Origin of the sequence: Gemella sp. 27098_8_149 (assembly GCF_041433745.1) — a bacterium.
Lineage (GTDB): Bacteria > Bacillota > Bacilli > Staphylococcales > Gemellaceae > Gemella.
Map to the genome: position 1 here is coordinate 57,672 of NZ_JAPWCB010000004.1, position 57,671 is coordinate 115,342.

The following is a 57,671-nucleotide window of genomic DNA, read 5'->3' on the forward strand; positions in this document are numbered from 1 at the left end:
CCATTATAGATCACCTAGTTTCTCTAAGATGTATTTTTTCATGTCTTCTTTATTAATTACATCTTTATGTCTAATTTCTTTTTTGTCAAGATCTCTTAAGTTCTCAGGTATAACAACTTTTGTTTTTTCATTAAGTTTATTCATAAGAGTAAACTCATCTTCACCATGAGTTTCGAATAGAGAAGAGTAGACACTTTCTGTGAATTTATATGGAGATGCTGTTGATAATACGATGCTAGTGTGCTCATTATCTAAGTTTTCAAGAAGAACTTTATAAGCTACTGCAGTGTGTGTATCTAATAGGTAGTTATCTTTCTCATAGATAGCTTTGATAGTTTCTTTAGTTTGTTCATCATCAGCAAAACCAGCTTGGAATTTATCTTTAATCTTAGCAAGAACATCACCAGTAACTTCGAAGCGACCAGTCTCTTTTAAATCTTTCATTAGCTTAGCAATATATTCATTATCACAACCACTTACGTAGTAAAGTAGACGTTCTAAGTTACTAGAAATTAAGATATCCATACTCGGTGATACTGTTTTTAAGAAATCTCTATTTTTATCATATACACCAGTTGTTAGGAAATCATAAAGCACGTTATTGTTGTTACTTGCACAGATTAATTTGTTAACAGGTAAACCGATTTGTTCAGCATAGTAACCAGCAAGAATGTTACCGAAGTTACCAGTAGGTACAACAAAGTTTACTTTATCGTTTAATTTAATTTTATTTGAATTTACTAAGTCTAGATATGAAACAACGTAGTAAACTACTTGAGGAATAAGACGTCCGATGTTGATTGAGTTTGCACTTGATAATTTAATGTTTTTAGAAAGTAATTCTTTTTTGAATTCTTCATCAACAAATAGTTCTTTAATACCGCTTTGAGCATCGTCAAAGTTTCCGTGAATTGCACAAACTTTCGTATTTTTTCCTTCTTGAGTTTGCATTTGTGTTTTTTGTACTGTACTTACACCATCGTTAGGGTAGAAGACCATGATTTTTGTTCTATCTACATCCTTGAAACCTTCTAAAGCTGCTTTACCAGTGTCACCACTAGTTGCAGTTAGAATAAGAATGTCATTTTTATCTTCTACTTTAGTAAGTGCAGTTTTTGTTAGTTGTGGAAGAAGTGATAGACCAACATCTTTAAATGCACTAGTAGGTCCGTTGAATAATTCAAGTATATATCCATCTTTTAACTCTACTAGAGGAGTTATGTTTTCATGAGAGAATTTACCTCTATATGCTTCTTCAACACAGTTTTTAATTTCTTCATCGCTAAAGTCTACGAAAAGACGTAGAACGGCTTCAGCTACTTCATAGTAGCTTTTTTCTATCAATTTCTCTAAATCTAATTTATTCTTTCCTAAATCTCTTAAAACGAAAAGTCCACCTTCTTCACTTAAACCTTGAAGAATAGCTTCACTTGGATTTAATTTTCTATTAATATCTCTTGTACTTTCGTAAATCATTTAAAATCTCCTTGCTTTATCGTTGTATATATGATACAATGTTCTTTGTAAAAATACAAGTGTTTTTTATAAAAAGAACCTTAAAATTTTTTATAACTATAATTTTACACCAAAATAGGTTATAAAAACAGTCAAAATAATCAAAAAATGAAATTTTTTGAAAATTCTTGATATTAAATAATTGACATGGAAAAAATACTTGTTAAACTTTTGAATATGATTGAAAATAAAAATTGAATTTAGGAGAAAATAATTATGAAGATAGCGATTTTAGGATATGGAACTGTAGGTAGTGGAGTTTACGAGATAATAACAAATGGAAATACTGAAGAATTAAAGAAATTAGAAGTAAAAAGTGTCTTCGCTAGAAGTCGCGATAAAATGCATCTTGCTACTGATGATATTAATGAAATTATTAATGATGAGGAAATTTCGGTAGTAGTTGAATGTCTTGGAGGAATTAATCCTGCGTATGATTTTATCAAAAGATCTTTAGAGAATGGAAAACATGTAGTTACAGCAAATAAAGCTGTTGCTGCAAAATACTTAGACGAGTTTGTTGAATTAGCTGAGAAAAATAATGTGAAGTTTATTTTTGAAGCTAGTGTTGGTGGTGGAATTCCTTGGCTTGTAAACTTAGAAAGAACTAGACGTGTTGATGAAGTAAAACGTGTATATGGTATTTTCAATGGAACAAGCAACTTTATTCTTGATAATATGTATAGAAATAATCAAGAATTCGATTCTACACTAAAAACAGCACAAGAGTTGGGGTATGCAGAAGCTGATCCAAGTGCTGATGTTGATGGTGGAGACGTCGTGAATAAGATTATCTTAAGTAATGCACTTGCTTTCGATATTCATGTTCAACCTGATTTTCCTACATATTCTATGAGAAACATTACTAAAAATGATATTGATTACTTAAAACAATATGATTTAGCTGTTAAATATATTGGAGAAACAAATGTAGAAGACGGGAAATATGAAACTTCTGTAATGCTTTCTATTTTTGGGAAAGAATCTCAAGAAGCGGCAGTACCATTAAATAACAATATTATTTCTCTAGATGGATCGTTTATCGGTGAACTTAAGTTTTATGGACAAGGTGCTGGGAAATTTCCAACAGGGAATGCGATTGTTCAAGATATAGTTGATATTAATGAAGGATCAACAAGAGTTGATGTTGTAATTAAGAATAATCTATCTTATTCAGAAGAATTGACTAGAAGAAATTATCTAGTTCGTTCATCTGTAGAATTATCAGGGGAATTGATAGAAAGTGTAGAAGAATATAAAGGTAACTTCTATGTTAAAACAAAAGAAATTTCATTAAAACAACTTACTAATTTAGTTGCTGAAGTGAAAGAAAAAGATAGCAAATTTGTTGTTGCTAAGTTTCATAAATAATCTTAATATAAAATAAAATGATTATTAGAATTAAAATTTAGATTTTTCAGAAAATTAATTGATTTTTTTGTAAATAGTTATATAATATATATTAGTGATAAATTATACAAATAACATTAATAGAAAAAGGAGAAAAGATGGTTAGAGTATCAAAATTTGGTGGGAGTTCGGTAGCGAGTGCTGAACAGTTTAAAAAAGTAAAAAATATTGTGGAATTAGACGATGCACGTCGTTTTGTTGTTGTAAGTGCTGTTGGGAAAGCAAATAAGGAAGATAATAAAGTAACAGACTTATTATACCTATGTTATGCACATACTAAGTACAATATAAATTTTGATAATATCTTTAAAATGATTGAAGATAAATTTGTAGCAATCAAAAATGAATTAAATTTAAAATTCGATATTGAAGGAGAACTTGCTAAGTTAAAAGCGGAAATTAGTAAAGGAATTGATGAAGAGTACCTAGTAAGCCGTGGTGAGTATTTAACAGCATTATTAATGGCTGAATATTTAGGATATCACTTTGTTGATGCTAAAGACTTAATTTTCTATAATTATCAAGGAGAGATTGACTTTGAAAAAACTCAAGCAGCGTTTGATGCGATTGTAAAAGAGTATGATCGTCTTCTTATTCCTGGATTTTATGGAAGTAGACCAAATGGAGAAATTAAGATTATGACTCGTGGTGGAGGAGATGTTAGTGGAGCGATTGTTGCTAATATCGCAAATGCCAGTGTTTATGAGAACTGGACTGACGTATCAGGAATTTTAATGGCGGATCCTCGTATTATTGAAAATCCACATGAGATTAAAGTTATTAGTTATACAGAGCTTCGTGAACTTTCATACATGGGTGCAAGTGTTCTTCATGAAGAAGCAATCTTCCCAGTTCGTGATAAAGATATTCCAATCCAAATTCGTAACACAAATGATCCTACTGCTGAAGGAACTATTATCTCAGATAATAAACATCTTGATGAAAAACAAATTGTTACTGGGATTGCAGGGAAAAAAGATTTCTCAATTATTACGATTAAAAAACGTCACATGGCAAATGAAGTTGGATTAATTGGGAAAGCACTTAAGATTTTTGAAGACTTTAATGTTAGCATTGAGCATATTCCTAGTGGAATTGACTCATTCTCAGTAGTTGTTGAAACTGGTAATGTGAGACCATTTATTCACGAGTTAGTAGCTAAAATTAAATCTGTTTTAGAAGCGGACGAGATAAATGTAACTCACGAAATTTCACTTATCGCTACAGTTGGTGAGAGAATGAAAAATACAAAAGGATTATCTGGAAGATTATTCAAAGCTTTAGGGGAAGCTGGGGTAAATATTGCATTGATTTCACAAACTAATGATGAAATTAATATTATCGTTGGTGTTCATAACGATGATTATGAAAAAACTATAAATACTATTTATTCAGAATTCAAATAATATTAATGGCTTCTTATCTTACTTTAGATGAGAAGCCATTTCTTATAATGAATTATTTTTTGAGGTGAAAGTATGAAAATTTTACAGATTATGTGTCATCCTGATTATAATGGGGAACATAGAGTTTCTAATATCCTTGCGAAAATCGGTGAAGAGAAATTAGTTGTAGAAGGCTTTAGTAGTGTGGAAAAGATTAATTTATATGATCCGAGTGTTCATATTCCGGTTATGGATAAGTTTATGTTCAATTATGAAGGAGAAAAACTAACTGAAAAAGAACAATATGATAAAATTAGGCAAAAAGAGTTGTTGGCACAATGGAAAAATGCTGAAGCAGTTTTTATTTATATGCCGCTTCACAATTTTAACGTAGTATCAAAATTTAAAGATTATATTGATAATATAATGATAGTAAATGAAACTTTTAAATGTGAGGTAGAGTCTTTAATAGGATTAGATGATTCTAATAAACAAATAACCTTCATCATAACTAGTGGGGGAGAATTTGATAAGAATATTCAATATACTAATCTGGACTTTGCCGTTCAATATGTCAGGGGAATATTTAGCGTAATAGGAATTGATAAAGTTAAAGTTATAAGAGTAGAGGGCTTGGATTTAGCTTTCAATAATAAAGAAATAATAGTAGAGAAGGGTGTCTCTGATTTAAAAGAGTGGATAGAAGAATTTTCGAAAAAGAATAAAAAATAAGCTAAGAAGGAATAAGAGACTGTTTAATATGGTTTCTGATTCCTTCTTAGCTTTATTTAATATCAAATTCTAGTTGTTTTTCTTTTGAAGATAGAATTTTGAATTGACCGTTAGTTAGGTTAGCGATCCAATTTTCAAAGTTATCGTAGTCTTCTTGCATTACATAAATTGTATAAACGATTTTGTCAGTATATTCTAAGTTGTTCACGATGAAATTAGTTTTTCCAATTTCATATTCTATTTTTCCGTTTAGACTGTAATCTAATTCTAATCTAACTTCAAAAGCGTCTTTTCTTTCTACCAATGTTGCATTTTTTAGTGCGTTAATTACTCCACCACCATATGCACGAACTAAACCACCAGTTCCTAGCTTAGTTCCACCGTAGTACCTGATAACTGTGGCACAGACATTTTTAATTTCATTCTTTACTAGTACGTCTAACATTGGAGCGCCAGCAGTTCCACTAGGTTCTCCGTCATCATTGGCACGAGTTATTTCGTTATTATCACCATATACATAGCAAGAACATACGTGTGTAGCATCGTAGTGTTTTTTTTTCATTTTTTGAATAAATTCTCTAGCTTCTTCTTCGCTGTTGATTCTAATTAGATGAGTAATAAATGTAGATTTTTTTTCAACGAATTCATCGTATGAGTCTTCTTTAATTGTAATAAACTTCTTTGCCATAGTACCTCCTTTGTAATTTATAATTTGCTAAATTTACTATATTAATTATGATGTATTATAAATAAAATGTCAATAATTAGAATGTATTTCTCATTATACTACTTGACAAATTATACTATGCAATGTATAGTATTATGTGAAAGGAGATATTAGTATGGAAGCTCAATTAAAAAGAGGTTTATTGGAAATATGTGTTCTTGCTACTTTACGTAATTCTGAATCATATGGGTATAAAATTATAAAAGATGTTTCAAATGTAATTCCTATATCGGAATCAACGTTATATCCAATCTTAAAACGCTTGGAAGCAAACGATTGTGTTACCTCATATTCGGTGGAACATAATAGTAGACTAAGAAAATATTATAAAATTACAGATGTTGGTCTTAATAAAATTCAGGAATTTCTTATAGACTGGAAAGTAATAAGTAATGCACATAAATATATATTAGGAGATGAAAAACATGAATAAGACACAGTTTTGCGCTCTTTTGGGAAATAAATTAAAACCATATTTATCGCCAAAAGAGATGTATAAAACACTCAATTTTTTCGAAGAAATGATTGATGATCGTATTGATGAGGGCTTAAGTGAAGAAGAAGCTGTATCGCAATTAGGGGATATTAATATCATCGTTGATCAAATTTTAGATGAACATAATATTGAAAAAAAACAAACAAAATTAATATGGAGGTTTATACCACAAAAAATTTCTTCAGAGTTAGGATTTATTATTGGCGTATTATTATTTCCTGTTTGGATAACTATATTTGCTCTAGGTGCTAGTCTTTTTATAGTTATTCTATCTATAATATTTAGTATTGTGCTTACAATTATAGCTATTTTCATTGGTGGAATCTTATTAATATTAAAATCCCCATTTTATCTTATTTACGAAAGAAATATTTCGTATTTCTTAGACACTTTAGGATTTGGATTTGTTAATACAGGGATCGGTTTAATTGGTATTTATTGGTTGATAAAAATATATAAAAAATCACGTCGAGATGGTGTAAGTATTAGAACAATTTTCGTGAAGATTTTCAAAAAAGAGGTGTATATAAATGAATAAATTCATAAAAATTGCTGTTAGCTCTATAATTTTTGGAATAGTATTGATTGGATTAGCAACTTACTTAAATAATGGTCATATACCTAGATTTTCTTCTAATTCCGAGAAAAAGAATTATACTGTCTCAGTTAATGATGTTAAAAACTTAGATATAGATATCATTGATTCTGATGTAACTTTAGAAGAAAATACTTCTTCTAAAAACATAGAAATAGAATATTATACTGCTTTAGAACGTAAAGTTCGTATAGAACACACAGAAAATAAGTTGTCTATAAGAGAAAATAAAAATATTGTTGGTATTAATTTCAATATTTTTTCAGAAAAAAGAAAACTCATTATAAAAATACCTAAGTCTTCTAATATCGATATTAATTCGGAAAATAAAATAGGTGATTTTATTATAAAAGATCTAGATATTAAATCTCTTATGATAAATAGTAAAATTGGTGATGTATATCTAACTAATACTTCAACTTCTGATACGGAAATTAAGTTGGCAACTGGAAATTTAAAAATAGATAATTTAAAAAGTAAGAATAGTTCTCTAAAAATAAATGTTGCTACAGGAAATATAAAATTAAATAATATTAATGATTTAAAAGATATTAGTATTGATAATAAAACAGGAGATACAGATTTGTCATCATCAACAATAAAAGATATTAATATAACTAATAAACTAGGAAATATTAAGGTAAGTAATCTTCCTAGTGAAAGTTCAGATAATATTAACTTAAAAACAAATACTGGTAATATTACTTTAAGTAATATTACTGCAAATAATTCTATTACTCTTAAATCTATTGCAGGTGACATCATAGCTGAAATAAATGACGATGAGTCAAATTTCACAAATAGTTCAAATAAAAAGAAACAGTTATTCACTTCTTCGGAAACTGGAACTGTAAGTGTAAAATTTTCAAATAAATAATTAATATCCCATCAAAATTAGTTTTGATGGGATATTAATTATTTATTCTTAGTTATTATTTACATCGGTATTTTGATGAGTATTTGTTGAACTGACACCAGTTGTAGTATTTTGCTGTTAATTGCTATTGTTAGCAGTATTTTCAGTATTACTATTTTCATCAGGTCTGTTTTCATTACTTACGGTAATATCATTTTTTAAATCTTCTTTAGTAAGTCTTTCAGGAAGATTTGATAGTAAGTCTTCTGGTGACATTATTGTAAGATTTGTAGCTTGATATGTTTCTGGTAAGCGAAGATTGTCAATTTTATATTCTTTAAGTCCGATTGCAATATGTCCTTGATAATATATATTTAATAGGTCAGTTGCTTTTGGAAGTGACAAATCAAGATTACTTCTTAAGGCAGATGAAGCGTAAAGAAGTGATAATGGACGTGGATAGTAGTAATACACTCCATTATAAGTTACATCATAACCGTCAATTCTATGTGATACAATTTCGATATCATCATTGATAAACATCTTAATAGCTGAAGAAATTTGAGTTGTAGTTAAGTTATGTTCAACATTGTCACCAGCAATATTTATGACATCGTTAATTTTAGATAGCGCGTTTAAACTTTTTGCTTTATCAATAAGAGCGTGGATAGCTTGTAGTTGACGTTGACCACGTTCTATATCACTATCATAATATCTACTACGTGTAAATGCAAGTGCTTGTTCACCGTTCAGTGTGTGCCAACCTTTTTTTAATTTAACAGTATTTTCTTCACCATTGGCATTTTGCTCATCCATGTCAAATGGAACATATAAATCGATTCCTCCAAAAGCATCAACTGTTTGTTCGAATGCTTTAAAGTTTATTAATACATAGAAGTTAATCGGTGTATGTAATAAGTTTTCTACTGCATTAGTAGTTCCTTTAACATCATTATAAGCATGAGCATGAGTGATTTTATCATAGAAATAAGCACTATCATTATGTTCGTCGTCTTTTTCTCTCATAAGGCTAAGTGAATCACGAGGGATACTTACCATATCCATACGTTTCTTGTCTTTATTAACAGTTGCTAAAATCATCGAATCTGTTCTACTATCTTCGCGAGTCTGCCCTTGAGCTTTACGATCATCATTCATATCAATACCCAGGATTAAGACAGAGAATTTCTTGAAGTTAGGATCAACTTCTTTTAAATAATCTACATTCTTATACCCTTTTTGAGCAGAGCTAGAAAAGTTATAAATTGTATATGCGGTAAAGCCACCGATACCAAGTATTAATAATGTTAAAATTGCATATAATATTTTTTTAAGACCTCTTTTTTTAGGAGGTTCGCCTCCATTTTTATAAGAGGATGTACTAATTCTTTTACGTCTAGACATTTTTTCTTCCATTTAATATTAGACCCCTTTTTTTCATTTAACTTTCTTATTATACTACATATTTAGACTAAACGCTATAATATTGCGGAAAATTACTGAAAAAAACTTGATAATTTAGCAGATTAATAGTGAAAAGAAAGTTGGAATTCTTTGAAATTTTCAAATATTTGTAATAAAATAAAATAGTAAGTATATAAAAATAGGAGTATATTATGCCAGAATTACCAGAGGTTGAGAATATAAAATTCGGACTTGAAGAAGTAGTAATAAATAAAAGAATTGTTAATATAACTTATTCTAATGTTGTTGAAGATAGTCACAAAATAGGTAAAATGGCTATTGTTAAGCAAGAACTTAGCTTTTTTTCAGATAATGTCAAAGGTAAGGAAATTGAAAAGTTATCACGTAGAGGAAAATATTTATATTTCACATTAAATGAAGGATATATAATAACTCATTTTGGAATGACTGGGGCATTCTTTTTAGTTAAGGATATAGCTGAAATTACCAATAAAAATTATTATAAGCATCAGCACGTAATCTTTGAATTATCAACGGGTGAAAAGCTAGTTTATAGTGATATAAGAAGATTTGGAGAGCTTAGGTATATTGATGAAATAACGAGATTTAAACCATTTTTAAATCTTGCTCCTGAGCCTTTTGATAAAAATACAAAAAGTTACTTCTTAAACAAACTGGAAGAAAATAAATATAAAGACCAATCCATAAAAGCATTACTCTTAGAAGGAAATGTTTTTTGTGGTTGTGGTAATATTTACGATTGTGAAGTTTTGTATCGTCAAAAAATTCATCCTCTGACGAAGGCCAGTGAATTATCAAAAAAGAAAAAAGAAAGTTTATTTAAAGAACTAGTAGATATTTTAGATCTTGCAATAAAAGAAGGGGGATCTACAATTTCGGATTATGTTCACACTGATGGGGGTGAAGGTAATATGCAAAACTTTCATCAAATCTATGGTAAGAAACTCTGTCCTCGAGGTCACGATGTGGAAAATATTACAATAAAAGGGCGTTCAAGTCACTTTTGTCCTATTTGTCAAAAAAGAAAATAAGAAGGAGAATCAATGGATAGTAGAATAGAATTTTTAAAGAAATATATAAGTATAGTCATAGGATCGTTAATTTTTGCAGCGGGATTAGAATTTTTCTTAATTCCTAATAATATATTAGATGGAGGGGTAATCGGGGTATCTATTATTGCACGTCATTATTTGGGATTACCGTTAGGATTGTTTATTTTCTTATTCAATATCCCATTCTTATATTTAGGATATAAGCAAATAGGTAAAGGATTTGCAATAGCATCTATTTTCGGTATTATAATACTTTCTGTAGCAACGTCATATTTTCATAGTATTCCACCACTTGTTACAGATCCATTTTTAGCATGTATTTTCGGGGGGATAATACTTGGAATAGGTGTAGGATTAGTTATTAGAAACGGTGGTACGTTAGATGGAAGTGAGATGTTTTCTATCTATGCTACAAAGAAATTACCGATTTCTGTAGGAGAAATGGTCCTTGGGATAAATGTTATTATCTTCATTGCTTCTGGATTTGTATTCACGTGGGAAGCGGCATTATATTCTATGATAAGTTATTTCATAGCATCTAAAGTTATGGATATCGTTATTGAGGGACTAAATGACTCTAAATCGGTTATGGTTATTACAAGTAACTATCAAGTAATAAGTCAAGAAATTCAAGACCGCTTAGGTCGTGGTGTGACATTATTACATGGTGAAGGTGGTTATTCAGGACAAGAAACAAAAATCATCTTTTGTGTAATCACTCGTATTGAAGAATCGAAACTTAAAAAAATAGTCTTTAAGAATGACAAAAATGCATTTCTATCAATTGGAACGGTTAGTGAAGTAAGTGGAGCTAACTTTAAGAAAAAAGATATACACTAATAAATTTCCTTTGCAGGTTTTTCTGCAGAGGATTTTTTTATGATATAATGGTTATAAAGAGGTGAGAATTATGGAAGAATTATATAATTATCTTACTAAGAGTGAGAGGGTATATTTATTAGAAAGAAGAAAAACAGTAAAATGGTGGCATATTCTACTAGACCTTGTTGGACTGCTATATTTTGCTGGAGCATATGGGGAAGATAAAATCCATGATTGTTATCTGGTTAAGTTTGAAAAACATTGGGAAATACTAGTGTGTAAAAAAGGGAAAGCACTAGAAAAAATTAAGCTTAAAGATAAATTTGAATTAGAAAAGAATTTTCTTTGTGATGGTTATAAGTATAAAGTTCACAATGAAATTACGCATGAAATATACAACTATTTGAAATATTCATGCTAGCATGAGCAAAATTTGTCTAAATATGTTATAATAGACTGATGAATTTTTTAAAGGATAATAAAATGAAAATCAAAGAAATAATAGTAGTAGAAGGAAGAGATGATACCAATAGGGTCAAAGAAGCAATAGATTGTGATACATTTGAAACTAATGGTTCTGCCTTAACTAAGAAAAAAATAGAACGTCTAATCTTTCTGGAAAAAACAAGAGGACTAATAGTTTTAACGGATCCTGATTATGCAGGAAAAAGAATTAGAAGTATAATAGAAAAAAACATCCCGACGGCAAAACATGCATATATTTCAAATAAAAAAGCTGTAGATAGCAAAGGGAAAATTGGAATAGAAGCTGCGAGTAAAGAAGACATTATTGCGGCTATAAAAAATCATTATACACCGATGGATGAGGTGAAAAATGATATAAGTAATGAAATGTTGATAGAGTTAGGTTTAGTAGGAGGATCTACTTCAAAAGTTCTAAGAGAAGAACTTTGCGAAAGATTAAATATAGGATATACCAATGCTAAACAATTATTAAATAAACTTAATATGTATAATATTTCTAAAGAACGTTTATTAGACGAAATGACAAAAATAAGTAAAGGATTAAAATAATGATAGGAACACCTAAAAAAACTTTTGAGATACTAAAAAAACACGGATTCACGTTTAAGAAGAGCCTAGGACAAAACTTTTTAATAGATGCGAATATCTTAAATAGAATTGTTGATGGAGCTGGAGTGAATGAAAATGTGGGAGTAATAGAAATTGGACCTGGGATTGGTTCTCTTACAGAAGCACTAGCTAAAAAAGCTAAGAAAGTAATATCATTTGAAATAGATGGTAGACTTTTACCGATTTTATCTGAGACACTTGCTGATTATCCTAATGTTGAGATTATTAATAATGACATCTTAAAAGTTGATGTTGATAAAATAATCGCTGAGAAGATGTCAGATTGTGAGAAAATCATGGTAGTAGCAAACTTACCTTACTACATTACAACTCCAATTTTAACTCATTTAATCGAAAATACTGAGAAAATCGATGGTTATGTAGTTATGATGCAAAAAGAAGTTGCTAATAGATTAAATGCCAAGGTAGGAACAAAAGATTACAACTCATTAACGATTTTATTAAATTACTACACTGATGTTGAGTATCTATTTACTGTACCGAAAAAAGTATTTGTACCTGCACCGAATGTTGAGAGTGCAGTTGTAAAAATTATGACGAAAGAAACTCGCGAATTTGAAACTGATGCTAAGTTCTTTAAATTCGTTCGTTCATGTTTTGTACAACGTAGAAAGACTCTACTTAATAATTTAATTTCGAGTTATGGTAAGGATAAAAAACAAGATTTACAAAATGCTTGTGTGGACAGTGATATTGAGCCGGGTAGAAGAAGTGAAACTCTAAGTTTAGCAGAATTCTATAATCTATATAATAACTTAACAAATAATAGTTTAATCTAAGGAATAAAATATGGAAGAATTAAAAACTATAATAACAGAATTTAGGGGAAAAAGAGGTTGGGAAAAGTATGATACTTTAGAAAGATTTTCTAAAAGTATTTCTATAGAAGCGGCAGAATTACTAGAACATTTCCAGTGGAATGAAGAAGGAGATAATATTCAAGAGATAAAGGATGAACTTGCAGATGTTCTAATTTATGCTCTTGCAATGTGTTATCATTTAAATGAGGATCCGAAGAAGATAATAAAGGAAAAACTAGTTGATGTCGCAAGACGATATCCAGAAAAATAAAGAGGAAGAGGTGTGAGTAATGCTCATACCTCTTTTATGCAATATGAAAATTAATCTATATAAAAAAAGTAGCCCTTCATTAGGACTACTTTTTAAAGTTTTTAATATTACTATCGACTAGTTTTAGTTTTTAAGACGCGTACTTCTTTACCTTTGTAGAACATTGCGTAAAGAACAGTTACTCCAATAGTGATTACCGCGCAAAGGATATAGATTCCTCTGTATGATAGAATTCCATGAACAGTACCTAGAGCGTAAGGTCCAAATCCTAGACCAAGGTCTAATCCGATAAAGTAAGTAGAAAGTGCAATACCTACTTTAGTAGAATCAACAAGTTTTAAACAAACTGCTTGTCCGTTTGACATGAATGTTCCATAACCTAAACCGATTAATGCACCAGAGAATAGTAACATGAAGCTACCATTTGTGAAACTTAACATTAATAAACCTAAAGTTAAGAATACGAAACTTGGATACATAACTGCATTTTCACCACGAGCATCGAAAATACGACCTGCGAATGGACGAGTAGCTGTAATAATAAGTGCATATACTACAAAGAAGAAAGCTCCTGCAGTAGCTAGGTTTAAGCTATCAGCATAAATTGATAAGAATCCTAGTACACTTGAATATGCTAAACCTATTAAGAAGGCTACAGTAGAGATAAATAATACTCTGTATTCAATAAATGTATTTAATGACCAACTGTTTAGTAATTTTATTTGTTTTTCATCTAATTGAATATTTTTTACTGGGAATAAGAAACAAGCAATTGTAACCGCAACTGATAATACAATTGCTAAGATGATAACTGCGTTGAATCCAGTAATTGGTAGTAATAACATACCGATAAATGGTCCGATAGCAGCGGCTAAACTTGTGCTTAAACCGTAGTAGTTAATACCTTCACCATTACGTGTTTTAGGAATGTATGCTGTAACAATTGCGTTTGCTGCAGTAGAAATAGTTCCATAAGCAAATCCATTTAAGAAACGAACAGTATCTAAAATAATAATGTTTGATGAAATTAAATATGCAGCAGTTGTAATTAAGTAAATTAAAGCACCAAATCGTAAGATCTCTTTACGACCGATGATTTCTAATTTCTTACCGATATAAAGACGAGCGACAAGTGTTCCAATAATGTAAATACCTGCGGCAAAACCTGCTTGTGCTGCAGTAGCACCTAATTCAGCAGTTGCATACTTAGCTGTAATAACTACAAAACAATAATAAATTAAAAATACGATAAAGTTAATTGTAGTTATTGTAATAAATCCTTTGTTAAATAATTTTTCTCTTTCTATAGCTGAATGGCTATCCATAAAAATTCTCCTAACTTATTTTTAATAACATATATTAATAATACTCCTATGAAAATGTATTTTCAAGTGTAAATTTTCATAAAATTGATATATTTTCAATTTTATTTTCATGAAAAATACAATTAATGAGAAGTAATATATTCTCTATATATAACAATAATATCAATGGTTTAGGAGGTGTATTAATTTTAAAATACTAATTTTACAGTTATGAAAACGACTTATTTTCATAGTTTTCAAAAATAAATTTGAATGTGAATTAATATAAGTAATACAGAAGTATTAAATAAAGTTGGGTTAATATATTTATAATATTTTTTTTGAAAATAGTTTATCATGAGGAGATTAAGTAGTATGGTTTTACATAATGAAATATAGTGTTTTTTGAATTATCAGAATTTTTATATTTTTTTTGAAAAAACATATTGACAATAAAAAAAAGTGTTGCTATAATGTAAACAAGAATTAAACGTAAAGGAGAAAAAAGATTTATGAAACTGTATCAAGTTGACACGCTACAATTAAATATTCGTTGGCAAAGCCACTAGATACTGAGTCGATCTTGTTTCTTTTTAACATAGATACGACTCTCAGGTGAGAAGTAAGTATCTATGTGGATTATTTGTGATGGAAAAATCGAGGCCACATAGAAATATCTAGGTGGTTTTTTATATTATTAAAAATTATACGTAAGGACCACTAGATATATGCTAGTGGTCTTTTTATATAGATACGCTTCTAAAATTTGATTACAAAAAATATTATTATAGATAAAAGTAAAAGGAGATTATTAAAATGAAAGTAAATAAAATTTTTGTAGCATTCGCGGTATTATTAGTTTGTGTATTAGGTTATGGATTCTTCTCTAGTAAAAAAGGTGAAGAAACTAAAAAAGTTGATAATAAAGAAGTGAAAGTAGGGGTACTTCAATTACTTAGTCACCCAGCTCTTGACCAAATTTACAAAGGTTTAGAAGATGGACTGAAAAAAGAAGGATATGAAGTTGGTAAGAATTTAAAAATTGATCTTCAAAATGCTCAAGGTGATCAAAGTAACTTAGCTAGTATGGGTCAAAAATTAGTTACAGATAACAACGATATTTTAGTAGGTATCACAACACCAGCTACTTTATCATTATCAAATGCAACTAAAGATAAACCAATCATCATGGGTGGTATTACTTATCCAGTTGAAGCAGGATTAATTAAAGCTGAAGATAAACCAGGAAACAATATTACTGGTGTTAGTGATAGAACTCCAATTAAACAACAACTTGAAATCATGAAAAAAGTTTTACCTAACATGAAAAAAGTTGGTATTCTTTATACAGCTAGTGAAGATAACTCTGTAAAACAAGCTCAAGAAGCTGAAAAATTAGCTAAAGAATTAGGATTAGAAGTTAAAGTTTCAACAGTAGCTAATACAAATGATATTCAACAAGTAACAGAAAGTCTTGCTTCACAAACTGATGCAATCTTTGTTCCAATCGATAACACAATCGCTAGTGCAATGGCAACAGTAGTAAAAGTAACAGACGCTAAGAAAATTCCAGTATTCCCATCTGCAGACACAATGGTAGCTGATGGAGGACTTTTAGGACTAGGTGTTGACCAATATCAAATCGGTGTTGAAACAGCTAAAGTTGTAGCTAAAGTATTAAAAGGTGCAGATACTAAAGATATGCCAATCGTACTTGCTAATGAAGGTGTTATCTACCTAAATGAAGCAAAAGCAAAACAATTAGGAATTGAAATTCCAAAAGAAATTAAAGATAAAGCAAAAGTAGTAGATAAAAAATAATATTATTGATATTATATTATTAAGAAGCTATTTGAATTATAAATAATTAAAAGGAGCGACTCATCAAATCAATAGAAAAAATTATTGTTTATGAGTCGCTCTAAATTATATAAAATCAAATTAGAAGAAATATTAAATTAAAGAGGTGCAGGATGGATTTATTTATTTCAGCGATTTCTCAGGGGATGCTGTGGGGAATATTATCGCTTGGATTGTTTATAAGTTTTAGAGTTTTAAATATTGCGGATATGACTACTGAAGGTGCATATCCTTTAGGAGCAGCTGTCTGTGTTATTTGTATACACAATGGAATTAATCCTATTGTAGCTACATTAGTTTCTATAGTGGCAGGTATGCTAGCAGGTCTTGTTACTGGATTCTTAATTACCGTTTGTAAAATCCCAAGTTTACTTGCAGGAATCTTAACAATGACTGCATTATTATCGGTGAACCTTAGAATTATGGGTAGACCAAATTTAAGTTTAATCAATAAAGATACAATTTTCAGTAAGATTCAAGGATTAAACTTACCAACTCATTATGATACTGTATTTGTTGGAATTATTCTTTCTGGATTAATTATTATCGCTATGTCTTTATTCTTTTCAACGGAATTAGGTCAGAGTTTAATTGCAACAGGAGATAATGAGAAAATGGCAACAGCATTAGGGATTTCTACAAAAACAATGACGATTTTAGGATTAATGCTTGCTAATGGAATTATTTCTTTAGCTGGTGCAATTTTAGCACAAAATAATGGTTATTCAGATGTAAATAGTGGTATTGGAGTTATAGTAGTAGCTTTAGCAGCAATTATTATAGGGGAAGTAATCTTCAAAGATGTAGCTTTCACGTCAAGGTTAATTTGTGTAATTTGTGGTGCTATAATTTATAGATTACTGCTAGTTGGTGTGTTAAAATTAAATATTATTGGAGCAAATGACTTTAAACTAGTTTCAGCTCTAGTAATTGCTATATTCTTAACACTACCTCAATTAAAATTAAAAGCTAAGAGAAAGGATGCGTAGAAAATGTCATTTATAAAAATTAATAAAATAGATAAAACATTCTTTCCTGGAACTATTAGAGAGCAACATGCTTTAAAAAATGTTAGTCTTGAAATAAAAGATGGTGATTTTATTACTATTCTTGGTGGAAATGGAGCAGGGAAATCAACTTTTCTTAATGCCTTAGCGGGTTCGTTCTCATTAGATGGTGGAGAAATCTTAATAGAAGGAAAAGATGTAAGTAATATAGTAGAACACAAGAGAGCTGGATTTATTAGTAGAGTTTTCCAAAATCCACTTGATGGAACAGCTCCTCGTATGACTGTTGCACAGAATATGTCTTTAGCACTACGACGTGGTAAAGTTAGAGGTTTTAAACCAGGGACTACGAAAGAAGATAGAAAGCTTTTTAAAGAGTTACTAGCGACTTTAGACTTAGGACTTGAAGACAGATTAGATAGTGAGATGGGATTATTGTCTGGAGGGCAACGTCAGGCTATTGCACTTTTAATGGCGACTATGACAACTCCAAAACTTTTACTTCTTGATGAACACACTGCAGCATTAGATCCTAAAACACAGAAGAAAATAATGGAGCTTACTCGTGAAAAAATAGAAGAGAAAAAGTTAACTGCCTTAATGATTACTCATAATATCCAAGATGCGGTGAAATACGGTAATAGAATTATAGTGCTGCACCGTGGTGAATTAGTTCGAGATATCAGTAAAGAAGAAAAAGAAAAACTAGATGCAAAAGCATTATATGAGTTACTTTATAATTTAGAAGAAAGTGAATAGAACCTCATGGGGGTGACTTAACAAAATTGAGTTTAAGTCGCTCTCTTTTTCATTTAAGATTCATCTTTTTACTTTATAATATATAGTAAATGAAATTATAAAAGGGTTGGCTCAAAAGACCTGAATTTTAACAAAGCGACTCAACAAAATCTTGTTTCTTAAGAAATCACAATTTTGAGTCACTCCCTTTACATTTATATGTGAATTAAGTAAAATATAGTAGAAATTTAGTATAAGGAGATTGTTATGAAGATTCTTGTTGTTGAAGATGAACGCGATTTGAATAGAATAATTACTAAACATTTAAAGAAAAATAATTACAGCGTAGATAGTTGTTTTGATGGTGGGGAAGCATTAGATTTTGTGAGTTATAGTGAGTATGATTTGATTATAACCGATATAATGATGCCGAATGTTGATGGCTATGAGTTTATCGAAAGGCTTCGTGAGAGTAAAAACAATACACCAGTTATTATGTTAACTGCTAAAGATACTTTAGAGGATAAAATCGTCGGTCTTGATAGTGGAGCTGATGATTATATAGTTAAGCCGTTTGAATTTGATGAATTACTTGCTAGAATAAGGGTTTTAATGAGACGTAACTATGGTCTAGCAACTAATGTTATTCAAGTCGACGATGTTGTACTGGATATCTCCAAAAAACAAGTTACTAGAAATGGTGAGAATATAGGATTAACAGGTAAAGAATATGAGGTATTAGAGTATCTTATGAAGAATAAAGAGAGTATCTTGAGTCGTGATCAGATTCTTAATCATGTTTGGGATTATGATTATGATGGCGCTTCGAATATAGTAGATGTAATTATAAAAAATATTAGGAAAAAACTAGATAATGGAACGGATAAAACTATTATTTATACTAAAAGGGGGCTAGGATACTTTGTTAAATAAAATTAAGAAATTATCGATATTTCCATTTAGAAAAGTATCATTAACTTTCAAAATCACTTTATGGTATACAACATTTATAGTTTTATTAATAGGCTCACTGATAGTTGGGACATTTTTAGTCAGTGATAGTGTTGTTGAAAAAAATAGTGAAAAGAAATTGATAGAAGAGGTAGCTGAAATCGCTAGCGGATCTGATAAGTTTACCCCGTATGAAGATGGAGTGACCTTGTCTGTTTATGATAAAGATGGAAATCTCATTGCAGGTTCTGTACCTAGAAATTTTAAAGTTAATGATTTTAGTCTAGGAGTTATTTCTGAATATAAAGATGTAAACAATAATAAGTATTTATATTATGATTCAGAAACTAGTTCTGCTAGATTAGGGAATGGGAAATATGTGAGAGGTATAGTACAAGTTACTAATAACATTAACGGTTGGATATTACCGTTAATTATTGGTGTGGGTAGTCCATTTGTCATTTTAGTTATAATGTATGGAGGATACTTGATAATAAGGAGTTCATTGAAACCTGTAAGAGATATGACCGAAACTGCGGATGCTATCGCAAAAAGTAATGATCTTAGTAAAAGAATTTCTATAGAAGATGGAGCTGATGAAGTTCACAAGTTAGGTAAAGTTTTTAATGAAATGTTAGAAACTCTAGAAAATTCATCGAAAAGAGAACGCCAATTCAGTTCGGATGTATCACATGAACTTCGTACGCCAATTTCTGTAATTATGGCAGAAAGTGAATATGGAGCTAAATATACAGATTCTATAGAAGATGCTAAAGAATCATTTGATGTAATAGAAAGACAAAGTAAAAGAATGACTTCTATGATTAATCAAATTTTAGAATTATCTAGACTAGATAGTCGTTTAGAGATTCCAAAGGAAGAACTTCTTCTATCGGATAAAATAAAACATACATTAGAAGACTATAAAATTTTATTCGATAATAAGAATATAAAATTATCTATAAATATAGAAGAAAATATCGTAGTTCATGCAAATGAAGCTTTAATTATGAGAATGATAGATAACTTATTATCTAATGCTTTGAAATATGCGGAAACAGAAGTAACAGTTTGTCTAGCCAAAAGAAATAGAATAATTATTGAAGTTTCTGATGATGGAATAGGAATAAATGATACTGAGAAAAAACATATTTGGGACAGATTTTATAAAGTAGATAAATCTAGAACTACGACAGAGGATAATTCTTCGGGGTTAGGGTTATCTATTACGAAAAAAATAGTGGAATTACATGATGGGAAAATAGCGGTATTAGATAATAAACCAAAAGGAACAAAATTTGTAGTGAATATATAAGAATAATGAAGCACATCTTTGAAATAGGAAGGTGTGCTTTTAATATTTTAGAAAATTTTAAAATATTAAAAATCTTCATTTAGCGTTCATAAAACGAAGATATAATAAAAATATCAAAAGGAAAGAATAAAAATGAAATCTTCATTTAGCGTTCATAAAACGAAGATATAATAAAAATATCAAAAGAAAAGAATAAAAATGAAATCTTCATTTGAAATTCATAAAAGAAATATAAAATAAGAATATAAATAAAAAGAGGTAAATTAAAAATGACAAAAAATATTAATAACAACGAAATCGAAACAATTGAAGGAACTTATGTTGAAACTATCGAAAATGATAATCAATATAATGAACAACCTACAAAAGTAAAAAGAAACTTTTTAAAACCATTAATTATCGGAGCGTTAGCTGTTGTAGTGACAAGTGGAGTTGGAGCTTATGCTTATGATAAATATGAAACTGCGCAAAGAACTAAAATTCAAGATGCTTACTCAAATATTAAGTTGAATACAGAAAATCAAACTAATTCAAATGATAATAACAATAGTGGAAATAATAGCTCAAATAATAATACTCAAAACAACAATTCACAACAAAATACTCAAAATGTAAAATCCCAACAAGAGATTCGCTCAATTGTAGCAGAAGCAATATCAGTACCGGAGCAAAATATTAAGTTTGTAAAAATTAAACCTAAATATGATGATGATTACGCACCACAAAATAATGGAGTATCTTTATATGTTTATAAAGTTGAAGCAAAAGCTAATGGATTAGAATATGATGTAGTAGTAGATGCTGTATCAGGGAAAGTATTAAAAGTGAAAATTGATGACTAGAAAAACTAATATTTTAATCTTCATCTAAAATTCATAAAGGAAATGTATAATAAAAATATAAAGAAAAAAGAGGGAAATAAAAAATGACAGAAAACAATAGAAAAAGAAACTTTTTAAAACCATTAATTATTGGAGCGTTAGCTGTAGTAGTAACGGGTGGAGTAGGTGCTTATGCATATGATAAGTATGAAACAGCACAAAGAGCTAAAATTCAAGAAGCATACTCGAATGTAAAAATGAATGTCGGAAATCAGACAAATCAAAATAATAATAACAACAATAGTAACAAAGGGGATAATGGTTCAAATAGTAATTCGCAAAATACTGACCAATCTTCTAATGTTCAAAATAATAATAACAATAATAGTACTCAACAAAATACACAAAATGCAAAATCACAACAAGAGATTCGTACTATAGTAGCGCAAGCAATTTCAACTCCTGAGCAAAATATTAATTTTGTAAAAGTTATGCCTGAATATGAGGATGACTATGCATACCAAAATAATGGAGCACCTTTATATGTTTATGATGTAGAAGCTCGTGCAAATGGGTTAGAATATGATGTGGTAGTAGATGCTGTATCAGGAAAAGTACTAAAAGTAGAAATAGATAACTAATAAAAAGAACTGATAATCTAGAAAAAAAAACTAGGTTATCAGTTTTTTATATTTATAGAAGCGGTTTTACATATAAATTGAACGTTGTTTTCACTTCAATAATATTCATTTATTTTTTGTTATTGTTATAAACATAATAGCCAATAAAAATAGCGGCTATCAGATATAAATTAAAATTAGGATTAGCAATATAAAAAAGCATAGCCTTATAAGATAGACGCATTAGTAATCCTTGAATAATCGATGGTGCAAAAAGTAAAACTAGGATTATAGAATTATCCATTTTTCTTGCTAAGAATATTATAAAAATTAATATTAGTAGAAGAATTAGTATTGCTAAATACCTATTTACAATAATATTAAATGCAGTTGGAAATTTGAAAGGATTAAAAAATATCAATAAAGCTATTACTAATACCAATATTGTAATTATAGTATTTTTAGTGCGTTCATCAAGTTTGCTTCTGTTAGTATACATAAAAATATAACTTAGATAGAATCCACCAAAAATTAAGACTCCAACAATAGCTGCTTCTAATAAATTTAAAGCCATGAAAGGATTAGCTAATATTGGTGATAGATAAAAAAGTATATATATACCAGTTGCTATTAGTAAATTACGTTTAAAAACAGTCATATGATCTCCTTATTTATTTTATTAATGCAGTTAAAGCATAGGCAACAAAAGAAAATACTATTATAAGAAGTATTAAAACTAAAGCACTTGAATTAAATATAAAAAATAAAGGAAGTGCTAAAATAATGCTTAGAAGCGGTGTGTAAATTGTTCTCTGTCCTAGGAAGGTAACTAACATTGTGATTGCAAATGAAGAAAATCCATAAGCTAATATCAAAATAAAACCAGCTTTATCACTAGTTCCATTATAAAATTTCAAAAAAAGTAAGGGAACAATATAGTATAAAATACTAGTAAGTAAAAATGTCCCTAATAATGTTTTTCTTTGCATGATAAAATCTCCATAAATATTGTTTATATTATTGTAATATTTTATGTAGTATAAGTCTAGTAATATAACAAAAGTAATAAAAAAATATTTATTGAACCGAGTAAAATATTTTCGGATATCCCTTGTTAAAATGAAATAATTAGAGTAAAATAAATATAATAACAATACAAAGGAGAACTATAATTATGTCAAAAGTTCATGTTTTTGATCATCCATTGATCCAACATAAATTATCTTTCATTAGAGATAAAAGAACGGGTTCTAAAGACTTTAGACAACTTACTAACGAAGTAGGTTCTTTAATGGCTTATGAAATCACTCGTGATCTTCCACTTGAGGATGTTGAAGTAGAAACTCCAATACAAACTACTACTTGTAAACGTCTTGCAGGTAAAAAGATTGTATTCGTTCCAATTCTACGTGCAGGATTAGGAATGGTAGATGGATTAATGAATTTAATCCCATCTGCGAGAGTAGGTCACGTTGGATTATATCGTGATCCAGAAACTCTACAACCACATGAGTATTTTGTTAAAATACCTAGCAATCCAGAAGAACGTCACTTCATCGTTGTTGATCCAATGTTAGCAACTGGTGGTTCTGCGATTGCGGCAATCAACTCATTAAAACAACGAGGAGTTACTGATATTAAATTTATGTGTTTAATAGCAGCTCCAGAAGGTGTGAAAGCATTACATGAAGCACATCCAGATGTAGATATTTTTATCGCTGGTTTAGATGAAAAACTAAATGATCATGGATACATTGTCCCTGGATTAGGGGATGCTGGAGACAGAATCTTCGGAACTAAATAATAGTAGGTTATTTTTAATTAAATCATATAAAATTTAAGAAATCGCTAGCAAATATTATAAAATCATATTATAATATGATTATGTATTTCTAATTTTTTATATTACAACAGATTTAGAAATCTAAAAGTTACTTAAGAAAAGAGGTGAGGGGAATATATGGAAAAACACACATATCTTATTACCAAATTATTTGGCTATGATATAACGGTTAATATTCCTAGTGTAATCACAACTTTAATAACAGTATTACTTACCTTTGTTATTGTGATGTTTCTAACTAGTAGAATAAAATTAAGACCAGATAGTAAACGTCAAAATGCGGTTGAATTACTTGCGTATTTCGTTAGTGATAATGTCATCAAAGGTAATGTTAACTGGAAAAAATATGGTAAAGGATTATGGGCGACAGCTCTAACAATTATTTCACTTGTTGCAGTAGCAAATACTATAGGTGTTTTAATAGAAGTTAGTTACAATGAAGTAGTTTATGTCAACTCTGTAACTGCGGATCCAACATTTACTTTCTCTCTTGCATTATTAGTGATTGTCTTTACTCATTTTGCAGGAATTAAGTATAAAGGAGTTAAACACTATTTTGGTACATATACTTCTTCAGGTATAGGTATTACACCATTCAAGGTTATTGAAGAGTTCACAAACTTAATGACTTTTTCAATGCGTTTATTCGGTAATATCTATGCAGGTGAAATATTATTAGCACTATTAGCTACACTTACAACAGTAGGATTCTTTGGTGCAATAGCTGGTATGGCAGGATTAGTAGTATGGAAAGGATTCTCTTTATTTATAGGATTTATCCAAGCATACATCTTTACTGTCTTAACATTTATTTATTTATCACATAAAATTAGTGATGAACACTAATTTAAAAAATGCACTAAAAGTGCAAAAATCTAATAATTAATAAAATTCATTTATTATCCAAGGAGGAAAATATAATTATGGTAGAATTAATTGGAGCAGGTTTAGCAGCAGGTTTAGCAGCAGTTGGTGCTGGTATCGGTAACGGATTTTTATTCGGTAAATTTATCGAAGGTGTATCTCGCCAACCAGAATTAGAGTCAAGATTAAAATCAAATGCTTTCGTATTATTCGCACTTGTAGAAGCAGTACCTATCTTAGCTATCGTTATTTCATTCGTTATCTTAGCTAAATAATTTAGTATAATACTGTAAACAAAAGAACTATGAAGAATAGGAGCATTTAGTAAATGGAAAATTTAGTATTTTTAGCTACTGAACACTCTTCTCATCAAGGTTTTAATCTAGGAAATATGGCTATTAACATTGTAGCTGTATTAATCTTATTAGTATTACTGAAAAAATTTGCTTGGGACAAACTTATTGATATGTTAGATGAGCGTCAAAAATTAGTTGAAGGTCAACTTGATGATGCAGCTAGAAATCAAAAAGAAGCTTTAGTTTTACTTGAAGAAAATCAAGAAAAATTAAAAAATGCACAAAAAGAAATTAAAGTTATGATGGAAGAAGCTCGTGAACAATCTAAGATTGAAAAACAAGCCATTCTTGAAGAAGCTCGCAAACAAGCAGAACAATTAAAAGTAAATGCTCAAAGAGACATTGAGGACGAGAAGAAAAGAGCACTTGAAGAAATCAACAAACAAATCGCTGATTTATCAGTGCTTGTAGCTTCGAAAATTTTAGAAAAAGAATTAGATGGCTCAACACAAAGTGAATATGTTGATAAAGTCATTAAAGAGGTAGGGGTGAAATAATGAGTAAGTCAGTATTAGCTAATAAAATTGGATATTCATTATTTGAAGTTGCAAAAGAAAATAACACACTAGAAGAAGTTTCTTATGAGTTAAAGGAAGTTGCAAAAGTAGTTAATGGAAACTCTGATTTTGTTACATTGATGAACAACCCTAATTTAGAAAAAATAAGAAAAATTAACTTGATTGATGCATCATTTGCAGGAGTAAATAAATATGTTGTGAATGTTGTTAAAATCTTAGCAGGTAACCTGCAAATCTCATTAATTAATTTCGTTTTAGAACAATATACTGAACTGTTTAATAAACATTCAAGAAATGTTGTTGTTAAAGCTGAATCAGCTTCACCTTTAACAGAAGAACAGTTAGAAAATCTAAAAGAAAAAATTAAAAATGAGTTACAACTAGAAAATGTAGAAATTAATAATTTTGTAGATGAAAGTCTTCTAGGTGGTTTAAAACTTACTTATAATAATAAAGTAGTTGATGCTACTATTAAAGCGAAATTAAATGCTATAAAATCAAAAATTTCTTCAATCTAGAAGAAGTTGAAACAAGGAGGGACATAAATGGCTATTAAAGCTGAAGAAATTAGTTCATTACTAAAATCACAAATAGAAAATTATCAGTTTGAAGTTAAGTCAACAGATGTCGGTACAGTTATAGAAGTAGGGGACGGTATTGCTCGTGTATACGGTCTTAATGAAATAATGAGTGGTGAGCTTGTAGAGTTCACTAAAACAGGGGTTATGGGGCTTGCTCAAAACCTTGAAGACACAAATGTTGGTATCGTAATTTTAGGTCCAACTACTGATATTAAAGAAGGAGACGAAGTTCGCCGTACTGGACGTGTAATGGACGTACCTGTAGGTGAAGAACTAATTGGACGTGTAGTTGATCCATTAGGACAACCAGTTGACGGTCGTGGGCCAGTTAACACTACAAAACGTCGTCCAATTGAATCTCCAGCAGTAGGTGTAATGGGACGTAAATCAGTATCTGTTCCATTCCAAACTGGTATTAAAGCGATTGACGCATTAGTACCTATCGGACGTGGACAACGTGAGCTTATTATCGGAGATAGACAAACAGGTAAGACTGCAGTTGCTATCGACTCAATCTTAGCTCAAAAAGGACAAGATGTAATTTGTATCTATGTAGCAATAGGACAAAAAGAATCTACAGTACGTAGTGTTGTAGAAACTCTTAAGGAACACGGTGCTTTAGACTACACTATTGTAGTAACAGCATCAGCATCTCAACCAGCACCACTTCTTTACATCGCACCTTATGCAGGGGTTGCAATGGCAGAAGAATTTATGTTTAATGGTAAAGATGTAGTAATCGTATATGATGACTTATCTAAACAAGCAGCAGCTTACCGTGAGTTATCATTACTATTAAAACGACCACCAGGTCGTGAAGCATATCCAGGGGACGTATTCTATCTACACTCACGTCTTCTAGAACGTGCTGCTCGTGTAAATGAAGATTTCGGTGGAGGAAGTATCACAGCACTACCATTCGTAGAAACTCAAGCAGGTGATATCTCTGCATATATTCCAACAAACGTAATTTCGATTACAGACGGACAAATCTTCTTACAATCAGATTTATTCTTCTCAGGTATTAGACCAGCGATTAACGCCGGACTTTCAGTATCTAGGGTAGGGGGATCTGCTCAAATTAAAGCGATGAAAAAAGTATCAGGTACTTTACGTCTTGACTTAGCATCTTACCGTGAGTTAGAAAGCTTTGCTCAATTCGGTTCTGACCTAGATCCAGCGACTCGTGAAAAACTAGAACGTGGTAAACGTACAGTTGAAGTTTTAAAACAAGACTTACACAAACCAATTCCAGTAGAAAAACAAGTTATGATTCTGTATGCTTTAACTCACGGATTCTTAGATGATGTAGAAGTTAAAGATATTCACAGATTCGAACAAGAATTATATTCATACTTAGATGCTCATGAAAATGAAGCAGTTAAGCACATTATTGAAACAAAAGACTTACCATCAACAGAAGTTATGGATGAAGTAATCGCTGCATTCAAAAAAACTTTTGCCTAAGATGATAAGTAGTAGAGTAAAGGTGGTGAACTAATTGGCGTCACTAAGAGATATAAAAAACAAAATCAATTCTACTAAGAAAACTAGTCATATTACAAAAGCGATGGAGATGGTTTCAACATCTAAGCTTTTAAAAGCACAATCAAACACGCAAAAATTTAATCCATACATGCAAAAAATGCAAGAAGTGATGGGGACAATTTTTGGAAAAAGCTCTAGTATTAAACACCCTATGTTAGAAAAAAGAGAAGCTAAGAAAACTCTTTATGTTGTAATTACTAGTGATAGTGGTTTATGTGGAGGATTCAACTCAAACGTTATTAGAAACTTTGTTAATACTGTTAATGAAAGACATACTAATAGCGAGTATGGTATTGTTGCTATAGGTAACTATGGTGCAGAATTCTTCAGAAAAAATGGCTATAATGTAGTTGATAGTTATAGAGATATACCAGATGAGCCAAGTTTCACACAGGTTAAACAAATTACTAATAAAGTTGTAGGGTACTTTATTGATAAAGAATATGATGAAATTTATTTACATTATAACCACTTTGTTAGTATGATCCAACAGGTTGTAACTGAAAGTAAAGTTCTACCTATTGACAATACAGACAAATTTGCAAATTCCGAAGAGCAACAACCTACAGGAGCTTACGAATTTGAGCCTGGTGAGACAGCAGTACTAGATGTAATACTACCTCAATATGCTGAAAGTATGATTTATGGAAGTATATTAGATAGTAAAGCTAGTGAGCATTCTGCAAGAAAAACAGCAATGAAAAATTCAACTGATAATGCAGGAAATATTATTGATACACTTACGATTAAATACAATCGTGCAAGACAAGCTGCAATCACTCAAGAAATTACAGAGATTGTAAGTGGAGCAGCAGCAACAAAATAGTAATGAGAAAGGAGAAGCTATTAAGTTAGCATACAACATATGAATAAAGGTTATATTCTCCAAGTTATGGGACCTGTAGTAGATGTTAAATTCGAATCAGGGCATATGCCAAATCTATTAAACGCTTTAGAAGTTTACATAGAAAAAGGCGATGGGAAAAAAGAAAAATTAGTTCTTGAAGTTTCTCTAGAAATTGGTGATAACGTAGTAAGAACAATCGCTATGTCATCTACTGATGGATTAAATAGGGGAGCAGAAGTAGTAGATACAGGAGCACCAATTACAGTTCCTGTAGGTAACTACACATTAGGTCGTGTATTCAACGTATTAGGTGAAGCAGTTGACCACGGTGAAGAAGCAGGAGCAGAAGTTCGTAAAGATTCAATTCACAAAGAAGCTCCAACATTCGAAGAATTATCAACTCACGTTGAGGTTCTTGAAACAGGTATTAAAGTTATCGACTTACTTGCGCCATATATTAAAGGTGGTAAAATCGGTCTTTTCGGTGGTGCAGGAGTTGGTAAAACAGTTCTTATCCAAGAACTTATCAACAACGTTGCGCAACAACACGGTGGATTATCAGTATTCACAGGTGTAGGTGAGCGTACTCGTGAAGGAAATGACTTATACTATGAAATGAAAGATTCAGGTGTTATTAACAAAACAGCCATGGTATTCGGACAAATGAATGAACCACCAGGTGCTCGTATGCGTGTAGCATTAACAGGATTAACAATGGCGGAATACTTCCGTGATGAAGAAGGACAAGACGTACTTCTATTCATTGATAACATCTTCCGTTTCACACAAGCAGGTTCTGAGGTTTCTGCGTTATTAGGACGTATGCCATCAGCCGTTGGTTACCAACCAACACTTGCTACAGAGATGGGACGTTTACAAGAACGTATCACATCAACTAAAAAAGGTTCTGTTACATCTATCCAAGCGATTTACGTACCAGCCGATGACTATACTGACCCGGCTCCAGCGACTACATTCGCTCACTTAGATGCAACAACTAACCTTGAGCGTGCGTTAACAGAGATGGGTATCTACCCAGCCGTTGACCCACTTGCTTCTACATCAAGAGCATTAGCTCCTGAAATCGTAGGGGAAGAACACTATCAAGTTGCGACTAGAATTCAAAGAACTCTTCAAAAATATCGTGAATTACAAGATATTATCGCCATCTTAGGTATGGATGAGTTAAGTGATGAAGATAAGAAAACAGTTGATAGAGCACGTCGTGTTCAATTCTTCTTATCTCAAAACTTCCACGTAGCTGAACAATTCACAGGTCAACCTGGTTCATACGTACCAGTATCTGAATCAGTACAAGCATTCAAAGGAATCCTAGATGGTAAATATGACCACATTCCTGAAGATGCATTCCGTCTAGTTGGTGGAATTGAAGACGTATTAGAAAAAGCTCGTAAACTAGGAGTAGAAGTATAATACAAATAGGAGGTAAATAAATGAATACTTTAAGTGTAAGCATTGTTACTCCTAATGGAGAAGCTTATAGCGCTAAAGAAGCTTCTATGGTTGTATTGGGAACTACAAGTGGACAACTTGGTGTAATGGCTAACCATGTTCCTATGGTTGCATCATTAAAGATCGGTCCTCTTAAAGTGATTTTTCCTGATGGACGTGAAGAATATCTAGCTGTAAGTGAAGGATTTGTGGAAACACATAAAGGCGAAGTAACTATTATAGTTCAAACAGCAGAATTAGGTAAAGATATTGATGTTGAACGTGCTAAAAGAGCGTTACAACGTGCAGAAGATCGTCTTGCTAAAAAAGAAGATGGTCTTGATGTAAGACGTGCAGAACTAGCTTTAGCTAAAGCTTGTGCTCGTCTGAAGGTAGCTGAACAATTATAAGAAAAAATGTAGTTCATATTTTATTATGGACTACATTTTTTTATTTTATACTATGATTGCTTCATATTATGGCCTGAAATTAATAAAGAAATAAAAACCTCGGAATATAGGTTTCATAATAGAAACTTATTCCCGAGGTTTTATATTTCAATTAATTATTTTTTCTACGTTTTAATAATCCAACTATAGCAAGAAGTGATAGTCCAATTGCAGTTAGAGATTTACCTGTAGTTTCACCAGTTTTTGGAAGAGTTTTTGGTGTATTAGTAGGTGTAGAGTTCGCACCTCTAGTATCTATTACTGTGAATTTTTTCTCTTCTTGAACAGCTGATGAGTTTATATCTTTTTCGCTTGAAGCAAATGCTGTTTTAATTTTAGCTACAATTGCGAATTTGCTGAAGTGATCAACTGTGAATTGTAGGTTATTTTTACTTACAAATGAAGGAATTAGTTCAATAGAGTTATCCTCTTTAATATGATAAATAAGTATATCTTTGTTTTGTTCATTTTGCAGTAAAGCAACTTTTACTGTTCTTGGAACATCAAGTTTTACTGTTTTATTATCTTTTTGTAATTCTAAATCTACAACTCTAATTGATGTTATATCTTTTTTGTCTTTAATACTATTGTTGGCATCAGCAACAACTTTATCTTTTAGATTTTCTAAGTTTACATCTTTAGTGATATCTTTGGCAGATAAAGTTAAATCTTTATTGTCTGTAGAGTATAAATCAGCGCTTATATCTTTATCTTTTGATTTAATAGTAACAGTAACTGTATTGTTGTTAATGTTTAGTTCTGGCAATTCTGAAACAACAGGAGCGTTAGAAGGAACTGAATATTCATATTTTGTACCGTATTCATTTTCTCTAACTTTATTACCATTTTCAGAAACAACTGTGTTTCTTACACTTGGATGCATCACAAATTGATTGTTATCTTGGAATAGTTGTCCCATTTCAAGAAGTATTTTTTCTGAATTGTTTTTAGCTGCGAACATTACTCCAAGAGGAAGGTTATTTGAACTCTTATAAACAGGTAATGATATAGCAGGATTACCTGTTAAGTTGAATAACCATGTAAATGGTGTTCTTCTCATCATAGGTTCCCATTGTTTAACAAGTAGATTGAATCTTTCTTTTGGATCTTTTATCTTATTAATATTATAAAGTTGTTCTTCAACTTTTGGATCAACATAAGGATCTACTTTTTTATCATTTGATGGTGCTGTTACCGCATTAGTAGCCATTAAGAATAAATCATACTTTTTGTAGAATTCATTCATTTGGTTAGCATATATTGTTGCGTCTTTAGCAGAAGACACATCAGTGTTTGCAGTTTTTCCTTTATATGAAGATGTACCCAAAGCATAAGTTGCTGGATCTAAATCACGTTTGTTTTTTTCTTTAGCTAAGTTTGCTGCAGCAGTATAACCCCCACCAATTGCACCTATTGTATATGTTCTAATACCTTCATAACCGTCAATTGGAAATTCATTTACTTCTTCAACAGTGAATCCTTGTTTTCTAAGGAAATCAACAGCTTTAAGAACAGCTTTTTTACCATCTTCACTTAATTCAACATCTTTTAATGGTGTTTTTAATGAATAAGCAATTTTAAGTGATTTTAAGTCTTTAGGAACTTCTACTAAAGTTTTTGGTTTACTGATGTTTGTTTTATCAAAATAAGTTTTAGCATCTTCAATAGTTTTCACAAGAGGGAATTTAACAACATGACCAGTAGGTTTTAGACCAATAAGTCCAGTCCATGAAGCAGGAATACGAATTGATCCCCCAGCATCACTTCCGCTTGCGATTGATACCATACCACTTGCTACAGCACCAGCACTACCTCCTGAAGATCCTCCAGTATTACGACTAGGATCCCAAGGGTTACCAGCAGGCCCTAGTAATTTAGAGTCAGTAATATTTCTAGTTCCAAACTCAGGATAGTTAGTTTGTCCAAGAATAACAAAACCTAGTTTTGCAAATTCTTTGGCAACAGCTCCACTTACAGAAGATGTTTTACCTTTATTTAAATATACACCGTAAGAAGAATCCCCATTTTTTAAAGGATCTAATCCTTTAATTAGAGTAGGAACACCTAAGAATGGTTGTTCATCCCAATTTACAGGATTAGCAGCTAGTTTTCCTGCACTAATACGATTGTCAATTTCTTTAGCAGTTTTATATGCTTCTTCAACAATAGCATGAGGAATTTTACCATTTTCTGTAGTAAGAACAGCATTTAACTTAGGATTTTCTTCTTCTATAACTTTATAAGCTAAGTCAACAAGTTCTGTACTAGTAACTTTTTTCTCACGAATTAGTTTTGCAAGTTCTAGAGCACTTTTTTGTTTATATTCAGCAACAGTAAATGGAATTGTTGGTTTAGCAACTTCCTTACTTTCAACACTAGCACTGTTAGGTGATTCATTGTTACTTAAAGTCGGTGCTACAGTGTTAGCTGAAGCAACAGGACTAGTAGATGGTGTTACAACTGCATTATTAGTAGCATTTTTATCAGTGTTATTTACAGAAACAGCTTTATCGTTAGTATTAGCTGTATTAGTCACATTTGCCGGTGCTGTAGTTTTATCTTCACTAGCTTTAGCTTGATTGTCATTAGCTAATACTGGAAATAATGTTGCAGCTGCAAAAGCAGGTATAAGTACATATTTAATCTTATTTTTTTTCATTTTTAGCTCCTATTTTTAAATAAAGATTAAAGCCTTGAAAAAGCTTTCTACATACCATTATACTCCGATACCGATTATCAATCAAGGAAATAATTTAATGAAATGAAAAAATATTAGTGTGTTTTTCTTTTGATTAACATTATATAAAGATTAGGAGAAAAAATGCTTTTTAGAAAATAAAAAAATACGGTCAATTATAGGAATCAACCGTATTTAAATTAATTTAATACTAATTATTATTTTTGCGTTTCAGTAATCCTATTAAAGCAAGGAATGAAAGTCCGATTGCTGATAGGAAGTTGTTTGTACTTTCACCAGTATTTGGAAGAGCTTTAGGAGTTGAATTTAATTTAGTTGAGTTTGTATTTACTACTTTTTTCTCTTCTTTAACAGATGGATTTAGTGAATTTTCAGATTTACTTGGAGTAGTAATAGTCCCATTGTTGATATTTAAAGTTGGTAATTCTGCAACAGTAGGTGCGTAAGTTGGAACTGCGTATTCAAATTTAGTTCCATCTTCATTAACTCCTATTTTATTTCCATTTTCAGAAACATTTGAGCTTCTAATAGCTGGGTTCATTTTGAATTTATGTCTGTCTTGGAAGTATTGACCAATTTCTAAAAGAACTTTTTCAGAATTATCTTTTGCTGCGAACATTACACCAAATGGTAGATTTTTATCACTTAGATATGTTGGTAGTGAAATTGCAGGATTTCCAGATAAGTTAAACACCCAAGTGTATGGAGAACGTCTTGTCATTGGTAACCATTGTTTAGTTAATAAATTAAATCTTTCTTTTGGATCTTTAATTTTATTAATATTATATAGTTGTTCTGCAATATCTGGCTCTATATATGGATCTACTTTTTTATCGTTAGATGGAGCAGTAACTGCGTTAGTTGGAACTAAGAATAAATCATATTTTTTATAGAACGCATTCATTTGATCTATAAATGTAGATAATGGTTTTACTGAAGAAACATCAGTATTTGCATTTGGTCCCATATATGAAGAAGTTCCTAATCCGTAAGTTGTAGGATCTAGTTGACGTTTGTTTTCTTCTGTTACGTTTTTAACAGCTGCAATATAACTTTCCTCTCCAATACCACCTACAGTGTATGTTTTAATTCCTTCGTATCCATCGATAGGGAATTCTTTAACTTCTTCAACAGTAAATCCTTCTTTTCTTAGAAAGTCTACTGTTTCTAGGATAGCTTTTTTACCAACTTCACTTAATTCAAGATCTTTAAGTGGAGTTTTTAGAGTATAAGCTATTTTTAATTTTTTCAAATCTTTTGGTGGTTCTATTAGTGTTTTAGGTTTACTTAATTCAGTTTTTTCAAAGTAAGCTTTAGCATCTTCAATAGTTTTCACTAGAGGGAATTTAACAACGTGCCCAGTTGGTTTTAGACCGATAAGTCCAGTCCATGAAGAAGGAATACGGATAGATCCTCCAGCATCACTACCACTAGCTATAGGAACCATACCACTAGCTACAGCACCAGCACTTCCTCCTGAAGATCCTCCAGTATTGCGGCTAGGATCCCAAGGGTTACCAGCAGGTCCAAATAATTTAGAATCTGTGATATTTCTAGTTCCTAGTTCAGGATAGTTAGTTTGACCAAGTATTACAAAACCTAATTTAGCAAATTCTTTAGCTACAGGACCACTTTCGTCAGCAATTTTACCTTTATTTAGATATACACCATTAGTGTAGTCACCATTTTTAAGTTGATCAAGACCTTTAATTAATGCAGGTACACCTAAAAATGGTTGTGCTTTCCAGTCTACAGGATTAGCAGCTAGGTTACCAGCACTAATACGATTATCAATTTCTTTAGCAGTTCTATATGCTTCATCAACAATAGCTTTAGGGATTTTTCCATTTTCAGTTGTTAGAACAGCATTTAATTTAGGATTTTCTTTTGCAATAACTTTGTAAGCTAAATCAACAAGTTCTGTACTAGTAACTTTTTTCTCACGAATTAATTGAGCAAGTTCTAAAGCACTTTTTTGCTTGTATTCAGCTTCAGTAAGTGGAACTTTTGGTTTAACAGTTTCGTTGTTGACAACACTTGCACTATTAGTTGTTTCATTGTTATTTACAGTTGTTGGTTTTACACTGTTAGTTGGACTAGCAGGAGTAGCAGGTGTTGCATCAGAAGCATTGTTAGTAGTAGGAATACTAGCTGGTTTTTCGCTAGTAGTTTCTGGTTTACTAACAGTTGAAGTTGTAGCAGATTTATCCCCATTAGCTTTTGCTTGATTATCGTTAGCTAAAACAGGGAATAACGCTGCGGCTGCAAAAGCAGGTATAAGAACGTATTTAATATTATTTTTTTTCATTTTTAACTCCTATTTTAAAATAAATATTTAAATAAATGATTAAAGCTTTGGAAAAGCTTTCTATTCATCATTATACTCCTGTAATGATTATCAATCAAGTAAATTATTTCCTAAAATAAAAAAAAATATAAGTGACTTAATAATATTTTTTTATTATTACATTTTAAGTCACTTATATTTTCTATTTAAATTAATTTGTTATTGTTATTATATTAGTATCCTTTTAAGGCGTTCATACGAGCTTCAGATTGTCCTTTAGCGTCTTTTTTCTCACCTTTATACACTGCTGATTCCCATGATCCGTATAGAGGGTTAGGGAAAATTATGAATTTCTCACCAAACTCAGCTTTTAATTGTTCAAACATTTTATCTCTATCAGCTTCTGATTTAGTAGAGAATTCAGCGAAGTCGACTAAGTTATCCCCAAATAACATAACTAGGTTAGTATGTTTCATAACTTCTTGTCGACGTCCTTCTTTAGATTTATCACCTTCTTTTTTAAACATTAGGTGATCACGTCCTTGAACTGGTATACCTTGTGCTTCAAGGTTTTTAATAGTTGCATCTACTTGTGAATCAGTTCTGTCAGAAATGTAGTAGATTTGAACTTTGTTTTTATCTGCAAATTGTAAGAATTCTTTAGCTCCAGCTACAGGTTTTGCTTCGGCTTTTTGAACCCATTCATCCCAACTTTTTGGGTTAAATGCAGTTCCATCTTTAACGTTTTTAACTTGGTACGGAACATTATCTAATACTGTTTCATCTAAGTCTAATACGATAGAGTATGGTTTATCAGTAGGCTGTTTTAGTAATTCTTTTAATCTACTAGTAGCAACATTGTAACCTTGTTGGTATAAAGCATCTACTTCAGCAGCGTTTTGATACCAAAGTGCTCCCATTGTATTTTCTCTTGATCTAAGTTGATCATAAGTAAGAGTTATTTTATTATCTCCACTCTTATTTTCTTCTTTTTTTTCTTCAGTTTTTTGAGCACATCCAGTTGCAAGAACAACTGTAGCTAATACTGAAGAAATAGTCATAACAAGTTTTTTATTTTTCATAATATATATAGCTCCTTTTGTTATCTACATATACAAGTATATTGTATAAATATAAAAAATTCAATGCGAATTTATTTTTAAAAAATTCATAAATTAAATATTTTTTTATAGAAAACAGAAGTTATCTAAGAAAACGCTTTATAAAATGATAATTAAATAAAAATAATAATATTATTTTTTTAGGTGGTTAATTAGCTAATCTTAGAAAAATTATTTATATTCTAAAATATATAAATAATAGTGAAATATTACTGAGAAAGAATAATAATACTTTAATTTATATTGTTACTTGTAAGTTGAATAATAAATGAAAAGGTAATGAATGAATTAAATTTATCAGTATCCCATAATAGTTCATTTGAGGTTCTTTCAAATGTGAAGAGTCCAGTTATCTTAACGGGAAATACTTGTTTAGAGTCTAAATTGTTCTTAGATGAAGTTAAGAGGTATAATTTCATCTTTTAAAGGCTATAGTGTAGAATTATATGAAGAATGTAAACAATGGATAGAATATCATAGTCAAGACTATAATATTGATTATATAATAATTTGGGATTTATTGACTGCGGTATACGTCACTAACCCTGAAATTTTCGAGGATGAAGAGCATCAAGTAGAAATTAACAGAGAATATTTAGAGTTTGGTTATATGAAAAAAGTAAATTATGACGATAAGAAAATAATAATTCCAAAATTAGTAGATAGAAAAAAATATATAGAACTTGTAAAAAATACTTATTCTAAGATATAAATAAACACGACTGAAATATTATGATAATTTCAGTCGTTTTTTAGTTATTCTATGTCAATAAGTCTTAATATTTTATCGAAATATGAATAGTTATTTTCTAGAATATCTTTTTCATCTTTCACAAGTTCAGGTTCATCGGTAATTATTCCATCAGCAGGGCTTTGTAAGTATCTAGTTATTAGTGCTGAGTCATTGATTGTCCAAACAAAAACTTGCTTATTTTCTTTTCTAGCTTGTTCCACTAGACGATCTCTATATGAAAAGTCTTCTATTACGAAAAAGTCAACCTTTGTATTTGAGAAGTTACCAAACTGAAGCGGGATAACATAACCAGTCTCTAAATCAGGAGCTTTTTCCTCAAGTTCATTAATAACCTTAGAATCTAGTGACATAAATTTATAATTTTCAAGTTTTAGTCTCTTAACTTCATCAATTAATATGTCGATATAATTAGATGGTTCTGCTCCATGAGGTTTAAGCTCGATTACAAGATTCATGTTTAATTCTTTTGCTTTAGTTACAAATTCTTCTAATGATGGAATTTTACTAGTATAATCACCTTGTTTAATTGTTAAACCTACTACTTCATCAAAATTCATGTCTTGAACTCGCTTATTCAATCCTGCAAGTCTTTTTAAATTATAATCGTGCATTACTACAAATTTATTATCTTTTGTTAGAATAATATCAAATTCTACGTAATCAGCACCAACTTCAGCCGCGCCTTCAAGCGCTTCTATTGAATTCTCTACACCTTTAGCAACATATCCACGGTGAGCGATAGTCTTGATGTTTTTATTAACACCGTTTCCGTACATATTAAAACCATTCACAAGAACTGCAACAACAATAATTACTGTGGTCAAGGTTACTACAAATCTTGATTTTTTCTTATTTTCATTAAGATTATTAACAAGTTTTTCGGATATTTCATTGTGATCTATTAGAACAGTTATTAATGAAGTTATAACTGTTACTTTTGATATTACACCTAAAAAGAAGATAATTCCACTTATCGAAGAGAAAAATAGAGTTTGCATAATTGGATTATTACCGTAATTATCGAAATAGATACAAATGTATGTAATTACACCAATTAAAACTGCAGCAATTAATAAATATATTATTTCAAATAATAGCATAGTTAAGACAAGTTTTCTTTTTCCTGTTTTTGTAAGTTCCCAACTTCTTTTAATACTATCTAGTATATTTTCATCTCCGACAGCAGTAAGAGGAAGGGTGAAAATTAATCTAAGATTAAGATAAGCAAAAACTATCATTACTATTCCCCAAATGATAAGTCCACTGTTAGTTTTCATTATTTCACCACTAATAAATTTAGGAATAAATATATTTTTAGCGAGAACTGATCTCACACCTAAATTTACTGTAGGTATAGTTATTACGAAATAAATAATAAAAAATAGAGTTTGAAAACCAGCTAAATTTTTCGTCTTATCCCAAGCGTTATTTAATATACTACGATATGAATATTGTCTATCTGTAAGCTGTCCATATATAGTGAAAGTAAGAATAGAGAATTCTATGAACATAAGAAATGCTACAATAAGAACTAGTAAGTTTAAAATCACAAAACTATAGGGATTAGTAAGGATATGTAAAATATTGTTCTTATCTAAATGCTCTTCACCCGCAAGTGTAAGAGCGAGTTGGAAAATTCTAGATATAAGCCATAAACCACAAATAAGCATCAACTGAATAATTGCGGCGATAGATATATATGTAAATTTATAGCGATTTATGTTTCTTAGTACATTGGAAAATAAATTATAAATCTTAAAATCCATGATAACCTCACTTTCTATAGTATTTTTATGCTACTAGATTATATCAAAATTATAATTATCAAGCAAGGATTAGAAGTACTTAAAAATAAATATGGTAACGTTACTTTTTTCTCTTGACATATTTGTATAATAAGGTGTACAATGAAAAAGTAACGTTACCATTATTATTTGGTAAATGTTAAGAGTCATTATAAAAATAAAAAAATACAAAGGAGAAAGAACTATGGACTTAAAAAAAGTTATAAAAGAAGTTGTTGAACATAGTGGTGGTCAAGAAAACTTACGATCTGTTGTTCACTGTGCAACTCGTCTTCGTTTAGAATTAAACGATGAAAAAAAATATAATAAAGAAAAATTAGAAGATATCGAAGGCGTTAAAGGTGTATTTTTTAACAATGGTCAACTTCAATTAATCTTCGGAAGTGGTCTTGTTCAACAAGTTTATGCGGCATATAATGAAGTATTTAAAGGTGCTGCTTCAAATAGTGAAGAAGATTCAAGTGAAACTGTTAAAAAACCAAAAGGAAATCCACTACAACGTTTTGTAAAAATGTTAAGTGATATTTTCGTTCCGATTATTCCAGCGATCGTTGCCGGTGGTCTTTTAATGGGTATTAATAACGTATTAACAGCTAAAGATTTATTCTACACTGGTAAATCAGTTATTGAAGCTAACCCAGGTATAGCAGGTCTTGCTGATATGGTTAACGTATTTGCAAATGCACCGTTCGTATTCTTACCTGTATTAATTGGTTTCTCTGCTACTAAACGTTTTGGTGGTAACCCATATCTTGGGGCAGCACTTGCGATGTTAATGGTTCATCCAGATGTAATGAACTTCTATGTATTTGGTAAATTAGATCCATCTACAAACCAACTTCTTGCTCCAGCTTTAGATATCGTTAACCAAAGTGGTCAAGCAGTTGAAGGTCTTCAAAGAGTTACAGCTCTACAATATTGGGATGTATTCGGATTTAAGATTGCTAAAGTAGGATATCAAGGAACTGTATTACCAATTCTTGCAGCAGCATGGTTATTAGCTACAATCGAAAAATTCTTACGTCGTGTAACTCCATCATGGTTAGATAACTTAACTACACCATTAGTTTCATTATTCGTAACTGGATTCGTAACATTCGCATGGATGGGGCCTGTACTTCGTGAAGCTGGTACTTTATTAGGTGAAGGATTACAATGGTTATACATGCAAGGTGGATTCGTAGGAGCAGGTATTTTCGGTCTATTCTACGCACCAATCGTAATCACTGGATTACACCAAAGCTTCTCAGCTATTGAAACTCAATTACTAGCTGCAACAGGATTAACATTTATCTTTCCAATCGCATCTATGTCTAACGTAGCACAAGGTGCAGCGGTTCTTGCAGTATTAGTATTCTCTAAAAACACAAAAATGAAATCAATCTCGTCAGCATCTGGAATTTCTGCATTATTAGGTATTACAGAGCCAGCTATGTTCGGGGTTAACTTAAGACTTAGATATCCATTCTACGGAGCTATTGCAGGAAGTGCGGTAGGAAGTGCATGGATTGGATTAAACAAAGTATTTGCATCAGCATTAGGAGCAGCTGGTCTTCCAGGATTCTTATCAATTCCTGCTAACCACTGGTCAACATTTGGTATTGGTTTAGCATTATCGTTCATCGTTTCATTCTCAGTAACAGCATACTTCTTCAAAACTAAGAAGGAACTTGTAAATGCTAGCTAATAACTGGAAACAAAATCTTCATTTAGAACCTACTAAAGGTTGGCTTAATGATCCGAATGGATTAGCCTACTTTAAAGGTAAATATCATATTTTTCACCAATATTCATATGAAGTGGAAGGTGGTTTAAAACTTTGGTATTACTATACTAGTAGTGACCTGAAAAATTATGAAGATCGTGGCGTATTCCTTACACCAACTATAGAAGAAGAAAAAAGTGGTGTTTATTCAGGAAGTGCTAACATAGAAGATGGGAAACTAGTCTTCTACTACACAGGAAATGTGAAATATAAAGGTGATTATGACTACGTTCATGAAGGACGTGGTCATAATACCATATCTTTTGAAACGGAAGATGGAATTAATTTTACTGAGAAAAAATGTCTGTTAACAACAGATGATTATCCTAACATGTCAAATCATGTTAGAGATCCAAAAATATTTGAAAAAAATGGAAAAAGCTATCTAGTTCTTGGAGCTAGAGATAGCAATGATTATGGATGTATATTAGTATTTGATAAGGATACTCTTAAACCATATAAAACTATTTACTCAGAAAAAAATCTAGGATTTATGTGGGAATGCCCAGATTATTTCGAAGTAGATGGAAAAGAAATTTTCATGTTCTCACCTCAAGGAATTACAAGAATGTATCCAAATTATGGAAATATGTATCAAATTGGATATTCTGTAGTAGAAGATGGGATCGAGAATGTTGATAAATTAGATAACTTCACGTTATTAGATTATGGACATGATTTTTATGCATCACAAACATTCTTAGATGAAGATGATAATCGTGTGCTTATCGGTTGGATGTATGTTCCAGATAGTAGCTATACTAATCCAACTACGAAGTTTGGTTACCAAAATTGTCTAACTGTACCACGTGTAGTAAATTACAAAGATGGTAAAGTTAGACAAACGTTACATAAATCAGTAAAAGATTTACTAGGTGGCGATATAAAATCTAATGACTTTAACAAAAATACATGGTATTATAAACAAGAACATGGTAAAGAATTTGAAATTAGCGTAGCTGATTTTAAAGTAAGCTATGACAACAAAGAATTGAAAATTTCTTTTGGAACTAGTGGTTATGGAAGAGATGATAGAAAATATAAACTGGATTTAGAAAATGTGGAGATAGTGTTTGATAGTTCATCTATTGAATTATTCGCAAACGATGGATCTTTTGCACTTTCAACAAGATTTTATCCAGAAAATCACAATGTTAATATCTCAGCTACTGATTATTTAGCAAAAGAACTTGGAGCAATCGAAATTAGAGAGGAGAACTAAAATGGCAGTTTTATGTATAGGAGAAATGCTAATTGACTTTATTGGAGAAGGTGTAGGAACAATCGATAAAGTAAAATCGTTTAAAAAAGAGGCTGGTGGATGTGTAGCTAACGTTGCTTGTGTTGCGCAAAAACTAGGACATAAGAGTTATTTATTAACATCACTTGGGCAAGATGGTTTTGGTGATTTTCTAGAAAATACTTTAAAAAATGAAAATGTTGACTGTAAATATGTAAGTCGTAAAGCTGATAGTTTTACACCATTAGCATTTGTTTCTTTAGATGAAACAGGAGACCGTTCATTTAGTTTTTACTTCAAAGGTTCATCAACATTAAGAATTAGCAAAGAAGATGTTGAAAAAGTTGATTTATCTGAAATTGAAGCAATTCATTTCGCAAGTATTGCTATTCAAGAAGAATCAAAAGATAGCCATCATTTATTACTGAAAAAAGCTAAAGAAGCTGGAGTGTTAATTTCTTTTGATGTTAACTTACGATTCAATCTTTGGGATGATCACAAGGTATATCTTGAAACTATTAAAGAATTCTTACCTTATGTTGATGTAATAAAAGTTGCCGATAATGAATTAGAATTCTTAACAGGAACTACTAATATAGAAGAAGCATTGAAAAAAGACTTTAGCCACATGAAAGTTGTTCTTTATACTAAAGGAGAACACGGTGCAGAAGTTTATTATGAAAATCACAAGGTAGTAACTGAAATACCTGATATAAAAGCTGTTGATACTACTGGGGCAGGGGATGCTTTTGCTGGTTCATTCTTATCAAAACTATTAAATCATGAAGATTTTAATAACATTTCAGAAGAAGAATTAGCGCGTATGGCAAAATTTGCGACAAACTACGCTAGTTTAACAACTACAAAAACAGGTGCAATTTCAAGTTACTTAACAGAAGAAGAATATAATAAATTAATATAATTTTCAAAAAAATAAGTCCTAATTAGGGCTTATTTTTTATTAGATAGAAAAATTAAGGTGCGTATGATAAAATTAATAATGATAATGAAAAATAAATAATAAAAAAGTTGGTGTAAGTATGCAAAATAATATTAAAATAAGATTATCAGTTGATAACTTCTATGATAATATTTCTAAAAATAAACAAAAGACAAAAATTGATCCGAAGCAATTGAGTAAATCTCTAGGATATGATGAAAAAATTATTAATGAATTTCCTGATGAAATAAATATGGGGCTTTCTTGTGGTAATCCAATTAATCACTTGAAGATTAAAGGAGAACAATCTTTAATTGATTTAGGATGTGGAGCTGGAATGGATATTTTCATAACAAAGATGAAAAATCCAAAAGTAGGTAAACTATATGGCTTAGATAGATTAGATTCTATGCTAGATAAAGCTAAGAAAGTTAGGGATAATAAGAAATTTGATAATATTGAATTTATTAAAGGTGAGTTAATAAATATTCCTTTAGCAGATAGGTCTGTAGATAGAGTTATTAGTAACTGTGTTATCAATCTTGAACCTGATAAGCAAAAAGTATATGACGAAATTCATCGTATTTTAAAGGAAGATGGTATATTTGTAATATCTGATATTATTTTGAAAAAAGAATTGCCATTAGAATGGAAAAATTCTAGTAAGATGCATTGTACTTGAGTGGCTGGTGCTCTTCTGGAAGAAGAGATGGCCGAGATTATTGAAAAAGCGGGATTTACAAAGTTCCAAATCATTAATTCAGATGTAACGGATGAATATGCAGAAAAATGGGGCTATGGAAAAGAAATGAAAGATTATATCCAAAGTGGACTACTTATTGGAAGAAAATAATTATTTTGGCTAATGTTTAAGAAAACGTTAGTCATTTATTTTGACACGTATAGACAAAATAAGTTAAAATATAAAGAAAAAAATAATAATTAAGAAAAAAATTTTTTCTAATTTTGTTGTTGATTAGAGAATAATATTTGGAATTTTGGTATAATAGATTGTATAGAAAACTTTTTCAATGGTTATGTTATAAAGAAAAATTTAAAAAAGTATACAGAATGACTTAGATTTTTCTAAGAAAAAACTGTTAATATATATTTAGTATTTTAAATAATAGTTTAAACTTGATTTTAGTTAGTTTATATATAATGATTTTATATTGGAAAAAACAACATAAAAATATAGTAAGGAGTGAAAGTCAATGAGGTTATTATTGGCAGAGGATGAAAGAGACTTAGCAGATGCTTTAGAAGCAATGCTGAAACACAACAATTACTCAGTCGATGTAGTAAATAATGGGCAAGATGCATTAGATTATTTAATGTTAGACGATTATGATGGAGCTATTCTTGATGTTATGATGCCACAAATGGACGGAGTAACAGTAGTAAAAAAACTTAGAGAAAATAAAAAAAATACACCAGTATTATTACTTACAGCTAAGTCAGAAATCGAAGACAAAGTATATGGATTAGATAGCGGTGCAGATGACTATTTAACAAAACCATTTGTTACAAGAGAATTATTAGCAAGGGTACGTTCTATGACGAGAAGACAAGCTACATTTACTAGTAACGTACTAGAATTAGGAAATGTTAGTTTAAGTAAATATACATTTGAACTATCTACAGAAAAAGATAAAGTAAGATTATCTAATAAAGAATATCAAATGATGGAAATGCTTATGAGAAATCCTGGGAACGTTATTCAAACTGAACAATTTTTAGAAAGAATCTGGGGCTATGACAGTGATTCTGAAATTAATGTAGTATGGGTTAATATTTCTTACTTAAGAAAAAAACTAAAAGCATTAGATGCTAATATCCACATTAAAGCAACAAGAAATGTTGGATATACGTTGGAGATGCTAGATGTTTAAGAGCCTTAGGAGAAAATTCGTAACCACTGCTGTAGGTAGCGTGGCTGTAGTAATTGCAATACTTGCAATAGCATTAAACTTTATAAACTTTTATAAATTAGAAGAAAGAATAGATACAACATTATTAGATGCTTCAAGATCACAGGCATTGATAAAAATCTTTACAGAAGATGGGGATGATTTAGTAATCACTAAAAATTCATCAAGTGCCACAGAGTATAATGGTTTCTCAATTGCTAAGGTTGATGATAATGGTAGAATAATTAAAGCGTATCGAGATGACACTTTAATACCAGACCAAGATGCTTTGCAAAGTAAAGTAATAAAAGCGTTAGAAAAAGGAAAAACTAGTGGATTTATAGGTAGCTATAGATTCTTAAAAGTTGAAACAAATGTAGGAAACTTAATACTATTTTTAAATTGCCAACGAGAATTAGACTCTAATGCATCTTTTGTACAAAATAGCATTTTGATTTCTATTGGAGTAATACTATCAGTACTTGTTTTAATTATTCTAGTATCAAAAAGGGTAATAGCACCAATACAGGAGACATATTTAAAACAAAAACAATTCATAACAGGGGCTAGTCACGAGTTAAAAACACCGTTAGCTATTATTAGTTCTAATGCTGATGTATTAGAGATGATGAATGGTGATTCAAAATGGACGCAAAATATACATAATCAAGTAGATAGATTGTCTAGTTTAGTTAATAGCTTAGTAGTATTTAGTCGTATGGAAGAAAAAGATACAGTAGAAAGAACGCACTTTGACTTATCTGAGGCATTGAAATTAAGAATTGAAGATTTTGATGAATTAGCTAACTTCCAAAAAAAGAATATTGTAGCGGATGTCGATCCTAACCTGAATTACTATGGAGAAAAAGATTCTATAATTCAGTTGATGGACATACTGTTAGAAAATGCAATTAAATATGCTCCAGAAGATAGTGATATATCGGTTAAACTTAATAAGAATAGAAAATATGCTACTTTAAAGGTTTCTAATAAAGCCAATGTACAAAAAGGTGATTTAAGCAAAGTTTTTGATCGTTTCTATAGATTAGATGAATCGAGAAATAGTGCGATAAAAGGTTATGGTATAGGATTATCTATGGCACAGCTTATTGCAGAAAAGCATAAAGAAACAATTCAAGCATATGCACCAGAAGATGGAATCTTCAAGATTGAAGTGCGATTTACATTAGTTGATAGATAATAAATTATTAGTAATCCTCTAAACCGTTTTGGTTTGGAGGATTATTTTTTATAAAGAAAAATATAAATATATGATTAAGAATTATAGAAAAAATTGTAATTATAAGAAAATAATGCTATAATATACAAAAAAATAAGAATATATTAAAGAAGGATAAGATTAATAAGAGTTGTAGATTTATAGATGAAAGTTAAAGGAGGAAAACTATGTTTGATGTATTTTTTGAGTTTCTAATTGGGGTTGTTGATGATGCGAAAAAATCACTAAAAAAATTAGGTAGAATTCAGAGAATTATAGCAGTTATTTTTTACTGTGTTGAGCTAATAACCCTTTTTATTATCACTATGTTAACGATTGATGACTATCAAATCACCAAGGAGATATTATATTTGTTCGGTTTATTCATTTTTGTAGGGTTATGCCATGTATTATTTAATAAAAAATATCTAAATAATAGTAAAGTGAAAGACTAAAAAGAGGATAATTGATATCTCTAATTAGTGAACTTTTAAGATTGTTATTTTTGGTGAAAAATTTCCGAATTAATTTAATTTTCATTGTAATATGGTAGCGTTTTATGTTATAATTAGTAAAAGGGAAATCCTTTGATTTTATAGAAGGAGGGTTTATTATGAAACCATTCAAAAGAACAGTAGAGAAAGTATTAGCATGGATTGCTAATATTATATTAATAGTAATAACAGGATTTTTAGCGTATGGATCATTCTTTAAGATTTCAGTTTTAAAAGATAACCAAGAATTTTTAAATCTTTTTAAAGATGAACTTGCTAAAAACCCTAATGGGGTAAATCTATCAGCTGAACAACTTCTTGATTATACTATTCAAGGGCTTAAGATGTATTCAGTTCTGTTAATCGTATTAGTTGTAGTAGCATTGTTAGCATCATTCTTAATGAAAAAACGTATTTTATCAGGGATACTTTTCTTAGTATTAGCGATTGTAGTGGCTGTTGGAACAGTAGGACTATTAGTGCCTGTATATCTATTCTACTTTGTAGTAGCAATTATGCTATTTGTTAGAAAAGAAAGACCGGATCAATATCAAGAAACAGTTAGTTATCTGTAAGGATAAATTAAAATAAAGCAATTCTTACATTAGTAATGTTTTAATATTAATAAGCGACTTTAATACTATAAAAATATTAAGAAATAATGATACAGAAATAGTTGCAGAAAAAATATAGCTGTTTATTCTGATTAATTGTATAGAAATATTATAAATAAGAGTATATTTTAGAGTAATTTTAAAATTATGATTTTCTTAGAGTCATGATTTTAAGATTACTCTTTTTTATTATCTTAATGAATATCTAATATATAAAATTTTTTATGTGAAATTTAGTTAATCAAATTTTAATTAATCACGATATTGTGGTATAATTTATAAAGATAAAAAATGAAGGACTTACTATGAAAAAATATAATTATAATGAAAGATTAATAGAAAAATTAAATATTACTTCTTTTATAGAAAAATATAATTTTGATAATGAATTATATAATACAGCAATCTTTTGTGCACTTAGTTCAATTGATAGTCATAAATTAGAAGGTGATAATATTGAATCAAAATCACTTTTATTTGGTGATTATTTTAGTTTTGAGTATTATAGTTTATTGGTAGGTAGTTTAGATAAGCTAGCTAACCTTACAGAAACTATGCAGAATGGATACTTACAGCTAATTGCCAAAGAAATTAGTGAGGATGAATTTTATCTAAGTGTTATAAAGACTTGGTTTGACTTCTATAATGTTGAATTTCAAGAGTCCGATAGTAAAATGGTAACCTTTGTTTAAGTTAATGGAGAATAGAATGTTAAAACAGTATGATACGTTGGTACACGAGGTATTAGAAGATATTTTCGAAATTACTAAAAGTAATGATGAACAATTAGATGAGATTGTAAAAAAGTATTTTCTAAATGGAGGTAAGAGGGTTAGAGTACTTCTTTTACTTATGTGTGCTAAATTAGGAAATTTTGAACTAAATAAAAAGAACATCATTAGAATGGCTAGCATAGTTGAAATAATTCATACTGCTAGTTTAATTCATGATGATATTATTGATGATGCTGATACTAGACGTGGCAGTGTTACGATGAATAAAAAATATAGCAATGAGTTTGCTCTTCGTGTAGGGGATTATTTATTTTCTGTAGTTTTAAAAGAAGTGGCTAAGTTTGAAAATGAGAAAATACATTTATATTTAGCACAAACACTTAAAGAACTATGTATAGGTGAGCTTATCCAAGCGGATGGCTTGTATGATATTAAAACTAGAAGGATAGACTATCTTAAAAAAATTAAGAGAAAGACTGCGATATTAATAGCTTTTGCTTGTGTAGCAGGGAGTATAGTTTCGAATGCTTCTGATGAAGATATAAGAAGTGCTTTTTCATACGGTTATTATTTGGGAATGAGTTATCAGATAATTGATGACTATCTTGATTTCGTAGGAGGAGCACAAAATCTTGGTAAAGATGTAGGACAAGACTTAATGAACGGTAATATTACATTACCAGCTTTATTAGCCAAAGAAGAAAACCCAGAGCTATTTTATAATTTTACAAAAGATTCGAGTAGCGAAGAAAAAGAAGAAATAATAAATTATATAAAAAATAACGATAAAGTTTTGTCAGAAACATTAACTGTAAGTAGACGATATTTAGAAAAAGCTCAGAAGAGTATCGATAATATTGATTCAACTGTAAAAACTGAATTGACTTTTATTATGAATAAGTTAGCAAGGAGAGAAAATTAGATGGATATACAACAATTTTTAGAGGAATTAAAAGATATAGATTTTTCTGCATTAGATAGAGAACAACAAGAGGAATTTCGTACAATACTTTTAGATAATGGGTTATTTGATGAGTGTTTAGAATTATCTAGAATTATTTATGAACAAAATAGAGAAGATGATACTGCGATTGAAGGATATGTTCACAATCTTCTATATCTAGATAGGAAGGATGATGCTTTAGTAGTATTATACAATTCACCAAAAACACCTTCAATTTTATATCAAGAAGGATTAATATATTTAGAAGACGAACTATATGAAATAGCTGAAGATAAGTTCTTAGCAGCTAGAGCAGGAACAGATTTTGATGAGGCTATTCGTGCAATTGATAAAGAGTTAGTAGGGATTTATTTATCGACAGGAAGAGAAGATAAAGCTAGAAACTTAAGTGAGAGAATTTTCTATGAAGAACCATCTTTAGAAAATTTCCAAACAGCATTTGATAATTTATATGCTTTAGGATTATTTGAAGAGGCTATTGACTTCTATAATCAAAATGGAAGAGGGTATGAGGATGCAGGAATTCTGTTCTCATTAGCATTCGCTTATAATCAAGTTCAGAATTTAGAAAAATCAAAAATGCACTTATTAAAAACTATAGCAATCGATCCTGATTTCACAGAAGCATATTTACACTTAGGACATATGTCAAAAGGTGACGAAGCGAAGAGATACTTAGAAAAATATATTGAGCTACAAGGAATGGCTATTAGCGGTTACTTGCACCTGATTTCATTATATAAAGATGATCAACAATATGATAATATCCGTACTTTAATGCAAGAAGTATTAACAGCACAAGGTATCTCAGAAGAAACATTATTTATTGCTATAAATGCACTTAAATCATTATATGAGTATGAGAAAATCTATGATTTATACAATGGAAATTCATTAATAAAAGAGGATCCAATTCTTTTAGGTGCAGCTTTAAATGCTCTGTCAGAAGAGGAAGATTATATTGACTTTGTTGAAGAAGAAGTCGTTACATATTTTGATGTTTTACACGATGATCCAACATATGTGGAAACTCTAAGAAATGTTTATGACTTAACAGGAAGCTCAAGAGTACTTGAAATAATTAATCATTTTGAACATCACCACGGACCTCACGGTCATCATTAATACAATGAAAAATACATTAAGAATAGGAGGTGCTAGTTATGGATTATAGTTTTAAAGATATTTATTCGCCAGCCAAGTCGGTAGTCGAAACAGATAGTTATGTAATCTATCAAACATTAAAATCAAAATTATATTTTAGTGGGAATTATCTATTAATGAAAAAAGAACCTACCACTATAGAAGAGCTTGAATACTATATTTCCTCTTGTAGGAATTTCTTTAGAGATAAAGGTGTCAATTTTATTCATTTAGCAGCAATGGAAAACGTAACGTTATCTAGAAAACTAAAGAGATATTTAAAAAAGGAAAGTTTTAGTGAAATTAATCTGAATTTATATTATTTAAACACTAGAAATTTTGTAGAACAGGAGCCAAGTGATTTTGCAGTTGGATATCTACAAAAAATTGATTTAAATAGATATTTAAAATTTCAATATAAAATAGATATTGAAGCTAGTAATGAAGAATGGGCTGAGCATAATCAGACTTTACTTTATGAAAATATTAGATCTGAAAGTATTAAACAGCTTGTAGCTAAAGATGGTGAAAAGATTGTTGGCTCTGCTAATATTATTGTGAAAAATAATTTCTTTGAAATCGATAATCTATATATAGCACCAGAATATAGAAATCGTGGAATTGCTAAACATATTATTAGTTATGCGATAAACAATGAGCGAAAAGAAAATGTTATTTTGGTAGTTGATGCAAATGATACTCCAAAATATATGTATGAAAATATGGGATTTTCAAAAATATCAGAGCAAGATTTTTATTTGAAAACCAATGTGTAAAATTAAAGAAGGGTAATTCAGATGTATATTGAGTTACTCTTTTTAGTAATTAGAATACATTAAAAAGTTCGATAATTTTCATTATAATTTAAGAAGCTAATTTATAATTATAGAGATGAAAGTAGTTTTTATAATTATTTTGTGATATTATTGTTAAAAAGTTTGATATGTAGTAAACTATTATAAGAATACTAATAGATAAAGGATGTGAGTAAAGTAGTGAAGAGAGCTTGGAAAAGATTTTTAAAGTTTATAATTGAATCAACGGCAGTGGTTTTAGTTATTTATGGAGTATTTTCAGCAGGAGCACATATAAAGGCTAAGAAAGATGCCATTAAGCAGCAGGAACTTGCTCAACAAGAAGCTCAGAAAGAAGAAAATAAACAAGAAGAGCCAGTGATCGAGAATAAAAAGCTTAGTGAAATCGAGTTAAATGAAGCTATGGAAAATTTAATAGAGCAGTATAAAGGAAATAATGAAATAGGTATTGTCTATAAAAACTTTTCTACAGGATACAGATATGCACAAGAAGATAAGCATTACTTTACAGCAGCTAGTACGGTTAAAGTGATATACGCAATGAAGATATATGATCGAATAAGAAATGGTGAAATATCAAAAAATGCAGATATAGCATATAATGAAAAATTCCTAGAAGAAGGTAACGGGCAAATAACAAATAGTCAAAAGAAAGATAGTTACAAGCTAGAATACGTAATACAAAATATGATTCAATATTCCGATAATACTGCTACAAATATGTTGGTAGGTAATAGTGCGACAGCAGCTGATTTAGTAGTTAAATATCTTGCTAGTCTTGGAGCGAGATTACCACAAGAAGAAGCTCAAAATAATAAAATTACACCGGCCATGATGGAGCTAGTCTGGACAAAACTGTATAAAGAGCGTGATAAATATCCAGAACTTATTAAATATCTTGAAGATTCAGAAGATGGTGAGTGGATTAAAGATGGAATACCGAATAAAAAAATAGCTAGTAAGTATGGAGCTTTAGAAACAAACTACCATGATACTGCAATAGTTTTTGGTGATAAGGATTATATGTTATTAATTTATACTAATAATTTAAGTAAATCAGGACAGAGTATAAAAAACATAGCTAAGAAAATTGATGAAATCACAAATAATAATATGTAAAAAGACATATGGTGTGAAAATTATTTGTTAATATATGAATGAATAATAGCATAGTGGTTAAATACCTACTATGCTATTATTTTATTTTAGATATAAGAAATAGATGAATAAATTGAAATGAAAGTAATATGATTTTCTATGTAGGTTACCCTTATTTCTTTATTATTTTCAATTTTCATGCTATAATTAACAGGTTATATAAATAAGACAGTATATAAAATTGGATTAATTAAGGAGAAGCAAATGACAACATTTGAAGAATTAGGGGTTAGTCAAGAAACCGTTCAATCACTAACCAATATGAATTTTATATCTCCAACTGGTATTCAAACAGAAACAATTCCATATGTATTATCAGGAATTGATATTTTAGCGCAAGCACAAACAGGATCAGGAAAAACAGGTGCTTTTGGAATACCGTTAGTAGATACAGTAAGGCGTAATGATCAATTACAATCATTAATCCTTGCACCAACAAGAGAATTAGCTCAACAAGTAGGAGAACAACTTCGACTTATGTCAAGAGCGAAAGGATTGAAAGTTAGTATTGTTTTCGGTGGAACAAGCATCGAAAGACAAATTCAAGACTTAAAGAAACGTCCCCAAATAATTGTTGGGACACCTGGTCGAGTAATTGACCATATAAATAGAAGAACAATAAAATTAGAATCACTAACACATTTAGTATTAGACGAAGCGGATGAAATGCTAAATATGGGATTCATAGAAGATGTTAGATTTATTCTTTCAAAAATAACTTCAAGACATCAAACACTGTTGTTCTCTGCAACAATGCCAAAAACAATTATGGAACTTTCTAAAGAATTTATGAAAGATTATAAACTTATTAAAACAATAAGTGATGAAGATCTTAAACCAGATATTACAGAATATGCAACTATAGCTAGAGAAAACGAGAAATTAGAAACTTTAATTGGATTTTTAGATGTTCAAAATCCAAATTTAGCTATTGTATTTGGAAGAACTAAGCGTCGTGTTGACGAATTAGCAAGTGCCTTAATTGCCAAAGGATATTTAGCAGAAGGTTTACACGGTGATATTACTCAATCAAAACGATTAGAAATTTTACGTAAATTCAAAAATAATTCATTACAAATTCTTGTTGCAACTGATGTTGCAGCACGTGGTATTGATATCAGTGATGTTACACATGTTTATAACTTTGATATTCCACAAGATGTAGAAAGTTATACGCACAGAATTGGAAGAACTGGTAGAGCAGGGAAATCAGGAGTAGCAATAACATTCTTAAATCCAGTGGAAATGCCATATCTAAAAGATATCGAAACTTCTCGCGGTGAGCGAATGAAAATGCTAAGACCTTACTCTCAAGAAGAAGTGAAAAAGGCACGTCACAATAGATTATTTGATGAAGTAATCTCAGAAATGGATAAAAACCATGTTGAATTTAATAGTCTAGCTAATAAACTTTTAGCTGAAACAAATGCTGAGAAAATCATTACTATATTATTAAGTAAATTAATAAATGATAAAAAAGAAGTTGATGTGGAATTATCATTTGAAAAACCACTTCCTCGTAGACAAGATAAAGGTAAACGTTCTAATAGAGGAAATGATAGACGTCGTAGATCTGATAATAGAGACAAAAAAAATAGGAATGAGCGTCGTGGTACTGATAAAAAATTCTTTGAAAAAAAAGGTCGTAGAATGCAAAATAAATAGAAATATAAAAGATGTTAGCATCGTTTGCTAACATCTTTTTTTAGGAAAATACTTATACACTTTTGTTTAATTTTCGCTGGAGTAATTTAATTGTTTAATGTATAATGATTAATGGATACTTTATAAAAGTAAACAGGGGATAATCCAAGATTATTAAATTTAAAAAGAGATTGTTTGAGGATTTATCAACGTAGAGGCTTACTGATGTCTAAATTCGCTTTATAAGAATTATATGGATATTTAGTAACTTTGCGATCGATGTGACTTGATAAAATCAATTTCTTCGAAATTGTGATTTTTGAGTCACTTCCAGAATAATAATTTTTAAAATTTTATTGAAAAAATATATAAAGGAGGGAATAATGTAATGAAGAAATTAGGTATTCTTCTTGGAATACTTTGTATGTTGGTATGTACGTTTTTATTATTTTTTGGAGATACAGCATATAATAAATGGCAAGAATATAATTTTCAATCAGATGTGAAAAAAATTGTTGAAGATGGGGACAAATCAGAATTAGCTAAAAATAGTACTGTTAAATCTGGTTGGATAGGTGATAAATACGTGAAAGTATATTATCCAAATTCAAACATCGAGCAGGCTAATGAAATTAAAGAACGCCTAGATGAAGAGATCAAAGGGCTAGTAGAGGGGAATTTAACCTTTGATAAAGATATTAAAGAGATAGCATTTTACGGAGTTGTAGAAAAAGAATCAAATTTTGCGACAGTAAATGAAGTAAGTGTAAAGAAAGTATCACATAAAGTAGAATCAAAGAAAGTTGAATCTGCTAGTGAATCATTAGTTTCAAGTATTTATTTAGATAAAGATAATAAAGAATTTACATTATCTAGCTTATTTAGTTCACCAGATGATGCTAAACAGAAATTCTTATCAAAAATAAAACAACAATTAGCTGTAAAAGGATTATCAGAAGAAGATATTAATGCTATCATTATAAAACTTCGTGATCAAGATATGGCTACATGGAAATTTACATATGATGAATCTAAATTTAAAATAGCGATTGATGAGAATAAATCAGAGCTTAAATCAGTTGATATTCCAGTAAATGACTTATATAAGTACATTGATGGAACATATTTAAAAGATGAAGATCTAACAAAGTATAATGAATATATTAAGAAAAGAAGTAGAAAAGCAGTTGCTTTAACATTTGATGATGGACCGAATCCAAATACTACACCAGTAGCTCTAGAATTGCTGAAAAAATACAATGCAAAAGCTACATTCTTCATGGTAGGGCGCTCTGTTGCTGGAAATGAAGATATTATTAAACAGGTTGTAGCTGAAGGTCATCAAATTGGTAACCATTCTTGGAGTCATCCATTACTAACGAAAGTTAGTTTAGAAGAAGCTAAGAGCCAGATAAATGATACTACTGAAGCTTTGAAAAAAGCGAGTGGTCAAGATGTTCACATTATGAGACCACCATATGGAGGAATAAATCCTACTATTCAAGCGGCAGTAGATCAGTCATTTATATTATGGGATATTGATACTCTAGATTGGAAGAATAGGAACACTGCCTCTATTATGAAAGAGGTTAGAAAAGCTCAACCAGGATCAATAATTTTAATGCATGATGTTCACCAAACATCAATTAATGCTTTACCATCTGTATTGCAATACTTGACCGAACAAGGTTTTGAGTTGGTAACAATAGACGAACTAATGGGGGATCAATTGGAACTGCATCAAAAATATACAAATAGAGAATAATTATAATATGAAAATAAGAGGTACCACGACAAACTTAGTTTTGTCGTGGTATTCTTTTTTTGAAGACTAGGGTAAATGAAATCAAAATATTTTAAGACTGAAATATTTATTTTTAAGTTGTTATGATGTAGAATAGAATTAAGAGATGAAATTTAGCGAATTTTGCGAGGTTTATTTATGAGAGTTGAATTAATTTCTGTCGGAACAGAGTTATTATTAGGAGATATTGTAAATACTAATACAGCGTATTTATCAAAAGAATTAGCAGCACTTGGATTAGGGGTTTTTAGACAAACAACGGTTGGAGATAATCGAGAAAGATTGCTAAAAACCTTAGAGAGTGCCTTTCTTGAAAACGACACTGTTATAATAACTGGAGGGTTAGGGCCAACAGATGATGATATCACTAAAGAATGTGCAGCTGAGTATTTTGGTCGTGATTTTTATTTCCATGAATATTCATGGGTAAAAATACTCGAGAGATTAACGAGATCAGGTAGAAATGTAATAACAGATAATAACAAAAAACAAGCTATGATTCCCGAGGGTGCTATAGTGTTAGAGAATTTTTGTGGTACTGCGCCAGGTATAATTATTGAAGAAAATAATAAACGTATTATATTAATGCCAGGACCGCCAAGAGAAATGCGTGATATGTTTGAAAAAAGTGTTAAACCTTATTTAGAGAAATATAGTAAGAAAAAATTTATTTCTAAATATGTTAGATTTTATGGTATTGGTGAATCATTTTTAGAAACAAAAATCAAAGATATAATGGATAGACAGACAAATCCTACTCTAGCATTATATGCGAAAACAGGGGAGGTACTATTAAGAATTACTGCTAGTGCTGAAAATAAAACTGAATGTGAAGAAATGATAAATCGCCAACTAGAAGAAATAGAAAGAAGAGAAGGTGTTGGCGAGTATATTTATTTGGTTGGAGACGAAAATATCTCAAGTTCACAAACTGAATTGAATAGTGCGGTAGCTAATCTTCTTATTGAAAATAATTACACAATTTCCATAGCAGAATCTCTTACTGGTGGAAAAATAGCCTCTATGTTAGTAGAAAAAAGTGGAATTTCAGATTCTTTACTAGAAGGTATAGTTTGTTATTCTAATAAGTCTAAAATTACTACACTAGGAGTAAAAGAAGAGACTCTAGAGAAGTTTGGAGCTGTAAGTGAAGAGGTCGCTCGTGAGATGGCTCTAGGAGTAGCTAAACGACTAAATAGTGATTTTGCTGTTGCAACAACTGGGATAGCAGGACCAAATAGTGATGAAAGTGGGAAACCTGTTGGATTAGTTTACATAGCTGTTTATGCTCAAGGAGAAGTTACTGTAAAAGAATGTTTATTCGTTGGTGATAGGGACTTAATCCGCTTTAGAACAAGTGTAGAGGCACTTAATGAAGTAAGAAAAAATATTTTGAGAAAACTATAGTTTTTGCTTGAAAAAAGTTAAACTATTATGTATAATTATGATAATAAAAAAAGATATTTAAGGAGATTAATTATGTATACAATGAATTTATCTAGTTTGGAGTCGCCGGATCCCAGGTACGGGCAAGATGATGAATATTCCCAGGACTTCAATACTGAAATAGACTATGAAGATGAAATTTTATCAGATTATGCTGATGAAAGCTATAACGAAGTAGAGTTTTCTGTTCCAGATGAGGAATTCTTAGATTACTCTAATGAAATGTTCCTATATAAGGAGTATTCGTACGATTTTGCGGATGATTACGAATATGATGAAGTTAGTATATCTAATGATCAAATAATGTTAGAAAATACAAGCGAAGCTTAAAATATAAAATAACATTAATAAAAAACAGACCTATAAGTGATACGCTTATAGGTCAATTTTGTGATATTTAAATAAAAATGCTTATATCAGAAATTAAATAATAATATCTTGAGGAAATATTATATTATTTAATTTTATTTTAATGATATTATGTATAATTGTTTTTACTGAATATGATATAATAGTGATTAGAAAGAAAGGAGGAGAAATGTTGAAATATTGTAAAATTATTAGTTTTGGACTATTGTGTTTTGGCTTAACGATAACTACTAGCTCTGAAATAAAAGCAGATTATTTTACTGATTATAATACGACTGTAATGGATACGGTACTAAAGGATAATATATTTAATTTTGACTTATTCTCTAGAACTAGAAATTATTCTCTTCCTACAATTAAGAATAATGTAATTCAAAGCAGTATGGATGAGCTAGAGTATAGTGCTGAATTACTGAATTATAAAAAGAACGCACATAACTATCTAATTTT

General features: G+C 30.1%; 59 protein-coding genes (2 of these 59 cut by a window edge). 48 read left to right on the forward strand and 11 right to left on the reverse strand.

What is annotated here, in order from left to right; all coding sequences use genetic code 11:
• Together thrB and thrC are read right to left on the reverse strand one after the other, a co-directional pair.
• Positions 1-4, reverse strand: partial view of a homoserine kinase gene (thrB, locus tag O3801_RS03025; RefSeq protein ID WP_371454038.1) — the 5' portion only. It extends 878 nt beyond the left edge of the window; only the first 4 of its 882 coding nucleotides appear in the window; it begins with the start codon at positions 2-4; its stop codon lies off the left edge, out of view.
• The gene (thrC, locus tag O3801_RS03030) at positions 4-1,476 is read right to left on the reverse strand and encodes a threonine synthase (protein WP_294683040.1); all 1,473 of its coding nucleotides are present in this window, start codon (positions 1,474-1,476) and stop codon (positions 4-6) included. The genes thrB and thrC overlap by 1 nt, the downstream gene beginning before the upstream one ends.
• A gap of 255 nt (positions 1,477-1,731) precedes the next feature.
• On the opposite strand from thrC, the gene O3801_RS03035 reads away from it, so the two are divergent.
• The 3 genes from O3801_RS03035 (at position 1,732) to O3801_RS03045 (ending at position 5,042) form a co-directional block, all read left to right on the forward strand.
• A complete protein-coding gene (locus O3801_RS03035; protein WP_294683039.1) occupies positions 1,732-2,886 on the forward strand; it encodes a homoserine dehydrogenase in 1,155 nt (384 codons plus the stop codon).
• 137 nt (positions 2,887-3,023) lie between these two features.
• Positions 3,024-4,331, forward strand: coding sequence for an aspartate kinase (locus O3801_RS03040; RefSeq protein ID WP_294683038.1), 1,308 nt, complete (start codon positions 3,024-3,026; stop codon positions 4,329-4,331).
• A gap of 72 nt (positions 4,332-4,403) precedes the next feature.
• Positions 4,404-5,042: an NAD(P)H-dependent oxidoreductase gene (locus tag O3801_RS03045; RefSeq protein ID WP_371454039.1), complete on the forward strand. Its 639-nt coding sequence runs from the start codon at positions 4,404-4,406 to the stop codon at positions 5,040-5,042.
• A 52-nt stretch (positions 5,043-5,094) separates the two neighbouring features.
• On the opposite strand, the gene O3801_RS03050 is transcribed toward O3801_RS03045, so the two are convergent.
• Positions 5,095-5,730 carry a YigZ family protein gene (locus O3801_RS03050; protein ID WP_294683035.1) on the reverse strand — a complete coding sequence of 212 codons (636 nt, stop codon included), beginning with the start codon at positions 5,728-5,730 and terminating at the stop codon, positions 5,095-5,097.
• Between the two features lie 154 nt (positions 5,731-5,884).
• Here O3801_RS03050 and O3801_RS03055 point away from each other — a divergent pair, with 154 nt between their 5' ends.
• The 3 genes from O3801_RS03055 to O3801_RS03065 are packed head-to-tail and all read left to right on the forward strand — an operon-like array spanning position 5,885 to position 7,737.
• Positions 5,885-6,202, forward strand: coding sequence for a PadR family transcriptional regulator (locus O3801_RS03055; RefSeq protein ID WP_040464235.1), 318 nt, complete (start codon positions 5,885-5,887; stop codon positions 6,200-6,202).
• Positions 6,195-6,803, forward strand: coding sequence for a DUF1700 domain-containing protein (locus tag O3801_RS03060; protein ID WP_294683034.1), 609 nt, complete (start codon positions 6,195-6,197; stop codon positions 6,801-6,803). Before O3801_RS03055 ends, O3801_RS03060 begins: the two co-directional genes overlap by 8 nt.
• Positions 6,796-7,737: a DUF4097 family beta strand repeat-containing protein gene (locus tag O3801_RS03065; protein ID WP_294683033.1), complete on the forward strand. Its 942-nt coding sequence runs from the start codon at positions 6,796-6,798 to the stop codon at positions 7,735-7,737. The genes O3801_RS03060 and O3801_RS03065 overlap by 8 nt, the downstream gene beginning before the upstream one ends.
• Before the next feature lie 117 nt (positions 7,738-7,854).
• Here the strand turns inward: O3801_RS03065 and O3801_RS03070 are convergent, their stop codons facing one another.
• On the reverse strand, positions 7,855-9,132 hold the full coding sequence (locus O3801_RS03070; RefSeq protein WP_294683032.1) for an LCP family protein: 1,278 nt from the start codon (positions 9,130-9,132) through the stop codon (positions 7,855-7,857).
• Positions 9,133-9,332: 200 nt separating this feature from the next.
• Between O3801_RS03070 and mutM the strand changes: the two genes are divergently transcribed.
• The 6 genes from mutM (at position 9,333) to O3801_RS03100 (ending at position 13,223) form a co-directional block, all read left to right on the forward strand.
• Positions 9,333-10,193 (forward strand): bifunctional DNA-formamidopyrimidine glycosylase/DNA-(apurinic or apyrimidinic site) lyase, encoded by an 861-nt coding sequence (mutM, locus tag O3801_RS03075; RefSeq protein WP_294683031.1) that lies wholly within the window; start codon positions 9,333-9,335, stop codon positions 10,191-10,193.
• A gap of 12 nt (positions 10,194-10,205) precedes the next feature.
• Positions 10,206-11,054 carry a YitT family protein gene (locus O3801_RS03080; protein ID WP_294683030.1) on the forward strand — a complete coding sequence of 283 codons (849 nt, stop codon included), beginning with the start codon at positions 10,206-10,208 and terminating at the stop codon, positions 11,052-11,054.
• Positions 11,055-11,124: 70 nt separating this feature from the next.
• A complete protein-coding gene (locus O3801_RS03085; protein ID WP_294683029.1) occupies positions 11,125-11,457 on the forward strand; it encodes a hypothetical protein in 333 nt (110 codons plus the stop codon).
• 62 nt (positions 11,458-11,519) lie between these two features.
• Positions 11,520-12,071 (forward strand): ribonuclease M5, encoded by a 552-nt coding sequence (rnmV, locus tag O3801_RS03090; protein WP_294683028.1) that lies wholly within the window; start codon positions 11,520-11,522, stop codon positions 12,069-12,071.
• A complete protein-coding gene (gene rsmA / locus O3801_RS03095) occupies positions 12,071-12,931 on the forward strand; it encodes a 16S rRNA (adenine(1518)-N(6)/adenine(1519)-N(6))-dimethyltransferase RsmA (protein WP_294683027.1) in 861 nt (286 codons plus the stop codon). Before rnmV ends, rsmA begins: the two co-directional genes overlap by 1 nt.
• A 10-nt stretch (positions 12,932-12,941) precedes the next feature.
• Complete coding sequence (locus O3801_RS03100; RefSeq protein WP_294683026.1) at positions 12,942-13,223, forward strand: nucleotide pyrophosphohydrolase; 282 nt, start codon at positions 12,942-12,944, stop codon at positions 13,221-13,223.
• Positions 13,224-13,333: 110 nt separating this feature from the next.
• Here the strand turns inward: O3801_RS03100 and O3801_RS03105 are convergent, their stop codons facing one another.
• Positions 13,334-14,548, reverse strand: coding sequence for an MFS transporter (locus tag O3801_RS03105; RefSeq protein ID WP_294683025.1), 1,215 nt, complete (start codon positions 14,546-14,548; stop codon positions 13,334-13,336).
• A 795-nt stretch (positions 14,549-15,343) separates the two neighbouring features.
• On the opposite strand from O3801_RS03105, the gene trpX reads away from it, so the two are divergent.
• From trpX to O3801_RS03140, 7 genes are all read left to right on the forward strand, one after another.
• On the forward strand, positions 15,344-16,348 hold the full coding sequence (gene trpX, locus O3801_RS03110; RefSeq protein ID WP_003143973.1) for a tryptophan ABC transporter substrate-binding protein: 1,005 nt from the start codon (positions 15,344-15,346) through the stop codon (positions 16,346-16,348).
• Between the two features lie 152 nt (positions 16,349-16,500).
• Entirely contained in the window at positions 16,501-17,376 is an 876-nt protein-coding gene (locus O3801_RS03115) for an ABC transporter permease (RefSeq protein WP_294683024.1), read from the forward strand.
• 3 nt (positions 17,377-17,379) lie between these two features.
• Positions 17,380-18,153 (forward strand): ABC transporter ATP-binding protein, encoded by a 774-nt coding sequence (locus tag O3801_RS03120; protein ID WP_294683023.1) that lies wholly within the window; start codon positions 17,380-17,382, stop codon positions 18,151-18,153.
• A 246-nt stretch (positions 18,154-18,399) separates the two neighbouring features.
• Positions 18,400-19,065, forward strand: a complete 666-nt coding sequence (locus O3801_RS03125; protein ID WP_294683022.1) for a response regulator transcription factor — start codon at positions 18,400-18,402, stop codon at positions 19,063-19,065.
• On the forward strand, positions 19,055-20,398 hold the full coding sequence (locus O3801_RS03130) for a sensor histidine kinase (protein WP_294683021.1): 1,344 nt from the start codon (positions 19,055-19,057) through the stop codon (positions 20,396-20,398). Before O3801_RS03125 ends, O3801_RS03130 begins: the two co-directional genes overlap by 11 nt.
• Before the next feature lie 269 nt (positions 20,399-20,667).
• Positions 20,668-21,240, forward strand: coding sequence for a PepSY domain-containing protein (locus O3801_RS03135; RefSeq protein ID WP_294683020.1), 573 nt, complete (start codon positions 20,668-20,670; stop codon positions 21,238-21,240).
• Positions 21,241-21,323: 83 nt separating this feature from the next.
• Positions 21,324-21,860: a PepSY domain-containing protein gene (locus O3801_RS03140; protein ID WP_294683019.1), complete on the forward strand. Its 537-nt coding sequence runs from the start codon at positions 21,324-21,326 to the stop codon at positions 21,858-21,860.
• 109 nt (positions 21,861-21,969) lie between these two features.
• Here the strand turns inward: O3801_RS03140 and O3801_RS03145 are convergent, their stop codons facing one another.
• The gene (locus O3801_RS03145; protein WP_294683018.1) at positions 21,970-22,497 is read right to left on the reverse strand and encodes a hypothetical protein; all 528 of its coding nucleotides are present in this window, start codon (positions 22,495-22,497) and stop codon (positions 21,970-21,972) included.
• A 13-nt stretch (positions 22,498-22,510) separates the two neighbouring features.
• The gene (locus tag O3801_RS03150) at positions 22,511-22,828 is read right to left on the reverse strand and encodes a hypothetical protein (RefSeq protein ID WP_294683017.1); all 318 of its coding nucleotides are present in this window, start codon (positions 22,826-22,828) and stop codon (positions 22,511-22,513) included.
• Between the two features lie 185 nt (positions 22,829-23,013).
• Between O3801_RS03150 and upp the strand changes: the two genes are divergently transcribed.
• From upp to O3801_RS03195, 9 genes are all read left to right on the forward strand, one after another.
• Positions 23,014-23,643: a uracil phosphoribosyltransferase gene (gene upp / locus O3801_RS03155; RefSeq protein WP_294683016.1), complete on the forward strand. Its 630-nt coding sequence runs from the start codon at positions 23,014-23,016 to the stop codon at positions 23,641-23,643.
• 156 nt (positions 23,644-23,799) lie between these two features.
• Positions 23,800-24,528, forward strand: a complete 729-nt coding sequence (atpB, locus tag O3801_RS03160; protein ID WP_060913548.1) for a F0F1 ATP synthase subunit A — start codon at positions 23,800-23,802, stop codon at positions 24,526-24,528.
• 77 nt (positions 24,529-24,605) lie between these two features.
• Positions 24,606-24,821: a F0F1 ATP synthase subunit C gene (atpE, locus tag O3801_RS03165; RefSeq protein WP_003143965.1), complete on the forward strand. Its 216-nt coding sequence runs from the start codon at positions 24,606-24,608 to the stop codon at positions 24,819-24,821.
• Between the two features lie 53 nt (positions 24,822-24,874).
• Positions 24,875-25,399, forward strand: coding sequence for a F0F1 ATP synthase subunit B (gene atpF / locus O3801_RS03170; RefSeq protein WP_294683015.1), 525 nt, complete (start codon positions 24,875-24,877; stop codon positions 25,397-25,399).
• Positions 25,399-25,938, forward strand: coding sequence for an ATP synthase F1 subunit delta (atpH, locus tag O3801_RS03175; RefSeq protein WP_294683014.1), 540 nt, complete (start codon positions 25,399-25,401; stop codon positions 25,936-25,938). Before atpF ends, atpH begins: the two co-directional genes overlap by 1 nt.
• Positions 25,939-25,965: 27 nt before the next feature.
• Entirely contained in the window at positions 25,966-27,468 is a 1,503-nt protein-coding gene (atpA, locus tag O3801_RS03180; protein WP_060913551.1) for a F0F1 ATP synthase subunit alpha, read from the forward strand.
• 34 nt (positions 27,469-27,502) lie between these two features.
• Entirely contained in the window at positions 27,503-28,375 is an 873-nt protein-coding gene (gene atpG, locus O3801_RS03185; protein WP_294683013.1) for an ATP synthase F1 subunit gamma, read from the forward strand.
• A gap of 39 nt (positions 28,376-28,414) precedes the next feature.
• Positions 28,415-29,830 (forward strand): F0F1 ATP synthase subunit beta, encoded by a 1,416-nt coding sequence (atpD, locus tag O3801_RS03190; RefSeq protein WP_294683012.1) that lies wholly within the window; start codon positions 28,415-28,417, stop codon positions 29,828-29,830.
• A gap of 20 nt (positions 29,831-29,850) precedes the next feature.
• On the forward strand, positions 29,851-30,258 hold the full coding sequence (locus O3801_RS03195; RefSeq protein WP_294683011.1) for a F0F1 ATP synthase subunit epsilon: 408 nt from the start codon (positions 29,851-29,853) through the stop codon (positions 30,256-30,258).
• Positions 30,259-30,409: 151 nt separating this feature from the next.
• On the opposite strand, the gene O3801_RS03200 is transcribed toward O3801_RS03195, so the two are convergent.
• From O3801_RS03200 to O3801_RS03210, 3 genes are all read right to left on the reverse strand, one after another.
• On the reverse strand, positions 30,410-32,956 hold the full coding sequence (locus O3801_RS03200) for an amidase family protein (protein ID WP_294683010.1): 2,547 nt from the start codon (positions 32,954-32,956) through the stop codon (positions 30,410-30,412).
• Positions 32,957-33,185: 229 nt separating this feature from the next.
• A complete protein-coding gene (locus O3801_RS03205; RefSeq protein WP_371454040.1) occupies positions 33,186-35,303 on the reverse strand; it encodes an amidase family protein in 2,118 nt (705 codons plus the stop codon).
• Between the two features lie 212 nt (positions 35,304-35,515).
• Positions 35,516-36,364 (reverse strand): 5'-nucleotidase, lipoprotein e(P4) family, encoded by an 849-nt coding sequence (locus O3801_RS03210; protein WP_294683008.1) that lies wholly within the window; start codon positions 36,362-36,364, stop codon positions 35,516-35,518.
• Positions 36,365-36,797: 433 nt separating this feature from the next.
• Here O3801_RS03210 and O3801_RS03215 point away from each other — a divergent pair, with 433 nt between their 5' ends.
• Positions 36,798-37,115, forward strand: coding sequence for a hypothetical protein (locus O3801_RS03215; protein ID WP_294683007.1), 318 nt, complete (start codon positions 36,798-36,800; stop codon positions 37,113-37,115).
• Positions 37,116-37,159: 44 nt separating this feature from the next.
• On the opposite strand, the gene O3801_RS03220 is transcribed toward O3801_RS03215, so the two are convergent.
• The gene (locus O3801_RS03220; protein WP_371454041.1) at positions 37,160-38,923 is read right to left on the reverse strand and encodes a glycerophosphoryl diester phosphodiesterase membrane domain-containing protein; all 1,764 of its coding nucleotides are present in this window, start codon (positions 38,921-38,923) and stop codon (positions 37,160-37,162) included.
• Positions 38,924-39,146: 223 nt separating this feature from the next.
• On the opposite strand from O3801_RS03220, the gene O3801_RS03225 reads away from it, so the two are divergent.
• From O3801_RS03225 to O3801_RS03315, 19 genes are all read left to right on the forward strand, one after another.
• Positions 39,147-40,649, forward strand: a complete 1,503-nt coding sequence (locus O3801_RS03225) for a sucrose-specific PTS transporter subunit IIBC (RefSeq protein WP_294683005.1) — start codon at positions 39,147-39,149, stop codon at positions 40,647-40,649.
• On the forward strand, positions 40,639-41,949 hold the full coding sequence (locus O3801_RS03230) for a glycoside hydrolase family 32 protein (RefSeq protein WP_294683004.1): 1,311 nt from the start codon (positions 40,639-40,641) through the stop codon (positions 41,947-41,949). The genes O3801_RS03225 and O3801_RS03230 overlap by 11 nt, the downstream gene beginning before the upstream one ends.
• A gap of 1 nt (position 41,950) precedes the next feature.
• A complete protein-coding gene (locus O3801_RS03235) occupies positions 41,951-42,889 on the forward strand; it encodes a carbohydrate kinase family protein (protein ID WP_371454042.1) in 939 nt (312 codons plus the stop codon).
• A gap of 118 nt (positions 42,890-43,007) precedes the next feature.
• Positions 43,008-43,589, forward strand: a complete 582-nt coding sequence (locus tag O3801_RS03240; RefSeq protein WP_371454043.1) for a methyltransferase domain-containing protein — start codon at positions 43,008-43,010, stop codon at positions 43,587-43,589.
• A 27-nt stretch (positions 43,590-43,616) separates the two neighbouring features.
• Positions 43,617-43,760, forward strand: coding sequence for a methyltransferase (locus tag O3801_RS03245; protein ID WP_294683001.1), 144 nt, complete (start codon positions 43,617-43,619; stop codon positions 43,758-43,760).
• A 361-nt stretch (positions 43,761-44,121) separates the two neighbouring features.
• The gene (locus O3801_RS03250; protein WP_274460044.1) at positions 44,122-44,799 is read left to right on the forward strand and encodes a response regulator transcription factor; all 678 of its coding nucleotides are present in this window, start codon (positions 44,122-44,124) and stop codon (positions 44,797-44,799) included.
• The gene (locus O3801_RS03255; RefSeq protein ID WP_371454044.1) at positions 44,792-46,018 is read left to right on the forward strand and encodes a sensor histidine kinase; all 1,227 of its coding nucleotides are present in this window, start codon (positions 44,792-44,794) and stop codon (positions 46,016-46,018) included. The genes O3801_RS03250 and O3801_RS03255 overlap by 8 nt, the downstream gene beginning before the upstream one ends.
• A gap of 206 nt (positions 46,019-46,224) precedes the next feature.
• The gene (locus tag O3801_RS03260) at positions 46,225-46,491 is read left to right on the forward strand and encodes a hypothetical protein (RefSeq protein ID WP_371454045.1); all 267 of its coding nucleotides are present in this window, start codon (positions 46,225-46,227) and stop codon (positions 46,489-46,491) included.
• A 158-nt stretch (positions 46,492-46,649) separates the two neighbouring features.
• A complete protein-coding gene (locus tag O3801_RS03265; RefSeq protein WP_294682998.1) occupies positions 46,650-47,105 on the forward strand; it encodes a DUF4064 domain-containing protein in 456 nt (151 codons plus the stop codon).
• A gap of 344 nt (positions 47,106-47,449) precedes the next feature.
• Positions 47,450-47,836 (forward strand): hypothetical protein, encoded by a 387-nt coding sequence (locus O3801_RS03270; protein WP_371454046.1) that lies wholly within the window; start codon positions 47,450-47,452, stop codon positions 47,834-47,836.
• Positions 47,837-47,852: 16 nt separating this feature from the next.
• Positions 47,853-48,800, forward strand: a complete 948-nt coding sequence (locus tag O3801_RS03275; protein WP_294682996.1) for a polyprenyl synthetase family protein — start codon at positions 47,853-47,855, stop codon at positions 48,798-48,800.
• Positions 48,801-49,967, forward strand: coding sequence for a tetratricopeptide repeat protein (locus O3801_RS03280; protein ID WP_371454047.1), 1,167 nt, complete (start codon positions 48,801-48,803; stop codon positions 49,965-49,967).
• 38 nt (positions 49,968-50,005) lie between these two features.
• On the forward strand, positions 50,006-50,761 hold the full coding sequence (locus O3801_RS03285; protein ID WP_294682994.1) for a GNAT family N-acetyltransferase: 756 nt from the start codon (positions 50,006-50,008) through the stop codon (positions 50,759-50,761).
• 270 nt (positions 50,762-51,031) lie between these two features.
• Complete coding sequence (locus O3801_RS03290; RefSeq protein ID WP_371454048.1) at positions 51,032-51,919, forward strand: serine hydrolase; 888 nt, start codon at positions 51,032-51,034, stop codon at positions 51,917-51,919.
• A 243-nt stretch (positions 51,920-52,162) separates the two neighbouring features.
• Complete coding sequence (locus tag O3801_RS03295) at positions 52,163-53,623, forward strand: DEAD/DEAH box helicase (RefSeq protein ID WP_371454049.1); 1,461 nt, start codon at positions 52,163-52,165, stop codon at positions 53,621-53,623.
• A gap of 367 nt (positions 53,624-53,990) precedes the next feature.
• The gene (locus O3801_RS03300; protein WP_294682991.1) at positions 53,991-55,367 is read left to right on the forward strand and encodes a polysaccharide deacetylase family protein; all 1,377 of its coding nucleotides are present in this window, start codon (positions 53,991-53,993) and stop codon (positions 55,365-55,367) included.
• Between the two features lie 177 nt (positions 55,368-55,544).
• Positions 55,545-56,813: a competence/damage-inducible protein A gene (locus O3801_RS03305; protein WP_294682814.1), complete on the forward strand. Its 1,269-nt coding sequence runs from the start codon at positions 55,545-55,547 to the stop codon at positions 56,811-56,813.
• 72 nt (positions 56,814-56,885) lie between these two features.
• Positions 56,886-57,182, forward strand: coding sequence for a DNA topoisomerase IV (locus O3801_RS03310; RefSeq protein WP_294682816.1), 297 nt, complete (start codon positions 56,886-56,888; stop codon positions 57,180-57,182).
• Between the two features lie 208 nt (positions 57,183-57,390).
• Positions 57,391-57,671: the beginning of a hypothetical protein gene (locus tag O3801_RS03315; RefSeq protein ID WP_371454050.1), read on the forward strand. Its footprint extends 1,888 nt past the window's final position; 281 of the gene's 2,169 nt are visible here — the first part of the coding sequence; its start codon is at positions 57,391-57,393; the stop codon falls past the right edge of the window.

Bases quoted from the DNA above. Each gene is read 5' to 3' on its own strand.
- O3801_RS03225 (WP_294683005.1), top strand. From the start codon at position 39,147: ATGGACTTAAAAAAAGTTATAAAAGAAGTTGTTGAACATAGTGGTGGT.
- thrC (WP_294683040.1), bottom strand. From the start codon at position 1,476: ATGATTTACGAAAGTACAAGAGATATTAATAGAAAATTAAATCCAAGT.
- O3801_RS03070 (WP_294683032.1), bottom strand. From the start codon at position 9,132: ATGGAAGAAAAAATGTCTAGACGTAAAAGAATTAGTACATCCTCTTAT.
- O3801_RS03220 (WP_371454041.1), bottom strand. From the start codon at position 38,923: ATGGATTTTAAGATTTATAATTTATTTTCCAATGTACTAAGAAACATA.
- O3801_RS03275 (WP_294682996.1), top strand. From the start codon at position 47,853: ATGTTAAAACAGTATGATACGTTGGTACACGAGGTATTAGAAGATATT.
- rnmV (WP_294683028.1), top strand. From the start codon at position 11,520: ATGAAAATCAAAGAAATAATAGTAGTAGAAGGAAGAGATGATACCAAT.
- mutM (WP_294683031.1), top strand. From the start codon at position 9,333: ATGCCAGAATTACCAGAGGTTGAGAATATAAAATTCGGACTTGAAGAA.
- atpF (WP_294683015.1), top strand. From the start codon at position 24,875: ATGGAAAATTTAGTATTTTTAGCTACTGAACACTCTTCTCATCAAGGT.
- O3801_RS03205 (WP_371454040.1), bottom strand. From the start codon at position 35,303: ATGAAAAAAAATAATATTAAATACGTTCTTATACCTGCTTTTGCAGCC.
- O3801_RS03260 (WP_371454045.1), top strand. From the start codon at position 46,225: ATGTTTGATGTATTTTTTGAGTTTCTAATTGGGGTTGTTGATGATGCG.
- O3801_RS03045 (WP_371454039.1), top strand. From the start codon at position 4,404: ATGAAAATTTTACAGATTATGTGTCATCCTGATTATAATGGGGAACAT.
- trpX (WP_003143973.1), top strand. From the start codon at position 15,344: ATGAAAGTAAATAAAATTTTTGTAGCATTCGCGGTATTATTAGTTTGT.
- O3801_RS03060 (WP_294683034.1), top strand. From the start codon at position 6,195: ATGAATAAGACACAGTTTTGCGCTCTTTTGGGAAATAAATTAAAACCA.
- O3801_RS03300 (WP_294682991.1), top strand. From the start codon at position 53,991: ATGAAGAAATTAGGTATTCTTCTTGGAATACTTTGTATGTTGGTATGT.
- O3801_RS03240 (WP_371454043.1), top strand. From the start codon at position 43,008: ATGCAAAATAATATTAAAATAAGATTATCAGTTGATAACTTCTATGAT.
- O3801_RS03120 (WP_294683023.1), top strand. From the start codon at position 17,380: ATGTCATTTATAAAAATTAATAAAATAGATAAAACATTCTTTCCTGGA.
- O3801_RS03150 (WP_294683017.1), bottom strand. From the start codon at position 22,828: ATGCAAAGAAAAACATTATTAGGGACATTTTTACTTACTAGTATTTTA.
- atpA (WP_060913551.1), top strand. From the start codon at position 25,966: ATGGCTATTAAAGCTGAAGAAATTAGTTCATTACTAAAATCACAAATA.
- O3801_RS03245 (WP_294683001.1), top strand. From the start codon at position 43,617: ATGGCCGAGATTATTGAAAAAGCGGGATTTACAAAGTTCCAAATCATT.
- O3801_RS03255 (WP_371454044.1), top strand. From the start codon at position 44,792: ATGTTTAAGAGCCTTAGGAGAAAATTCGTAACCACTGCTGTAGGTAGC.
- atpB (WP_060913548.1), top strand. From the start codon at position 23,800: ATGGAAAAACACACATATCTTATTACCAAATTATTTGGCTATGATATA.
- O3801_RS03200 (WP_294683010.1), bottom strand. From the start codon at position 32,956: ATGAAAAAAAATAAGATTAAATATGTACTTATACCTGCTTTTGCAGCT.
- O3801_RS03270 (WP_371454046.1), top strand. From the start codon at position 47,450: ATGAAAAAATATAATTATAATGAAAGATTAATAGAAAAATTAAATATT.
- atpD (WP_294683012.1), top strand. From the start codon at position 28,415: ATGAATAAAGGTTATATTCTCCAAGTTATGGGACCTGTAGTAGATGTT.
- rsmA (WP_294683027.1), top strand. From the start codon at position 12,071: ATGATAGGAACACCTAAAAAAACTTTTGAGATACTAAAAAAACACGGA.
- O3801_RS03085 (WP_294683029.1), top strand. From the start codon at position 11,125: ATGGAAGAATTATATAATTATCTTACTAAGAGTGAGAGGGTATATTTA.
- O3801_RS03125 (WP_294683022.1), top strand. From the start codon at position 18,400: ATGAAGATTCTTGTTGTTGAAGATGAACGCGATTTGAATAGAATAATT.
- O3801_RS03140 (WP_294683019.1), top strand. From the start codon at position 21,324: ATGACAGAAAACAATAGAAAAAGAAACTTTTTAAAACCATTAATTATT.
- O3801_RS03250 (WP_274460044.1), top strand. From the start codon at position 44,122: ATGAGGTTATTATTGGCAGAGGATGAAAGAGACTTAGCAGATGCTTTA.
- O3801_RS03280 (WP_371454047.1), top strand. From the start codon at position 48,801: ATGGATATACAACAATTTTTAGAGGAATTAAAAGATATAGATTTTTCT.
- atpE (WP_003143965.1), top strand. From the start codon at position 24,606: ATGGTAGAATTAATTGGAGCAGGTTTAGCAGCAGGTTTAGCAGCAGTT.
- upp (WP_294683016.1), top strand. From the start codon at position 23,014: ATGTCAAAAGTTCATGTTTTTGATCATCCATTGATCCAACATAAATTA.
- O3801_RS03145 (WP_294683018.1), bottom strand. From the start codon at position 22,497: ATGACTGTTTTTAAACGTAATTTACTAATAGCAACTGGTATATATATA.
- O3801_RS03135 (WP_294683020.1), top strand. From the start codon at position 20,668: ATGACAAAAAATATTAATAACAACGAAATCGAAACAATTGAAGGAACT.
- O3801_RS03035 (WP_294683039.1), top strand. From the start codon at position 1,732: ATGAAGATAGCGATTTTAGGATATGGAACTGTAGGTAGTGGAGTTTAC.
- O3801_RS03235 (WP_371454042.1), top strand. From the start codon at position 41,951: ATGGCAGTTTTATGTATAGGAGAAATGCTAATTGACTTTATTGGAGAA.
- atpH (WP_294683014.1), top strand. From the start codon at position 25,399: ATGAGTAAGTCAGTATTAGCTAATAAAATTGGATATTCATTATTTGAA.
- O3801_RS03210 (WP_294683008.1), bottom strand. From the start codon at position 36,364: ATGAAAAATAAAAAACTTGTTATGACTATTTCTTCAGTATTAGCTACA.
- O3801_RS03105 (WP_294683025.1), bottom strand. From the start codon at position 14,548: ATGGATAGCCATTCAGCTATAGAAAGAGAAAAATTATTTAACAAAGGA.
- O3801_RS03310 (WP_294682816.1), top strand. From the start codon at position 56,886: ATGTATACAATGAATTTATCTAGTTTGGAGTCGCCGGATCCCAGGTAC.
- O3801_RS03265 (WP_294682998.1), top strand. From the start codon at position 46,650: ATGAAACCATTCAAAAGAACAGTAGAGAAAGTATTAGCATGGATTGCT.
- O3801_RS03195 (WP_294683011.1), top strand. From the start codon at position 29,851: ATGAATACTTTAAGTGTAAGCATTGTTACTCCTAATGGAGAAGCTTAT.
- O3801_RS03215 (WP_294683007.1), top strand. From the start codon at position 36,798: ATGAAGTTAAGAGGTATAATTTCATCTTTTAAAGGCTATAGTGTAGAA.
- O3801_RS03230 (WP_294683004.1), top strand. From the start codon at position 40,639: ATGCTAGCTAATAACTGGAAACAAAATCTTCATTTAGAACCTACTAAA.
- O3801_RS03295 (WP_371454049.1), top strand. From the start codon at position 52,163: ATGACAACATTTGAAGAATTAGGGGTTAGTCAAGAAACCGTTCAATCA.
- O3801_RS03285 (WP_294682994.1), top strand. From the start codon at position 50,006: ATGGATTATAGTTTTAAAGATATTTATTCGCCAGCCAAGTCGGTAGTC.
- O3801_RS03080 (WP_294683030.1), top strand. From the start codon at position 10,206: ATGGATAGTAGAATAGAATTTTTAAAGAAATATATAAGTATAGTCATA.
- O3801_RS03040 (WP_294683038.1), top strand. From the start codon at position 3,024: ATGGTTAGAGTATCAAAATTTGGTGGGAGTTCGGTAGCGAGTGCTGAA.
- O3801_RS03065 (WP_294683033.1), top strand. From the start codon at position 6,796: ATGAATAAATTCATAAAAATTGCTGTTAGCTCTATAATTTTTGGAATA.
- O3801_RS03305 (WP_294682814.1), top strand. From the start codon at position 55,545: ATGAGAGTTGAATTAATTTCTGTCGGAACAGAGTTATTATTAGGAGAT.
- O3801_RS03115 (WP_294683024.1), top strand. From the start codon at position 16,501: ATGGATTTATTTATTTCAGCGATTTCTCAGGGGATGCTGTGGGGAATA.
- O3801_RS03055 (WP_040464235.1), top strand. From the start codon at position 5,885: ATGGAAGCTCAATTAAAAAGAGGTTTATTGGAAATATGTGTTCTTGCT.
- O3801_RS03100 (WP_294683026.1), top strand. From the start codon at position 12,942: ATGGAAGAATTAAAAACTATAATAACAGAATTTAGGGGAAAAAGAGGT.
- O3801_RS03050 (WP_294683035.1), bottom strand. From the start codon at position 5,730: ATGGCAAAGAAGTTTATTACAATTAAAGAAGACTCATACGATGAATTC.